This window comes from Roseateles sp. GW821-FHT02E12 (genome assembly GCF_059421665.1).
On sequence record NZ_JBWKVK010000002.1, the window covers coordinates 1,470,195 to 1,524,939 of the forward strand.

A 54,745-nucleotide genomic window follows, 5' to 3' on the forward strand; every position below is an offset into this window, starting at 1 on the left:
CGTCTCGACGGCGCGCGGCTGCGTCGGCCGCTTGCGAGGCCTCAGCCCGCTCATCTCGTCTGCAGCCGCCGTGCTTTCACCGCCTGGCCCAGCTCGACGACGGCCAGCGCGTAATAGGCCGACCAGTTGTAGCGCGTGACGACCCAGAAGTTCTGCGTGCCCAGCAGCACGGTGGTGGGCTTCTTCGGGCCGTTCTGCAGTTCGATGACGGCCATGGGGCCGTCGTGCTCGCGGGCCGCCTCGGAGGCCTGCGCGCCCGCTTCGGCAAGGTCGGCGGCCGTGAAGCTCGGCTTGATGTCGGGCGCCAGCAGCCGTGCGCGCTCGCGCTTGTCGGTGGGCAGCTTCACGCTGTAGTGCGTGGTCTGCCCGGGTTTCCAACCGTACTCGGACAGGTAGTGGGCCACGCTGCCGATGGCGTCCACGGGGCTGGCAACCAGATCGATGTGGCCGTCGCCGTCGAAGTCCACCGCGTGCTTGCGCCAGCTGCCGGGCATGAACTGCGGCCAGCCCAGGGCACCGGCGTAGCTGCCGCGCACGTCGGCGGCGTCCAGGCCGTTCTCGCGGCAGAGCTTCAGGAACTCGGCCAGCTCGTTGCGGAAGAAGGCTTGGCGGTCGGCCGCGCGTGGGTGCTCGGTGGGGAAGTCGAAGGCCAGCGTGGTCAGCGCGTCCAGCACCTTGAAGCCGCCGGTGACACGACCGTAGAAGGTCTCGACGCCGATGATGCCGACGATGACCTCCGCCGGTACGCCGTAGGTGCTCTCCGCACGGGCCAGCGCGGCCTCGTGCTCGGCCCAGAAGGCCAGGCCGGCGTCCAGCCGCTTGGGCTCGATGAAGCGGTCGCGGTAGGCCGTCCAGTTCTTGGCCGTGCCCACCGCCGCGGGCAGGATGAGCTGCTTCACGCGGGGCAGGTCCAGCGCCTGGCCGAGTTGTTCGCGCAGCGCGGCGGCATCCCAGCCCTGGGCGGCGGCGAGTTCGTCGGCAAAGGCGACGAGGGCAGGGCTCTGGCCGAGAGGCTCTGGCGGAGGCGCTGGCTTGGCGTGGCGGGGTTTGGCCTGGGCCGCGGTCACGCAAAGGCACAGGCTCAGCAGGAGGGCGGCGCAGGCGCGCAGTCGGACTGTCATTGAACTTTGAATTGGAACTCTTGCTCGAAGATGTGGTCGCCTGCGCATTCGTAGCTGGCGAGGGTGCGCAGCAGGACGGCCTGGAACATCGCCTCCATGGGCGGCTCCATGCGGCCCGAGACCAGGCGGACGTCGATGACGGCCGGTCTGCCAGCCTGCACCTCGACCACGAGCCTGAAGGTTGCCGCGCCCGTCCAGCGCACGGCCGGCATGTCGGGCTTGTCCATGCGAGTGCACTGCACGGCGGCCGATGGGTCTGCGGGCGCAGGGCGGTCGGCACGGGGCATCCAGGCCTTGGGCCAGCGTTGCTGCCAGCCGCCGGGCGTTTCGGTGCCTGCCAGCACTGGCCCGGGCGGGGGTGTTGGCGACAGGCGGGCCGGGGTGTCGGCCATGTCGCGCTTGAACTGTTCCAGGCGTTCAAACGTGTAGCTCATCAAGGCGCGGGAGAAGTCCTCATCGGCCGCCAGCCGTTCCAGCAGGGCCGCATCGCTGCCGGGGCATTGCGCCTGCCAGGCCGACCTGGCTTCGGCCGCGTCGGCGCGAGCGCCGCTCTGCAGCAGGTTGCGGGCAATGCGTTCGAAGCTGACACCGCCGCCCGCCTCACGGAAATAGCCCGTGCGCCGCAGGTAGGGGCGCAGCAGCGGCAGCCGGTCACGCGTCCACATCTGCGGGTGACAGGCGATCAGCGTGGCCGGGCGGGCGAACTTGCTCAACGCCCAGGCCGTGGCGCCGAACCGGTCCTTGTCGTTGACGTGGGCCCGCACGCCAGGGTCGGTGAGCAGCTTCTCGACGACATCGGCATAGCCGTTGACGGCCGCCTCCATCAGCGGTGTGCGGCCATAGGCGTCGGTCTCCAGCAGGCTTGGATCGCCGGGTCGGGCCAGGATGAGGCGCCACAGCTGCATGGCCACGTCCATTTCGGCCTCGTGCTGCCGTGTCCAGTCGCGGCTGTCGTTGGCGCGGGTGTCCAGGCCGAGTTGGGCAATCAGCTGGCGCGGTGTCGGTTGCGCCAGAGCGGCTCCAGCAGCCAGGCCGAGCGCGAGCAGGGAAAGGAGGAGGCGAATCGGTTTCACGCGCGCAGCATACGGGCGGCGGCGCGGAACTCGCCCCATGCTGGCACCGCTGCGTTAGGGGCGTAGCGCGAGCGCTCCAGCTGCTCCAGCCACTGTGCGGCGGGCTCGGCCTTCTGGCCCAGCTGGCGGCGCAGCGCGCGCGCCCAGGCGGCGGGGCTTTCGTGGGCAGGCAACGAGACACCCGCGCGTTGGAGCTGCGCGGCGATGCGCGCTCGCTGCCGGCTCCAGGCGTCATGCGGCCGGCTGCTCCAGCGTATCCAGCCCGCGCCGGCCAGCGCCAGCGCCAGGATGACGCCGGCCAGGGCCTGGCCCAGCGCCGTCCAGTCGGGCTGGCTGAAGCCCAGGCGCTTGAGCAGGTCGAACTGGTTCTCGCGCGAGTAGTTCAGCACCAGTTGCTGCCAGCGGTTGTTGACGGTCTCCCAGCCGCCGCGCATGGCCCGCCACAGCGTCGGGTTGAACTGGCCGAGCGCGCCCGGCTCGGGCCGCAGCGCCATGCCCTGGATGACGCGGTTGGGTGCGACGGCGGAGGTGGGGTCGCTGCGCATCCAGCCGCGGCCTTCGACCCAGTACTCGGCCCAGGCGTGGGCGTTGGCGTTGCGCACGACGTAGTAGCCGTCCTGGAGGTCTGCATCCCAGCCCTGGAAGCCGGTGACGATGCGCGCGGGCACGCCCATGGCTCGCATCAGCACGACGAAGGCGGAGGCGAAGTGCTCGCAGAAGCCCAGGCGCCGGTCCAGCCAGAACTCGTCGATGACGTGGGGCGAGTCCCGGCCGTAGCGGCCGGGCTCCAGCGTGTAGGTGAAGTCTTGGTCGCGCACATGCGCCAGCAGTGCGGCAGCAAGGCTTTCCGCGCGCGGGCCGGGCTCCAGGGCGGCAAAGCGCGGCTGGGCGGCCAGTTCCGCGGCCCAGGCGCGCGAGCGCGGGTTGCTGCCGGCGGGCAGTTCAAGGTCGGTGGCGAGCTGCAGGCGGTTGCGACGCGCGCCGGCCTGCCAGGCCAGGTGGGCACTGCTGTTGAAGCGCAGCCGCTCGGTGATCGGCCGTGGCGACAGCCATTGCAGCTCAGCGCCGCGCACGAGCACCAGGTCGGTCAGGGGCAGTTCGCTGCCAACGCCTCCCGGGCTCATCTCCAGCAGCGGCAGTACCGGGATGCGCAGCGGCTCCAACGTCATCTCGTAGCGCAGGGCCGGGCCGGTGGCGGCCAGTTCGTCGCGGCCGCGCAGCCAGCTCTGGCTGGCACGAGGGTCGGGCGCGCGCCAGGTCTTGCCGTCGAAGCGTGTCAGCACCGGGCCGCGGAAATAGCGCTGGTCGGGCGGCGGTGGCGGGCCGTCGAACTTGAGCCGCATCGCGATGCTCTCGTCGTTGGCGATCTCGTTCATCGCGCCGAACTCGAGCTGGTTGGACAAGCCTGTCTTGCCGATGGACTCGGTGGGGATGCCCCACAGCGGCGCCACACGCGGGAACAGCACGAAGAGCAACACCATGACCGGCAAACCCAGCGCCGTGGTGCTGGCGGCACGCCGTGCGGCGATGGCGATGCTGGGCACCCCGGTGGGCATCTGGGCCAGCACGACGGCCGCCAGCAGCCCCCACAGCGACACCAGCGACCACACGGCCATCAGCAGCGACTGCGAGTACAGGAACTGCGTCAGCACCAGGAAGAAGCCCAGGAAGAAGACGACGAAGGCATCGCGGCGGGCGCGCAACTCCATGGTCTTCAGCGCCATCAGCATGACGAGCAGCGTGATGCCGGCCTCGCGGCCGATCAGCGTGCGGAAGGTCAGCCAGGTCAGCCCCGTGTAGGCGGCGATGACAGCAGCCAGCCACCAGCGGCCGGGCAGGGGGCGCTGGCGCGCCGCCAGCAGGCCGCGCCAGGTCAGCACCAGGGTGGTCAGCGCGATGCTCCACCAGGGCAGGTGATCGGCATGCGGCGCGATGACGGCGGTGATGACGCCGAGCAGGAAGAAGCTGTCGCGCGTGTCGCGCGGCAGGCGGTTCCACCAACTTCCGAAAGCAGTCATGCGGCGAACCCCGCGAGTGCTTCCAGGCACGCTCGGGCGTGAGCGGCGCCAAGCGACGGCGCGATCTCCGGGCCGGCCAGGCGCAGGCCATAGGGCTGCCCCAGGCGTTCAGCGGCCAGCACCCAGGCGGCCAGGCGGGACAGCCGCGCCTCGGTGTCGCGGCCCTGGGTGTCGCGCCAGTCCAGCCACAGGTCCTGAGCCAGCGGTGCCTCGGTCTCGCGCACCCACAGCGGCAGGCCCTGGTCCAGCGCGAGCGCCGACTTGCGCCACAGGATCTGCTTCATCGAGTCGCCGCGGCGGTAGCTGCGCACGCCGGAGAAATCGGTACCGCTGGAGGACTGGCGGGTTGAAGCCGCTTCGCCGGCGCCGGCCTCCGCCTGGGTGGGGAAGGGCGCCAGCACGTCCTCGGGCCGTGGGTAGACCCAGACCTTGCTGGCCGGCCGCCAGTAGCTCCAGGCGCGGAAGAAGCCGAGCGGGAAGCGCGTGGTGACGACGAGGCGGGGCAGCTCGCGCAGGCCGCGCTTTTCCGCGGGCAGGCGCAGCTCCATCACCGCGTGGCCCAGGGCGGGCACGTCGATCCAGGCCGGCTCGGTGGCGCCGCTGTCGAGCTGGGCGCTGACGGCGATGCCGAAGCGCGCCGTACCGGGGTTGTGCAAGCGCAGCTCCAGCGCGTATTCGTCGCCGGCGTGCACGCCTTCCGGGGCCTTCAGGTCCATCTGCAGGCCGCGCAGGTTGGCGTGCGTGGTGTGCATGGACGCCAGGCCCGCGCCGGTCAGTGCGAACGTGAGCGCATAGCCCAGGCTGAGCTGCTCATTGATGCTGGCCAGCAGCAGCACGCCCAGCGTGCCGCAGAAGGCCACGCCGGCCCAGGTCGGCACGATGTAGACGTTGCGCTGCGTCGTCTGGTGGGTATCGGCGGGCGATTGGCGAGCCTGCCACCAGAGCTGCCAGCGGTGGCGCAGGGCTTGGAGGGGTGCCATGGATCAGAGGATACGTGGGGTTCGCGCGCCTCGCAGTGGCCAGGCTTCCTTCAGAACGGCGCGGGCGTTTCCTCGTCATGGGCCGCGGCCGGGTTCGACGCTGACTGCCCCGAGCGAAGCGCCGCCAGCTCCTGCCGCAACGCCGCGTTCTCGGCCTCGAGCGCCGCGACACGCTGGCGCAGGGACTCCACCGTGTGCTCCGGCGCGGCGGGCTCGGCCGCATCCGCTGCCGAGTCGGCGGCGGGCGGCTTGCGCTTGGTCTCGCGCACGCGCTTGGCCGCCTGCTTGAGCTCTTGCGCACCAGCGGCGGCGGCGGCCGTCTGCTCATCAGCCGGCAAGGTGGCGACGGCCGCGGCCGCGTTGATCGAGATCGTGCCGGCCTTCACCGCCGCCACCACCTCGGGCGCGGCCTGCTTCTGGATCTTCTCGATCATCACCACCTGGTTGCTGCTCAGGCGTGCGGCCTTGGCGATCGCCTCGCGCGTCTGCAGGCCGTCCTGGGCGGGCGCGGGTGCCTGGGCCTCGTGGCTGGTGGCGGGTTCAGGCGTCTCGGCGGCCGAGCTGCGCGCACGCCGCTCGGCCACGATCTCGCGCTTGCGCAGTGCCAGCACACCGCGCTGGAAATCCGAGATGCTGCGCCGGCCCAGGTGCTGGTCGATCATCCACAGGTGCACGTCCTCCATGGACCTGAAGCGCGTGTTCTGCACGGTCTGGAAAGGCAGCCCATGCTTGCTGCAGATGCCGTAGCGGTTGTGCCCGTCCACCAGCACATCGCCCCAAAGCACCAGCGCATCGCGGCAGCCCTCGGCCAGGATGCTGCGTTCCAGGGCCTCGTGCTCCTCCGGCGTCAACGGGTCGATGTAAGCCTTGAGTTCTTCGTTGACGACGATGTCCATGGAGCAGGGGGCAGGGAGAAGGAAAAGGGGGCGAATTCTAGGGAGTGTCGAAACTTGGCTTCGGTCGAGCGGCTTACGGGAGTTGGCGCTGCGCGCGCCAAAGGCCTGAGGGGCCGGTCTGGTGGAGCCCTTCATAATCAAGAAGCCCCGCTTGTTCGAGATGCCTACCTTTTGTCATGGATAAATTCTTGCTGCAACAGCAGGTGCTCGAACGGCTCGCCGAAGACTTGCTACAAGCCGAACAGGCAGCGCGGGTGGCGCATGAAACGGCGACTCACGAAGAAAACATCGCCGAAAACAAATACGACACATTGGGTCTCGAAGCCGCCTACCTGGCCACCGGCCAAGCTCGTCGCGCCGAAGCCATCCGCCAGGCGATCGCCAATTGGCGCCAATTCCGCCCAAGCCCCTACGACGCCAGCAAAGGCATACAGATCGGCGCGCTGGTCTGCCTGGTCGATGCCGACGACAAGCAGCAACAGCTCTTTCTCGGCCCGGATGGGGGCAGCATGAAGTTGGTCAGCGGCGATCAGATCGTTCAGGTCATCAGCGGCGAGGCCCCTTTGGGCAGGGCCATGCTGGGTAAATGCGAGGGCGATGAGGTGTCAATACAGGTCGCTCCAGTCCGACAGCAGTTTGAGGTGCTGCGGGTTCATTGAGCCGCAGCCAAACGCACGCCGAACTGACTTGATCGTGCAGCCGCACAGACCTTGCCCATGCACGCATCGACGCTGACACCGCACGCACCACTCTCCCCGCCAGATCCGCAGTTGCCGCGGCTCTACACCTTTCGCCGCTGCCCCTATGCGATGCGCGCACGGATGGCGCTGCTGCAAGCCGGGCGGGTCTTCGAGGCAGTGGAGGTCAGCTTGCGCGACAAGCCGGCAAGCCTGCTGGCCTTGTCTCCCAAGGCGACGGTACCGGTGCTGCAGTTGCCCGATGGCAGCGTGATTGAGGAGAGCTGGGACATCATGCGATGGGCACTGGCTGCGCCCGATGCGCAGGGCTGGTGGGTGCGGGCGCAGTCGCCTGCAAACCTTGACCTCGTACAGCGAAACGACGGCGACTTCAAGCATCACCTGGACCGCTGGAAGTACCCCCAGCGCTACGCGTGTGAGGCCCTCACGCCAGAAGCACACCGCGACAGGGCGCTGGATGTGCTTCTGCGACCGCTGGAGGCACGGCTGCACAGCGAGCCCTGCCTGGGCGGCGCCACGCCATGCGCCACCGACTTGGCCCTGTTGCCCTTCGTCCGCCAGTTCGCCTCGGTGGACCCGGAATGGTTTGCAACGCTGGACTTGCCGTCGGTACGGTCCTGGCTGAACGGCTGGCTCGTCAACCCGTTATTCGTTGCTTGCATGGTCAAGTTACCCGCGGAAGGGGCGAATCGCTTTCCGCCGCTCTGATGCTTGCTTGGCTGTCGATCAAATCTCGATGCGGGGCCTGCAGCGGGTCACAGCAGCTCCTGCAGCTTCGTCAGAGCCGTGGTTGCCAGCCCGTGCCACACCAGATGCGTGACATTCCTGCGCACCTTCGCTGGCACTTCATGCTGCAGCACCTCTTGTGATGATTTGAGCGTCTCCAGCAGCGACTTCGGCACAAGCGCGAACCCGGTGCCGGCGGCCACGCAGGCCACCATCGCCTGGTATGACGAAAACTCCAGCGTGCGCGCGGGCATCACCGACGACGCACCCAGCCAGTCCTGCATGCGCTTGCGGTACGAGCAACCGTCGGCAAAGGCGATCAGGGTCATGCCTGCGAGATCCGACGCGCGCGTGACCGGCGGAACGCCGCGCGCGGTGATGCACACCAGCTCTTCCTCGAACACCTTCATCGCGTTGAGGTTGGGCGCCGTGAAGGGCTGCGACACGAACGCCGCGTCCAGCTCGAAGTTGGACACGCGATGCACCAGGGCGCCGGTGGTGCCGGTGGCCAGTTCCACCACCACGTCGGGGTACTGCGTGTGGAAGCGCGACAGGATGGGCGCGAGGCGGCTGCCCGCCGTGCTCTCCAGCGAGCCGATGCGCAGCACGCCCATGGGCTTGCCGCTGCGCAACTCGCTTTCGGCCTCATCGGCCAAGCGGAACAGCCGCTGCGCATAGGCCAGCAGCCGCTCGCCCTCGGGCGACAGCACCAGCCCACGGCCCTGCCGGCGGAACAGCGGGCAGCCCAGACGCTGCTCGAGCTGCTTCACGCGCGTGGTCACGTTCGACTGCACGCGGTTGAGCTTCTGCGCGGCGCGGATCACACCGCCTTCCTGGGCAACGGCGCGAAAGATCTCCAGCGAGTCCAGATCGATGCTTCTCATGGAGAGAATGATTTATCAATATTATTCATTTGTGGGCAGCGTCGATTCTCGGTCTACTGCACAGCCATGGCAACCGCAACCCGCCCTCCATCGACCCTCGCGTTGTGCATCGCGGGCGCGCTGTCGCTGGCGGTCGCGATGGGCATTGGCCGCTTTGCCTTCACGCCGGTGCTGCCGCTGATGATTCGCGAGGGCCAGCTCGACGTGGCAGACGGCGGCTGGATCGCGGCCGCCAACTATCTCGGCTACCTCGCGGGCGCGCTGACCGCCCGCAAGCTACCGGGGCGCGCCACCCAGCTCGCGCTGTTGGGCCTGGTGCTGACAGTCGTGCTCACGGCGGCCATGGCGTGGCCGGGCGCGTGGGGGTGGGGAGCATGGCGCTTCCTTGCAGGTGCGGCTTCTGCCTGGGTGTTCGTCGCGACCGCCGTGTGGTGCCTCGGCGCCTTGGGTCAGGCGGGCAAACCGCAAGCGGCCAGCTGGGTCTATGCCGGGGTCGGTTCGGGCATCGCGCTCGCCGGGTTGCACGGGTGGGTGGCCGGCATGGCCAATGTTGCAGCGTCCGCCCTGTGGCTGCAGCTTGCGCTGCTGGCGCTGGTGCTGTCGCTGCCCGTCGTGTTCGTGCTGCGCCGAATCCAGCCGCCGGCGCCTGCACCGGCGGCTCCAGCGGCCCCAGCCGCACCCGGGGCTGCCTCCGGTGTTTCGTGGGGCCTCATGTTCTGCTACGGCGTCATGGGCTTCGGCTACATCCTGCCGGCCACCTTCCTGCCCGTGCTCGCGCGCAATTTGGTGGACGACCCCGCCACGTTCGGCCTGGCGTGGCCGGTGTTTGGTGGCATCGCCGCCGTCTCCACCCTCGTCGCCGGCCGGTGGCTGCAGCGGCGGCCGCACGTCGAAGTGTGGGCGGTCTGCCAGGCGTTGATGGGAGTCGGGACACTGCTGCCCAGCCTGTGGACGAATGGCTTCGTCATCCTGCTGTCGGCGCTGCTGGTGGGTGGCACCTTCATGATCGTCACGCTGGCAGGTGTGCAGGTCGCGCGCGCTCGCACCCAGGGCGACCCGCGCAGCGCGGTCGGCCGCATGACTGCGGCGTTTGCCATCGGGCAGATTGCCGGCCCCGTCGCATCGGCCCTGCTGCTGCACGTCCCATCGCTGCGTGTGAACGGTCTTGACATCGCGTTGCAGGTCGCGGCAGCGTCGCTCTTCGCCACCGCCGTGTGGCTCTTGCGCGAGTCGCGCGCCCCTCGCCCGTCAACGGAGATTGCCCATGCCCACTGAACAAGGTTTCGCCGCGCACGCTCGCGAGCGCCTGCCCATGCCTGCTGCCGACGCGATGAACGATGCGCAGCGCGCGGCGGCACAGGCCCTCATCGACGGCCCGCGCAAAGGCGTCTATGGCCCCTTCCTGCCACTGCTGCGCAGCCCGGACTTGCTGGATCGTGTCGCGAAGGTCGGCGAGTTCCTTCGCTTCGGCAGCGCCATCGATGCGCGCGTGCGCGAGCTCGTCATTTGCGCCACCGCACGCCACGAGGGCAACCAGTTTGAGTGGCTGATGCACGCGCCGCTGGCCGTGCAGGCGGGCGTCAACGCCGATGCAGTGGAGTCCTTGCGGCTGGGGGCTCGCCCCAAGGGCCTGCAAGCCGACGAAGAGCTGGCCCTGGACTTCACCCACGAGCTGCTGCACACGCACGGCGTGAGCGACCCAACCTACGCCGCAGCGCTCGCGACGTTCGGCGAGCAGGTTGTGGTGGAACTCACCACGCTCATCGGCTATTTCACGATGGTCAACTGGGTGATGAACGTTGCGCGCACGCCCGCAATGGCCAGCGCGAAAGGCGAGCCGCTGCAAGCCTTTCCGGCATAGCAAATTGCCCTGCAGAAAAGCGGTCCGCCCGCTCAGGAACCGGTGGCGACGAGGCGCGTGGCCTCGAGCCGCGCGGCAACCTCGGCATGCTCTTCCTGCAGCGCCGCAAGCGCCGCGTCGGGCAGCACGGCGTGCTCGCGCAGGAAGCGGCAGAAGCGGTCCGCCTCGACCAGAAAATGCACGTCGGTGGTCGGCTCGGTGGCCCAGTAGCGCGACAGCAGCTCGGGCAGTTCTTCGCGCACCAGCTCGCAGGTGCGCGGCAGGTTGAGCGCCACCGGCGCGAGCCGGTTGGCGCGGTACAGGATGCAGTTCGCCTCCATGCCTTTGCTCGCGGCGATCGAATCCAGCCGCCGCCACTCGCGCTCGGTGATGTCGTAGCGCTGGCTCAGCACGGCGGGATTTGCCCGCACTTCGCGGCACAGGTCGGGCGACGCCGTCAGGTCCGCGAGCGCGCGCTGGAACTCCGCCAGCATCACGCCACCTCGACGGCCGGCTCTGCGGCAATACGCGCCGACAGCTCGCGCATGCGGTCGATCTCCTGAGCCACCCCGTCGACGCCGAGCCGCTTGTGATAAGACTCGTGGTACTCGTAGGTCAACGCCCGCAGGTTGGGGAATCGCGGGGCCCATTCATCGGCGAGCGTCCATACGTCCGGTGGCGTCGGGCGCGAGTGCGAATCGGTGTAGTGGCCTTTGAGCCAGTCGCCGCCGGCCAGGTGGATCTCGACGACGATCCGCGGATCCAGCCGCGACAGGTAGTCCTCGGCCGAGATGCCGAGGTTCAGCGTGTTGGCGTAGAGGTTGTGCAGGTCCAGCAGCATGCCGCAGCCGTAGTCCGCATGCAGCCGGTTGAAGAAGTCCGGCTCGCTCATCTCCGGATCGGGGACCGCCGAGAAGATCGTGCCGTTCTCCAGCAGGATCTGCCGTCCGAGCGCCTGCTGCAGGATCCTCGCCTTGGCGCCGACGATCTCAAGCACTTCGTGGTCGAACGGTACCGGCAGGCCCATCCCGGCCTGCGCATCGGGCACGCTGCGGCCAGGCACGAGGAACATGCTCATGTGCTCGCTGTACCAGTCGAACTGCAGGTCCTCGTGCATCGCAACGACCCGCTCGAGCAGTGCCTCGTCGAGCGGCATTGCGCTGGGCAGTGACAGGCCGATGCCGTGGCCGATCACGCGCCGGTTGCGCGCGTATCGGCGCAACTCCGCCTCGGCCTCGCGGGCAAGGCAGAACCGGTGATCCGCCTGCTGTCCGAAGTCGTACCAAAACCGGTCCGGGATGACTTCGATGAAGTCGACCCGCGGACCGAGGGCATCCAGGACGATGGGCACTGCCGGGTTGTACAGCAGCCCCACCATTGGAGCGGAACGGACCATGCCGTAGGCCCGCTCAGGTCTGGCCGAGACCGACTTCCAGGACGGAGTCGAAGTTCTTCTCCCAGATCACATCGATCGTGCCGGACAGGCACGCGCAACCGGTCAGTTTCTTGATGACGTCGTTGATCAGCACTTTGTTGATCTCGCCGATCTCCGCTGGCGTGAGCTTGCCTGGATGGGACACCCGAACCGCGCGGGTCGAGCCCTTCTTGTCCAGAAGGATCTGCGCCGTGCGCAGCGCGGCTGCTTTCTTGGTCGCCATAAGACCTCCATTCCACGAAGCCGCGATCCGCGCGGCCCGGCTGGTCTCCTGGGCTCGTCCACAGGTCGCGCCTGGGAGGCCGCGGCCAGCATGCCAGATCGGTTTCGGGCCCGCACCCCCTACAACTGAGACCCGAGGCTGCTGACCAACGGCTGCGGCGCCGCGACACCCCGCCGCGCACCGCCAGCGTGGCGAGCCAGCACGGTGGGAATCTCGCGCATGAAGCCGCGCGAGCTGCCGTGGCCGCTAACGTGCTGGCCGCAGGCCGGCAGCCGCCTTTCCAGCCTGAAACGGCTTTAACCTGATCCTGGCGCAACCACCAACCATTCAACCTGCATGACCCTCAATCGCAGTTCCATCTTGACCATTGCGTTGGCCGCAGCGCTGCCAGGCTGCTCGACCGTTGGCCAGGGCATTTCTGAAAACCTGAAGGTGATTCCTTCGGGCAAGGGCATGGTGCTGTTCTCGACGAGCGCAGACCAGACGAGCGCGTCGTTCAGTACCCACCTCACCTTGGTCGAGGGCAGCACGCTGAAGCGGTACGACAAGGTCGTCGTCCAGATCGACTACCCGTTCAATACCTCGCATTTTGGTGGCGGCCTCCACGGCCATGCACGCACGCTGACCCTGCCGGCCGGCGACTACTACTTCATGCCCACCTCGACCAACCCGTACTTCGGGATGCAGGAGGCCCCCATCTTCAAGTTCAAGGTGGCTTCGGGGCAAGTCTCCTACCTGGGCAACATCCACCTTGCGGGGCGCAGCCTTCAGGCCACCACCAAGTTCTATGAGCGCGACGTGGCCCTGTTTCAGCAGAAGAACCCGGATCTTGCTGCGTTGAGCATCACCCGGTCCGCGTTTGAGAAGGGTCCCAAGCTCTCCGAGTTCCGTATTAACGGTGTGATCTGGGACGCACCTCAGTGATTGGACAACTGTCGCTGGTGGGCCTCCTCGCTACGCGGTGCGCTTCATGCTCGACCGCGAAGACGCCGATGTCCCCAGAACAGAGCCAGTCCGATCGTCATCAATGCCCAGGCCCCCGGCTCGGGCACGGTGCTCAGTACGCCGATCGCGTCGGGATCGGGGGTTCCCTCACCCCAACCAGGTCGGCCGCTGATCGCGGCGAAGTCCACAGCGAAGTTGGCCGCGTGCGCATCGATGCTGGCGGGAGCCTTGATCAGCAGCCAGGACCAGATCTCGGTGGGCGGCGCACTGGTCCCGAACAAGGCGTTGTACTGCGCGCCCTTGATCGAACCGGTAAGGAACGACGTGCCTGGCGCATTGCCGGTGCCCGTCGTCTCGTTGAATTCGGCGGTCACACTGACGCCGTTTGCGCTGAAGACCCAGGCTGCGCTCTCCCACCCGCCACTGGCAGCCGGCGAACCCGCGTTGGCCTCCCAGGCAAGCAGGTCGTAGCTCGCCAATGCTGCCTCACTCAGACCCAAGGCTTGCGCCAGGCTGCTGTAGTGCACCGGAGCGTTGAACTGGGATGCCCGCCAGGCTGAACCGGCCTGTGTCGACGCATCGGGGCTACCGACGATGCCGGCAGCCTCCCCGCCGTCGGTCAGCGTACCCGCGCTGGCCCATTTGACGACGATCGCCGACGCGCCGCCTGGCGCGGCAAGGCAAAGCGCGATCACCATCGGCCAAAGCCGCGCCAGCGCCCGAGGAGGGCTTACGCCGGGCGCATGGAGATCGGGTGTCGTGCGTGTGGCGTGTTGGTTGTCTTCGAGGTTCATCTGAAGCTCCGGTGGGTTGCGTCAAGGAAGGGGCAGCAAGTCGTGCCCTGAACTTCCAGACGGCGCGGCCCCCTCGATCCGGACATTGCCGGCCGGCTTCGCCCTAGACCGGTTGCCGGAAGCGCTGGCCCTTGAAGCGCAGCACCAGTTCACGCGGGCGGATCTGCTCCAGCACCAGGTCGGCGCTGAGCTTGGCTCCCTCGCGCAGCGCCTCGCCATTGACCATCACGAAGCGGCTGGCCGGGTCGTCCGAATAGACCGAGCCGCTGATCACCAGCTTGGGCAATTCGCGGCGCGTGCTCTCGGGCAGCTCGGCCAGCCGGGGGATGGTTGCTTCGACCGCTGGCGCGGGAGCCGGGGCGGGCGCTGTTGCGGGGACCGGTGCCGGCAGGGCGGCGACCACAGGTGCGGGCGGCAGGTAGGGCGAGCCTGACGCTGCAGGCTGCGGCATCGGTACGCTGGCTGCCGTTTGCGTGGCGGGTTGCGTCGCCTGTGATGCGGTGGGCTCTGGCAAGGGCGTTGGCGCTGTGGCGACCGTGGTGGCCAGTGGGGCGGACGCGGGTTGCGGCACCGGCAGTGAAACCGATGAAGGGGCTTCGTGCGGGCCACTCGCCCACCAGCTGCCGGCGCCAATGCCGGCCAACAGCAGCAGGCCGCCGCCGGCCCAGGGCAGCCAGCGGCGCTGGCTCGCGGCCGATGTGCCCTCGCTGCCGGACACGGCTTGGGTGTGCAGGCCCGGCACCTGGCCCCGCTCGCGTTCGCGGTCGGCTTCAGCGCGGCGCAGGGCGTCAAGGATGTAGGACATGGCGGTTCAGTCGGTCGATTCTGGGGTTCAACGCGCCACGTCCAGGCGCGGCTCGGCCACGCCGGAAGCCCGGTTGATCTGCATCAGCGTGATGGGGCCGATGCGGCCATCGGGTTGCAGGCCCTGGCTGGCCTGGAAGGCCTGGAACTGGCGGGTCAGCTCGGGCCAGCCTTGTGGCGCGGAACCGGCCGCGCTGGCGGGAACGGCAATGCCCGGAATGCCGGCCAGTTGCGTCGCCAGCCAGGCGCGCAGCGGAGCGATGTTGTCGGCTCGGTTGAGGTAGCCCGGCGGTACGCGCCAGAAGGTGGTGAACTCGCCGCGCCAGGCGTTGGCCAGTTCGGGCAGCGCGACCCGGCGCGGCGTGCCTTCTACCAGCAGCGTGGCCTGCTGCCCATCCAGCCCCACCAGTGCGGCCAGCGCAGGCGGCTGGCCGGGGCGGCGCAGTGTCAACAGCACCGGCCGGTCGATCAGGCGGATCAGCGACAGGCTGCCACTGGTGCTGCGGTAGCACTGCAGGCCACGCTGAGCGGCCGTGGCGCAGGGGTCGACCTTGGCCGGCAGCGGCAGGCCCCAGCGCTGGGCCAGTGCCGCCCAGGCGTCGTCGTCCTGCGGCGTCCAGTCGGCCAGATGCAGTGGCTCGGGTTCGACGCTGCTGGCGGCCGCGGCTGGCTGCGAAGCGGCACTCGCAGCCAGCGCCGCGGCCGCTGCGCTTGCGGGAGAAGACGCGGCACTTGCTGCCGTGGCCACCGCTGCTGCGCCGGCCTTGTCGCCACGCCCCGCCTGCGACTGCTGCTGCAGCCCCCAGGTCAGCCCCGCGCCGGCCACGGCCGCGGCCAGCACCGCCAGGCCCAGGCCGACCGGGGACGGCATGCGCTTGGACGCCGGCGCGGCGAGCTGCGCGTCGAACACTTCGGCCGCGGCCTTGCGCACGATGGCGGGCGTGACCTGCGCCTGGCCGCTGGCATAGCCGCCCAGCAGCGCGCGGTCGCAGAGCAGGTTGATGCGGCGCGGCACGCCGCGGGTGAGCTGGTGGATCAGGCGAAGCGCCTTGGCGTCGAAGGGCAGGGCGCCGGTGAGGCCGGCCACGTTCAGGCGGTGGCGGATGTACTGCGCCGTCTCAGCCTCGGACAGCGCACCCAGGTGGAAGCGGGCGATCACGCGCTGCGCCAGTTGCTCCAGCTCCGGCCGGGCCAGCATGCCGCGCAGCTCGGGCTGGCCGATCAGCACCACCTGCAGCAGCTTGCGCTCGCTGGTTTCCAGGTTGGTCAGCAGGCGCAGTTGCTCCAGCACGTCGGCCGAGAGGTTCTGCGCCTCGTCGATGATCAGCACGTTGTTGCGGCCTGCCGCGTGCTGCGCCAGCAGAAAGGCGTTCAGCGGGTCGACGTAGTCCTTCACCGTCTGTGCGCCCGGCAGCACCTGGACGTGGAACTCGTCGCAGATCGACTGCAGCAGCTCGGTGACGGTGAGCTTGGGGTTGAAGATGTAGGCGACGTTGCAGTTCGCCGGGATCTGCTCCAGGAAGCAACGGCAGACGGTGGTCTTGCCGGCCCCGATCTCGCCCGTGAGCAGCACGAAGCCGCCACCGCCGTCCAGCCCATACAGCAGGTGAGCCAGCGCCTCGCGGTGTCGCTCGCTCATGAACAGGTAATGCGGATCCGGCGCGATCGAGAACGGCGCTTGTTTCAAGCCGAAGAAGGGCGCGTACATGGGGCGGCAGGATAACCACCCCGCCGGGGCACGGCCTGGCACAAACGACAAGTTCAGAAATGCAGTGAATCTGCGTCGGCACCCATCGCGTCGGCAATCAGCCGCATGTCGTGGTTGCTGATGGCAAACAGCCCGAAGCGGAACGAGTAGCCCCAGCGCGCGCGGTCCTGCACGAACTCAAAACGGTCGAGCAGCGGCGCGATGGGCGCTTCGTTGGCGGGCACGTAGTCCACGTCCTTGCGGAAGGGAACGAAGCCGCCGCCCATGTCGAAGGCATAGGGCTCACCGGGCCTGACCAAGCCGAGCGACACGAAGGCCTGCAGCTTGTCGCTGCCACCCATGGTGATGGTGGGCGCGTAGTACGCCACCCGATCGCCGGGCTTCACGCGCCGCAGCGGCGCAACCTTTCCGTGACACACCTGCATATAGCCAGCGTCGCGTTCGGCGCAACCTCGGCGGGCATGAGTGGCGCAGGCCACGGCAATCCAGTTGCCGCGCGCTGCGGCCGCGGCGGGACGTGCCGGCTCTGCCCACAGGCTGGACTGTGCCAAAGCTGTTGCTGCTGCCATGCCCATGCTCCTCTGTGAACCAAGAGTCGCAATGATGCGAGCCCAGGCGACAACGGTTTGTCAGCAGGATGGCTGCGGCTGGCCTCAGCCCAACGCGCGGTCCAGGTGGGTGTAGCCGCCATCGACAAACACCCATTGCCCCGTCGTGTGGCCGGCGCGCTCGGACAGCAGGAAAGCCACCGTGTCCGCCACCTCCTCAGCCGTCGTCAACCGTTGCCCCAGCGGGATGCGGCGGGCGATGTCGGCGAGTCGGGCCGTGGGGTCGGGGAAGCCGTCCAGCCACTGGCGGTACAGCGGCGTCATGACTTCGGCCGGCACGACGGCGTTGACGCGGATGCCGTCGTTGTGAAGGGCCACCGCCCATTCGCGGGTCAGGGCCAGCAGCGCGCCTTTCGAGGCAGCGTAGCCGCTGGTGGCACCCTGGCCGGTGAGGGCCGTCTTGGACGACAGGTTGACGATGCTGCCGCGCGTGGCGCGCAGGGCCGGCACGCATAGGTGGGCCAGCAGGTAGGCGTGCACGAGGTTGCGCTCCAGCGAGGCGCGAAAGGCTGCAGGGCCGGCGTCCAGGCCGATGCTGTCGTTGACGCCGGCGTTGTTGACCAGGCCGTGCAGCGTGCCGAACTGGGCCAGCGTCGCGTCCACCGCGGCGCGGCAGGCGGTTTCGTCTTCCAGCTCCAGTTCGAAGTGGCGGGCGGCGTGCTCGGCGGTCGCGCCGCGGCCCAGGCTGATGGGCAGGGCGCCTTCACGTGCCAGCGCCGCGCAGATGGCCGCGCCGATGCCGGCACCACCCCCGGTGACGATGACAACCTTGCCTTGCAGCCCGAGATCCATGGCTTCAGCCCCTGAACCGGTACTGCTCCAGCGACGCTGGCTTCATCGTGATCGAGAAACCCGGCGCCGTCGGCGGCAGGTAGGCCGCGCCACGGACGACGCAAGGGTCGACGAAGTGCTCGTGCAGATGGTCCACGTACTCGATGACGCGGCCGTCGCGGGTGCCGGCGATGCAGAGGTAGTCGATCATGGACAGGTGCTGCACATACTCGCACAGGCCCACGCCGCCGGCATGGGGGCACACGGGCAGGCCCAGCTTGGCGGCCATCAGCATGACGGCCAGGATCTCGTTGACGCCGCCCAGCCGGCAGCTGTCGATCTGCACCACGTCGATGGCGCCGCGCATCATGAACTGCTTGAAGAGGATGCGGTTCTGGCACATCTCGCCGGTGGCGACCTGCATGGGCGCGATGGCTTCGCGAATGGCGCGGTGGCCTTCGACATCGTCGGGGCTGGTCGGCTCCTCGATGAACCAGGGCTTGGCGAAGGCCAGGTCCTTCAGCCAGTTGATGGCGATGGGCACGTCCCAGACCTGGTTGGCGTCGATCATCAGCTTGCGGTCTGGCCCCAGCACCTCGCGGGCGATGCGCAGGCGGCGGATGTCGTCCTCGCGGTCGCGGCCCACTTTGAGCTTCACGTGGTTGAAGCCGGCGTCCACAGCCTGCTGGCACAGGCGGCGCAGCTTGTCGTCGGGGTAGCCCAGCCAGCCGGCCGAGGTGGTGTAGCAGGGGTAGCCCTCGCGCTCAAGCGTGGCCAGCCGCTCGGCCTTGCCCTCGGCGGCGCGGGTCAGCAGCGCCAGCGCCTCGTCGGGTGTGATGCAGTCGGTGATGTAGCGGAAGTCGATGCAGCGCACGAGTTCCGCCGGGCTCATGTCGGCCACGAGCTTCCACACCGGCTTGCCCTTGGCCTTGGCCCACAGGTCCCACACGGCATTGACGACGGCGCCGGTGGCGAGGTGGATGGCGCCCTTGTCCGGGCCTATCCAGCGCAGCTGGCTGTCCGACGTGACGTGGCGCCAGAAGCGGCCCATGTCGGCGGCGATCCAGTCCAGCTCCAGGCCGACGACCAGATGGCGCATCGCCTCGATGGCGGCGCAGCAGATGTCGTTGCCGCGGCCGATAGTGAAGGTCAGGCCGTGGCCCTCCAGCCCGGCCTGATCGGTCTCCAGGATGACGTAGGCAGCCGAGTAGTCGGGGTCGGGGTTCATCGCGTCCGAGCCGTCGAGGTGCTGAGACGTGGGGAAGCGCACGTCCACCGTGCGCAGGCTGGTGATGCGGGTCATGGCTTGATCAGGCGGCGACGGTGCGCTGGGTTTGAACGCCGAGCCCCTGGATGCCCAGGCGCATGGTCTGGCCAGCCTTCAGGTACAGCGGCGGCTTCTGGCCCAGGCCCACGCCGGGCGGCGTGCCGGTGGAGATGACGTCGCCGGGCTGCAGGCTCATGAACTTGCTGAGGTAGCTGACGATCTGCGCCACGTTGAACACCATGGTGCGCGTGTTGCCGTTCTGGAAGCGCCGGCCGTCGACCTCCAGCCAGAGGTCGAGCTGCTGCGGGTCGGCCACCTCGTCGGCCGTCACCAACCAGGGGCCGATGGGGCCGAAGGTGTCGCAGCCCTTGCCCTTGTCCCACTGCGTGCCGCGTTCCAGTTGCCACTCGCGCTCGGACACATCGTTGACGACGCAGTAGCCGGCCACGTGCTTCATCGCGTCAGCTTCCTCGATGTAGCGCCCACCCTCGCCGATGACGACGCCCAGCTCCACCTCCCAGTCGGTCTTGACCGAGCCGCGCGGGATCTGCACGTCGTCGTCCGGTCCGGTGATCGCGCTGGTCCATTTGGCAAATACGACCGGCTCGGTCGGCACCGGCAGGCCGGACTCGGCGGCGTGGTCGGCGTAGTTCAGGCCGATGCAGATGAACTTGCCGACGCGGCCGACGCAGGGGCCGACGCGCAAGTCCTGTTGGGGCGTGCCTTCGACGAGGGGCAGCGTGTCGACGTTGATGCTGCGCAGGCGCTCGAGGCCGGCGGGCGTGATCACGTCGCCGGCGATGTCGTCAACGAGGGCGGAGAGGTCGCGCACGCGGCCTTGCGCGTCGAGCAGGCCGGGGCGTTCCTGGCCCGGGGGGCCGTAGCGGAGGAGTTTCATGAGGATGCTTCCTTAGTCGTAGAGGACTGCGGCTATCTTGGGATCGCGCAGGTTGGTCTTGTCGTACCAGTAGTAGCCGGTATCGAGGGTCTTGGGCAGGGTCTCGCCCTTGAGCGCCTTCACGGCGGCCTCGACGGTGCGGTAGCCGATGCCCACGGGGTTCTGCGTGATGGCGCCGGCCATGGCGCCGCTGGCGATGGCGTCCTTCTGCTGCTTGCCGGCGTCGAAGCCGACGACGACAAGCGGGCGCTTCATCTCGCGCACGGCGTTGACGACGCCGATGGCCGAGCCCTCGTTGGTGCCGAACAGCGCCTTCAGCTTGGGGTTGCCTTGCAGGATGGACTTGGCCACTTCGGTGGACTTGAGGTGGTCGCCGCCGCCGTACTGCACGGTCACGACGCGTACCTTGGGATGAGCGGCCTTCAGCCGGTTCACGAAGCCTTCGACGCGCTCGATGCCGGTGCGGCTGGTCTGGTCATGGCCCACGACGGCCACTTCGCCTTCGTCGCCAATCAATGCGGCGAGCTTGTCGGCGGCCAGTGCGGCGGCGGCGCGGTTGTCGGTGCTGGCGGTGGTCAGCGGAATGTCGCTGTCCACGCCGGAGTCGAAGGCGATGACGGGAATCTTGGCGGCCTGGGCTTTGCGCAGCAGCGGGATGGCGGCCTTGCTGTCCAGGGCCGCGATGCCGATGGCCTGCGGCTTCTTGGCGAGCGCGGCAGCGAGCATGTCGATCTGCTTGTCCACCATGGCCTCGCTCTCGGGACCTTCGAACGTGACGCGGACGTTGTAGTCCTTGGCCGCCTGCTCGGCGCCGGCCTTCACGGCCTGCCAGAACTGGTGCTGGAAGCCCTTGGAGATGAGCGGGATGTAGACCGTGGGTTGCTGCGCCTGCGCGGTGGCGGCGGCGAGCAGGGTGGCGGTCAGCAGGAGGCGGCGGCGCATGGGGTTGTCTCTGGTCGGTTTTATTGGGGCGGCTTCACTGGCGGCGAGGCGGTGAAGGACTTCATCAGGTAGACGTAGTCGTGGCCGAACTCGCGGCCGTTGATGAGGTCGCCAACCCGTGCATCACCCCGGGGGAGGGCAGGCTGCGTGTTGGCCTCGCAGGTGGGCGGCGGCGGGGGCGCGTTGCCGGTGGAGCGGCTGGTGCAGTTCCAGGCCGTACCGCCTCCGAGGGCCTGCAGGTCGACGTGAACGGTGCCTTCGCCAACGTAGGTGCCCATGGGCCGCACCTTGGGCATCCATTCGATGGGTTCGCGCCGGCTGTGGAAGTTGCCGCTGAGGACGATGACGCGGGCGTTCTGACGCATCAGCGCATTGAGCGCGAGGCCGGCGGTTTTTTCGTAGTCGGCCTGATCGGGGTAGCTGCCGGTGGGTTGATGGTGGTGCAGCTTCAGCACCCCGGTGGCCTCCAGGGCTTGCAGCCACTGGTGCAGCCGCCACATGGCCTGCGAGGCGCGGCCGTCCTGGCTCTTCCATTGCCAGCTGTCGGGCTGGCGCGCGTCCTCGGGCATCTCCAGCGACACGGCCAGGCTGGCCGGCTTGGCTGCGATAGCGCTCTGCACGAGGCATTGCACGAGCTGCGGTACTTCCTCGGTGCCGTGCGTCTCTCCGAGATAAAGGCGCTCGAATGAAGTCAGTCGCTTGAACCCGACGTCGTCTGGGCAGGCGGCCGCGGCCAGGTTCGGCAGCAGGGCAAGCAGCAGGAGTTTTCTCATCTGCTCAATCCTTCCCTCGACGCAAGATGTCGATATAAACGGCCAGCACGATGATGACGCCGGTCACTGCCGTCTGCCATTCCTGGGGCACGTTGAGGATGCGCAGGCCGTTGGCCAGCACACTCATGATGAAAGCGCCGATCAGCGTGCCGAGCACCGAGCCACGGCCGCCGGCCAGCGACGTGCCGCCGATGACGACGGCGGCGATGGCGTCCAGCTCATAGCCTTGGCCGAGTGCCGGCTGGGCCGAGTTCAGCCGCGAGGCGATCAGCAGGCCGGCGATGCCGCAGATGGCGCCGCCCACCGCGTAGACGGCTACCTTCCAGCGCTTCACCTGCAGGCCCGACAGCCGAGCGGCTTCCTCGTTGCTGCCCAGCGCAAAGGCGTAGCGGCCGAACAGCGTCTGGCTCAGCAGCCAGCTGGCGCCGAGAGCGACGGCGAAGAGGATGAGCACGGAGTTCGGCACGGGCAGTGCGGGCAGCACGTTGCCCAGCCACGAATCCTGCGCGATGGCGTCGAAGCCCGGCGTGTCGAGGAAGTAGATGGGCTTGCTGCCCGAGATGACGAGGGCCAGGCCTTTGAGCAACATCATCATGCCCAGCGTGGCGATGAAGGGCGGCACGCGCAGTTGCGCGACCAGCCAGCCCGACAGCCCGCCGCATGCCGCGCCGCAGGCGATTGCCGCGAGGATGCCCAGCGGCAGCGGCAGGCCCCAGTTCGTCAGCACCACGCCGGTGACGACGGCGCAGAAGGTCATCAGGCAACCCACCGACAGGTCGATGCCGCCGCTGACGATGACCAGCGTGCAGGCGATGGCCAGCACGCCGTTGACGGCCGTGGCCTGCAGGATGCTGATGAGGTTGTCGGTCTGCAGGAAGTTGGGCGAGGTGGCGCTGAACACCCCCATCAGCACGACGAGGCCGGCGAAGGCGAGCAGGCGTTGCAATGCGGCGGGAGAGAAGGGCAGGCGGGTCATGCGGGTTCGGTCTCGCGGCGTGTGGCCAGCGCCATCAGCGTTTCCTGGGTGGCGTTGGCGGCGGGCAGTTCTCCGCTGATGCGGCCTTCGCACATGACGAGGATGTGGTGGGCCAGGCCCAGCAGCTCGGGCAGCTCGGAGGAGATGACGATGAGCGCCTTGCCGGCCGCAGCCAGCTCGCGCAGCAGGCGGTGGATCTCGGCCTTGGCGCCCACGTCGATGCCGCGTGTGGGCTCGTCGACGATGAGGATGTCGCAGTCGCGCAGCAGCCATTTGGCGAGCGCGATCTTCTGCTGGTTGCCGCCGGACAGCCGCGCCACGGTCTGGCCGAGCGACGGTGTCTTGATGCCCAGGCGCTGCACGAAGTCCTGCGCAGCGGCCTGGCCGGCGCGGCGGTCGATCTGGCCCAGCTTCCCCGTGAAGCGGGCCAGGCTGGGCAGCAGCAGGTTGGCTTCCACGTCCAGGCTGGTCGCCAGGCCCAAGCCCTTGCGGTCCTCGGACAGGTAGGCGATGCCGCGTGCCACGGCGTCAGCCGGGCTGCGGATGTCGGCGGGTTTGCCGTGCACGAGCAGCTCGCCGCCATCGCGTCGGTCGGCGCCGAAGACGAGGCGGGCCAGCTCGGTGCGGCCTGCGCCCATCAGGCCGGCCAGGCCCAGGATCTCGCCACGGCGCAGCGCGAAGGAGGCGTCCCGCACGGCGCGGCCACGGCTGAGATGTTTCGCTTCCAGCACGACGGGCGCGGCACTCAGGTCGGGCGCGGCGTGCGCCGTCTGCTGCAGCTCGCGGCCCACCATCAGGTGGATCAGCTCGTCCATGTCCGCGCCTGCCATGGCCAGCGTCGCGATGTGCTGGCCATCCCGCAGCACGGTGACGCGGTCGGCAATGCGCTGCAGCTCGTCCATCTTGTGCGAGATGTAGACGATGCCCACGCCGTCGGCACGAAGCTGGCGCACGACGCGGAACAGCTCTTCCACCTCGGCCGGGTTCAGCGCGGCGGTGGGCTCGTCCATGATGAGGACGCGGGCGTTCAGCGACAGCGCCTTGGCGATCTCGACCATCTGCTGCTGGGCGACGCTCAGGCCGCCCACCGCGCGGCGCGGGTCGAGCTTGAGGCCCAGCCGCTCGAAGAGGCGCTGCGTGTCGGCGAGCTGGCGGCCGTGGTCCAGCAGCCAGCCGGCGCGGCGCGGTTCGCGGCCGATGAAGACGTTGGCCGCCGCGCTGAGGTCGGGCATCAGCTGCAGTTCCTGATGGATGAGCGCGATGCCAAGGTCCTGCGCTTCGCGCGGGCTGTTGGGGCGCACCGACCGGCCATCGAGCAGCACCTCGCCGGCATCGGCGCTGTGCACGCCGGCCAGGATCTTCATCAGCGTGGACTTGCCGGCGCCGTTCTCGCCCATCAGCGCATGCACTTCGCCGGGCTTCACGTCGAAGGAGATGTCCTGCAGCACCGTCACGCCGCCGAAGGCTTTACTCAAGGCCCGGGCTTCAAGCAAGCTCATGCTTGCAGCCCATAGAAGCGCTCCGCCGTGCCGGTCCACACGGCAGTCTGGCCGGCGGCGGGCAGCGCGGCGATGCAGTCGCCGGCCAGCTCCACCCACGTGTCGTAATCCGCCGCGAGGTTGAGCACCGGCCAGTCGCTGCCCCACATCAGGCGGTCGGCGCCGAAGAGGTTCACGAGCGTCTGCCAGACGGGCGCCAGCAGCTCCGCCGGCTCGGCGTGGTCGGTCATCTCGGTCAGCAGGCCGGAGAACTTGCAGCAGACGTTGGGGTGGCGAGCCAGCTCGGCCAGGCCCGTGCGCCAGGCCTTGGCCCAGGGTGCGCGCCAGCCTTGGGCGAGGGCGGGCTTGGCGGCGTGGTCGATGACGATGGGCAGAGCCGGCCAACGCGCGGCAAAGCGGGCGAGGGCGGGCAGGTGCTCGGTCTTGACGAGCGCGTCGAAGCGCAGGCTGAGGTCGATCAGGGCCTCCACCATGTCAAGGTGGGGATCGCTGTCCAGCCAATCCGCGTCGGGCAGGTCTTGCAGCATGGGCCGCACGCCCTTGAACTTCGGGTGCTGGGCCCAGCGCTGCAGCGTGGGCAGGCGGCTGGCGTCGGCGAGGTCAATCCAGCCGACGACGCCGGCGATCTCGTCGTGCTCGCTCGCCAGCGCCAGCAGGTGATCGGTCTCGGCCTCGGTGGCAGCGGCCTGCACGAGGATGGTCTGGGTCACCTCATGTGCTTCACGCAAAGGCGCCACGTCGGCGGGCTCAAAGTCGCGTGCCAGCGGCGCCAGCGCCGGGTCGCTGACGTCCAGCCAGTCGTAGTCGCCTCTGGCCAGGCGCCAGAAGTGTTGATGGGCATCAACTCGCACAGTCAGATGGTGACGCCACCGTCGACGGACACGGCCTGGCCGGTGATGAAGCGCGACGCATCGCTGAGCAGGAAGACGACCAGCGGCGCAATGTCGTCCACCGTCGCGAGGCGCCCCATCGGCTGCCGGGCGATGAAGTCCTTCTCCGCCTGCACCGGGTCGGCCGCCGAAGCAATGCGGCCGCGCAACGAGGGCGTGTCCACCGTGCCGGGGCACAGCGCATTGCAGCGCAGCCCCTGTTTGACGAAATCGGCCGCGACCGACTTGCTCAGGCCGATGACGGCCGCCTTGGTGGTGCAGTAGGCAAAACGGTTTGGGAAGCCTTTGATGGACGACGCCATCGACGCCATGTTCAACACTGAGGCGCCCGCGCCGGTGCGCTGGCTTTCAGCCAGCATGCCGGGCAGGAAGGCGCGCAACGTGCGCAGCATGCTCTTCACGTTGAGGTCCATGCTGAAGTCCCACGCCGCCTCGTCGCACTCCAGCACGCTGCCGTGGTGCACGAAGCCGGCGCAGTTGAAGAGACCGTGCAGCGGCGGCAGCTCGGCAGCCAGCGCGTTGACGGCGGCCGTGTCGCAAACGTCCAGCCGCTCGGTGCGCAGGCGGGCGCCGGAGCCGGCCTCGGCCGCCAGCGTCTCCAGGCCTTCGGTCTGGATGTCGGTGGCGATGACGGCGGCACCCGCTGCCAGGCAGGCCAGGGCACTGGCCCGACCAATACCTTGGGCAGCGGCGGTGATGAGGACGGTCTTGCCAGCGAGGGTGGCGGGCGGGGGTGATGTCAGCGTTGTCACCCAACCAGTCTAGGGTTGGAGTCTGAATTGGCCTTACCGTACTAACCCGATCAGGCTGATTTCTAGGGATTGGTCAGGCCAATTCCGGCAAAATCGCGTCATGCTCGAACAGCTCAAGCCGGCCGACAGCCGCCGTCTGTATCACCAGATCGCCGATCAATTGCGCGAACTGATCCGCCTCGGCCGCTTCGGCATTGGCAGCCGGCTGCCACCGGAGCGGGAGCTGGCCCAGCAGCTCGGCGTGTCGCGGCCATCGGTGCGCGAGGCCTTGATCGCGTTGGAAATCGGCGGCTGCGTGGAGGTGCGCATGGGCGCGGGCGTCTATGTGCGCGGCACTGGTGACGCAGCAGCGACCGCGGGCCTGGGCGAGAGCCCGCTGGAGCTGATGCAGGCTCGCGTGGTGCTGGAAGGCGGGCTGATGCCCCAGGCCTGCGCCCGGGCGACCCCCGAGGGCCTGACCGCGGTGCGCGAGGCGCTGGACGCCATGCGCGAGACCATGGCCGCTGGCCGGCCGGCGCTGGATGCGGACCGGCGCTTTCATCTGGCCGTTGCGGCCTTGGCCGGCAACTCGGTGCTGGAGCGGATGGTCGGCGAGCTCTTCAACGGCCGCTACAGCCCGATGTCACTGCAGCTCAGCGCGCTGGCCGACACCCACCAGAACTGGGAGGACGCGCTGCGTGAGCACGAGCGCATCCTGCACGCGCTGAAAGCCCATGACCCGCTGGCCGCGCAGGCGGCGATGCGGGTGCATTTGTTCAATGCGCAGGAGCGGTGGGCGGGGAATCGGTTGAAGGGGTAGCTAGTCTGCGTCGCCCGATGGCCCGGCGAAAACCGCGAGCAGATGCGCTGAAAGCTCACGAATGTCGGTCGCAGCTTGGTACTCAAGCTCGGGCATAGCCTTGCGAAGGGAAACTGCCGCTCGCCCGACGTTGCCAACATCATTGAACTGTTCCAGTTCCTCTGGAAACAGGACAAAGCGATTCTGTTTGGCACGCAGCACCACCCAGCGTGTTTTGCCGTCGTAGGTTTGAGTCGCATAAGAGAGGCGCTCGAAAACCGAGTCAGCGTCATCAGGATGCACGTGAAAAGCTGCAAAGAGCAGTGACTCGCCATCGGCCTCGGATGGCCAGGAACTGAACCATCCACGCCTTGCGATTTGGTTAAGGGCCTTTGAAATCGTTGTGCTCGCCGAAACGGTCATGCCTGCAGCCTAAATCCTGGATAAGAACTCAAGGCAGCGGAATCGCTTCGATCATCGCCCGCACCTGCTCCCTCGCCCCCCGCCCCGCACCCGCTCGCGGTTGCAGCCGATGCGCAATGGTCTGCGGCAGGATGGCCTGGATGTCGTCCGGCGACACGTAGTCCCGCCCCTGCAGCAGCGCCCGCGCCCGTGAGGCGCGCAGCACGGCCAGGCCGGCGCGCGGCGACAGGCCTTCGACGAACCACTGCCCCGAGCGCGTCGCGGCGATCAAGGCCTGCAGGTAGTCCAGCAGCGGCGGCGCGGCGTGGATCTGGCGCACGGCGGCCTGGGCTTCGATCAACTCAGCCGTCGTCATGACGGCCTTCAGCACGCGCAACTGCTCGCGGCTGTCCTGGCCGGTCAGCAGTTCGCGCTCGGCGGCGGCGTCCGGGTAGCCGAGCGAGATGCACATCAGGAAGCGGTCCAGCTGCGATTCGGGCAGCGGGAAGGTGCCGAGCTGCTCGCTGGGGTTCTGCGTGGCGATGACGAAGAAGGGCTCGGGCAGTGGGTGGCTGATGCCCTCGATGCTGACCTGATGCTCCTCCATCGCCTCCAGCAACGCGCTCTGCGTCTTGGGGCCGGCGCGGTTGATCTCGTCGGCCAGCAGCACCTGGGCGAACACCGGGCCGGGGTGGAAGGCAAAGCCGTTTTTCTCGCGCTCGTAGACGCTGACGCCGAGCAGGTCGCTGGGCAGCAGGTCGGCGGTGAACTGGAGGCGCGAGAACTTCAGGCCCAGGGAGATGGCCAAGGCATGGGCCAGCGTGGTCTTGCCGACGCCGGGCAGGTCCTCGATCAGCAGATGGCCGCCGGCGATCAGGCAGGCCAGGGAATCGGCGATCTGGGCCGGCTTGCCCTTGATGACCGTGCTAATCTGGTTTTGCAGTGCCAGCAGTTGCGCTGCCAGCGTTCGTGATGGAGCTTGCGTCATGAGGCTGGACCATAGCAAGAGACAGCCGTTCGTTCATGCCAACCGCCTATTTCAATCCCCCTGAATGCCGCCGCCACGACATGGGCGAGGGCCACCCTGAATGCCCCGAGCGGCTGGCCGCCATCGACGACTGGCTGATCGGCTCCGGGCTGGACCAGGCTCTGGAGCACTTCGACGCCAAGCCCGTTGACCTGAAGGACGTGGAGCTGGCCCACACGCACGGCTACGTCGCCGAGATCGGGGCGATGCTGCGCGATTGCGCCGAAAAGGGCGAACGCTGCGCCGTCGACCCGGACACCTCGGCCAACGCCCACACCTGGTCTGCCGCACTGCATGCCGCGGGTGCGGCCGTGCAGGCCACCGATGTCGTCATCGACGGCCGTGCCGACAACGCCTTCTGCTCCGTGCGCCCGCCTGGCCACCATGCCACGCGGGACCAGAGCATGGGCTTTTGCTTCTTCAACAACGTGGCCATCGCAGCCCGCCATGCGCTGGATGTGCGGGGGCTGAAGCGCGTGGCCATCGTCGACTTCGACGTGCACCACGGCAACGGCACCGAGGACATCATTGCCGGCGACGACCGCGTGCTGATGGTCAGCCTGTTCCAGCACCCGCTCTACCCGTACAGCGGGGCCGTGCCCAAGGGCACCAACATGGTCAACGTGCCGCTGCCGGCCTACACGCGTGGGCCTGAGGTGCGGGAGATCGTCGAGGCGATGTGGCTGCCGGCGCTGGAGCGCTTCAAGCCACAGATGATCTTCATCTCGGCCGGCTTCGACGCCCACCGCGACGACGAGCTCGGCCAACTCGGCTTGGTCGAGGCCGACTACGAGTGGCTGACACTCAAGATCAAGGCCGTTGCCGACCGCCATGCCCATGGCCGTATCGTGTCGGTGCTGGAGGGCGGCTACGACCTGCGAGCGCTGTCGCGCAGTGTGGGCGTGCACCTGCGGGTGCTGGCCGACTTGTGAACTTTGCGGGACAGACCGCCCGAGCGAATCGAGTAGCTCTGTCCCCAACTAATCTGAGAGTTTTGCGGGGCAGACCGCCCGAGCGTAGCGAGTAGCTCTGCCCCCAACTGACTAGATGAATTCAATGCACCAACCTCTGAGCCTGACCGAACTGCAGGCCCTGCTGGCCCGCGTCTTCAGCGCCGACGCCCTCGCCGAATGGGCGCTGCTGCTGGCCTGCCTGGCGCTCGCCGCCCTGTTGAGCTGGGCGCTGTCGCGCGCCGTGACGCAGCGCGAGAACAGCGTGCTGTTCGGGGACCGCGTCGTCGACGGCGCACTCTTCCCGCTGCTCGCCCTGGCGCTGGCCTTCGGTGCGCGCCGGCTGCTGCCGCTGTGGGGCCTGGCGCCGGCCCTCTTCAAGCTCGCCTTGCCGGTGCTGGTGTCGCTGGCCGTCATCCGCGTCATCGCCCGGGTGCTGGCGGCTGCGTGGCCGAACTCGGCGCCCATCCGCCTCGTCGAGCGCATGGGCTCCTGGCTGGTCTGGATAGGCGCGGTGCTCTGGGTCACCGGGCTGCTGCCCGTCATCCTCGACGAGCTGGACGACATTGGCTGGAAGTTCGGCGCCGTCAAGCTGACGCTGCGCAACCTCATCGAGGGCGGTTTCACGGCGGCGCTGGTGTTGGTGGTGGCGTTGTGGATCTCGGCGGCCATCGAATCCAGGCTGCTGCAGCGCGAGTCCATGGATTTGTCCATGCGCAAGATCGCCGCCAACACGATCCGGGCGCTGCTGCTCTTCATCGGCCTGCTGTTCGCGTTGTCGGCCGCCGGCATCGACCTCACGGCGCTGGGGGTGCTGGGCGGCGCCCTGGGCGTGGGCATCGGCTTTGGCCTGCAGAAGCTGGCGGCCAACTACGTGAGCGGCTTCGTCATCCTCGCGGAGCGATCCTTGCGTATCGGCGACATGGTCAAGGTCGATGGCTTCGAGGGCCGCGTGACGGACATCAAGACGCGCTACACGGTGATCCGGTCGCTGGGCGGCAAGGAAGCCATCGTGCCCAACGAGATCCTCATCACGCAGCGCGTCGAGAACTCCTCGCTGGCCGACCCGCGGGTGCTGTTGTCCACCGTCGTGCAGGTGGACTACGACTGCGATGTCGACAGCGTCATGAAGGCGCTGGTGGCGGCGCTTGCCGAGGTGCCGCGCGTGCTGAGCGACCCGGGCCCCTCCGCGCAGCTGAGCCGTTTTGCCGACAGCGGCCTGGAGCTGACCGTCTACTTCTGGATCGCCGATCCCGAGAACGGCAGTGGCGGCGTGCGCTCGGACGTCAACCTGTCGATCTGGCACACGCTCAAGCGCTTGGGGGTGGACATTCCTTACCCGCAGCAGGTGCAGCGTCAGCCGAAGTCCGTCGCCACCGAGTGACGCCCCGCGGGCCTCAGTGCCGCCAGACCACGGCCTTCCAGTTGTCCAGGCCCTGCTCGAAATGCGGTGAGCTGGCGGCGCTGGCCGCAGGCAGCGGTGAACGCAGTTCCACGTTGTAGGCCAGGCCCAGGCGGATCGGTGCGCCCTGGCTGGAGAAGTCCGGGCAGGTTTCACCGGCGCCACAGGCCGGACCATCGGCCAGCTTGAAGGCTGCGGCGCCAAAGCCCAGCCAGCCACGGGTGTTCCAACCGGGCGAGAAGCAGGTGGCACCGGCATTCCTGTCGGGCAGGAAACGGCGCCCGCCCTGTTCCAGCGTGGGCAGCCAGTAGTTCGAGAAGCTCGGGTCGAGGGTGAGGGCGATGTTGTTGCAGTCCAGGCTGAACTCGATCAGGTAGATGGCGCCCTGGGTTGCGGGCGTGTAGGTGGTGGTGGCCTGGATGCTGAGCAGATGCACGGTGCGCACGTCCAGCGGCAGGTCGACGCTCAGCAGGCGGAAGGCGCCCGGGTTGCCGCTGCTGCTGGCGCGCGAGGCGCTGAACTTGAAGCCGGGCAGCGGCGGGTTGGCCAGTGCGACCAGGCCCCAGTCGCTGTCGAGGAACTCGGTGTCCGTGTACGCCACGGGTGGCATGGAAGACACGGCCATCACGCTGCCCGCGACGGCGTCGCCATTGCTGCCGTGCACGCTGACCTGGAAACTGGCGCCGTCGTCGGCCAGGTTGGCGGCGGCCAGCGTGTAGGTCGCGCCGGTGGCGCCGACGATGTCGGCACAGGTCGTTGCGCCCTTGGGTTGCCGGCACCAGCGATAGGTGGGTGCCCTGGCGTCAGTGCTGACGACGAAGCTCACCGCGGTGCCGACCTGGACGATGGGCCGCTCGGGCGTCACGTTGGCGGTGGGTTGCGGCGCAGGCGCGGGCGTGCCGCCGCAGCCCTGCGGTGTGTTGAGGCAGGATGTGTCCGGGAAGCCGACCGCGCCACCGCCGCCGCTGCCGACGATGGCCGCCAGCCCGAGGGCGATGACGCACGACTGCGCCAGGATTCGCCAGGCCTGGATTTCAGTGTTCATGCCTGCTCTCCCGTCGATGCAGCCAGCTCAGCACGCCGGCCGCAGCCAGGGCGCCGGCGCTCAGGGCCATGACGTCGGCCCCATCGAAGCGACCATTGACGAGGTAGCGCGAGAGGGCTTGCGCCGGCTCGTGCGGCCCGAAGGCGGACTGCAGCGCCCGAGCAAGCGGCGCGCTGAGCTGCGGCAGCTGGCCCAGCTCGAACGCCAGGTCCACCACCCACCAGGCCGCGACGGCCCCGTAAGCCGGGGCGGCCCGTCGCCGCGAGGCAGCGGCACTCAGCAGGCCGAAGGCGAAGGGGTGGATGAAGCTTGGCAGCCATGAGCCGATGGCGCCGAACAGTGGGCCGTGGCCCAGTGCTGCGCCGGGCAGCAACAGCATCGCGCTGCCGGCTGGCCGGTCGGCCAGGTAAACCAGCAAGCCCAGGCCGAGCGCGCCCGCAGCCATCAGAAGCATCAACGGGCGAGCAGACAGTCGCACGGCCTCAAGGCCGCGGGGCCGCATCGTTCGCTCCATAGTGGCCATGCGTCACATTCGCCGAGCGGCTGATGCTCGGGCGAGGGTGATGCTAGTCCTCGGCGCCTCGGCCGGTGGGGCTGTTTGCAGCGGCCGTGAACTAGAAATCAGCGTCCAGCACGACGCGGTAACGGGCTTTGCCCGAGCGCAGATGGTCCAGCGCGTCGTTGACGCGGCTCATCGGGAAGCGCTCCACCTGCGGCAGGATCTGGTGGCGGGCGGAGAACTGCAGCATCGTCGCCAGCACGGAGGGCGGCGGAGTGGGGGAGGCGGACAGGCCCTTCTGCCAGCTCAGCAGGCCGCCGCTCTTCAGCGCCATCGCGTCGGTCACCACGCCCACCAGATGCATGCGGCCTTTGGGGGCCAGCGTGCCCAGCAGTGCATCCCAGTTCAGCGCGGCGCCCACGGTGATGAGCAGGAAGTCCAGGCTGCCCGCCGCAGCCTTCAGCTCGGCCTTGTCGACGCTGGACAGCGTCTTGTGCGCGCCGAGCGCCAGCGCCTCCTCGCGCTTGGACGCCGACGACGTGAAGGCCGTCACCTCGCAGCCCCAGGCGCGCGCGAACTTGACGGCGAGGTGGCCCAGGCCGCCGATGCCGACGACGCCGACGCGGTCCGTCGGCTTGATGGCGTGCAGCACGAAGGGCAGGAAGACCGTGCCGCCCCCGCACATCAGCGGGCCGGCCGCGGCGGGGTCCAGCGCTTCAGGCAGGGGGATGGCCCAGCTCCAGTGCGAGCGCAGCCTGTCAGCAAAGCCGCCGTGGCGGCCGATCAGCGTCGGCTGGCGCTTGCCGCACAGGTGCTGCTCGCCGCCGATGCAGAAGTTGCAATGGCTGCAGCTGCCCGTGTGCCAGCCCACGCCAACACGCTGGCCGATCTGCCGGCCCTTGGCGCGCGGGCCTAGGGCCGTGATGCGGCCGACGACCTCGTGGCCGGGCACGACGGGGTAGCTGGCCGGGAACCATTCGCTGTCGATCATGGCGAGGTCCGAGTGGCAGACGCCGCAGTGCTCGACGGTGATCTCGACGTCCTCCTCGCCCAGCGGGCCGGGGTCGAACTCGAAGGGCTGCAGCGGGCCGGCGGCAGTGTGGGCGGCGTAGGCGCGGATGTTGGGCATCGGGTGTCCTCGTGGGGGCGGTCTACTGTAGCGAGTGGGCCTTGAAGAACTGCCAGATCGACGCGGTTGCATCGATCTCGGTACGGGGCCAGATATGGCCCATGCTGTCGACGCGCAGGAGCCGCACTTCGGCGCCGTTCGAGCAGCCTGCGTAGCGTACGGTGCGGAGCGGTCCGGGCTGCGCGTCCTGCATCAGCTTGGGTTGGCAGCGGTTGTGCGAGGCCCAGCCGGCCAGGGCTTCCGGCACGCTCTCGACCCACTCGCCACCGCGGTCGGCGTGGCCTTCGTAGGGGTTGGTCATGTCGGCCAGACCGTGCACGGTGAGCACCGGCACTGCACGGCCCGGGCAGGGGCCACTCCATCGCAGCCCGCCCACCGGCGCGATGGCCGCCACGCGGTGGTTCAGGCGGCAGCCCAGCAGCGACGACATGCGCCCGCCGCCGGAGAAGCCGGTGGCATAGACGCGCGCTGGGTCGATGCAGGTGCGGGCGGCGATGTTGTCGATGACGTCGGACACGTACTGCACGTCGTCCGCGCGGGTGCTCATGATCGGCACGTTCCAGCGGGAGTCCTCGGCCTGCAGCGTGGCGACCGCAAAACCTTCGCGGGCTGCCAGCGCCTCGAAGCCGCTCTCCTTCGCGTGGCCGGTCGCGTTGCCACCTGTGCCGTGCAGGCTGAAGACCAGCGGCAATTGGCTGCGGCCCGCGATGGCCGGCGGTACGAAGAGTCGGTACGTGCGCGTGCGGCCGCCCGACGTCAGCTCTCGCAGCTCGCCGGCGACCGGCGTCAGCGTGCAGGCGGGCGCCGGCGTCTGCGCCTTAGCGAGCGGCGACAGGGCGCACAGCAGAAGCACAAGGGATGTGAAACGGAACAGGCGCACGTGAAAGTCCTCCGAGAGGAGGCCAGCATAGAGCCGCGGCTTACTGCAGCCAGGCGGCGATGAAGAAGCCCGTCGCGAATTGCGCGATGACTGCGCCCAGCGCCAGCGGCACGAGGCTGCGGCGCGGGTAGGCCGGGCCGTAGCGCTGCAGCACGGCGCGCCCCTGCGGCTGGCCAGCCATGAAGTACCACGCCGCCGTCAGCAGCGACGTGACCACCGCCACCATGGCGGGATTGAGGGACCCATGCGGCCAGCGTGCGACGGCCACCATGGTCGTCAACGTGGCGGCGGCCAGCAGGCTGAACCACGCCCAGGCTCCCGCGCCGGCAGCGCGGCCCTGCAGCGCGCGGGCGTTCAGCAACTGCACGCCGGCTCCGAATGCGGGTGACACGACGAAGAAGCTCAGCAGCGCGGCAATGTCTGGGCTGAAGATGGGCGCGGCCAGCGTTTCCTTGGCGGGGCGCGGTGTCGCGTCCTCATCGGGCAGCTCGTAGTCGCCCGCGCGGTAGGCCGCCAGCGCTTCCCTGGCCGCGTCCACCTGCGCTGCCGGCACGAGCACGCGCACGCCGCCCACTGCGGGCGTCAGCCAGTCGTAGGCTTGCAGCAGATGGCCGTCGGTCGTGACCGGGTCCAGTCCGGCCGACTCCAGCACACCCTTCAGCAGATGGGCCTCGGTCGGTGTCGCGCAGCTCGCGACGGCCTGGAAGTCGCCCTCCGGCGCGGGGACCTCAGGCGACGTCATGGCTGTAGACGATGAAGCCCAGGTGTTGCGCGACCTTGTCGTAGAGCGCGCGGCCGGCAGCGTTGGTGGCGTGGGTCTGCCAGTAGACGCGCTTCACGCCGGCCTCACGGGCGGCCGCGTCGACGGCCTCGATCAGCGCACGGCCGACACCGCGGCCGCGGGCCTCGGGCGTGGTGAAGAGGTCCTGCAGATAGCAGGTCAGCTCGATGCGCGTTGTGCTGCGGTGATAGAGGTAGTGAGTGAGGCCGAGCAAGCGGCCGCTCTCGTCGACGGCCACGAAGGCATGGACCGGTTCGGTGGCGTCGAAGAAGCGGGCCCAGGTCGTATCGGTGATCTCGGCCGGCAGTGCGGTCTCGCCGGCGCGGCCGTAGAAGGCGTTGTAGCCGTCCCAGAGGGGTTGCCAGGCAGCGCGGTCGGTGGGCTGGAGGGGGCGGGTCTTGATCATCGTGAAGGATTGTGGAGGTGATGCATACATTGCATTCACGATCCGCCGGCAAGATGCTGCCCATTCATCCCCATGGAGAAGGACATGAAACCAGCCCTGTTATGCAGCCTGATGCTCGCCGCCGCAAGCGCCATCGCCCAGCCCCAGGGCGGCCCGCCGCCCGGTGGCGAACACCGCGGCCCGCCGCCCGAGGCGCTGGCAGCTTGCAAGACGGCGAAGGCCGGCGCGGACTGCAGCTTCACGCACGAGAGCCGCACGGTGAAGGGCAGCTGCTGGGCACCGGAAGGGCGCCCGCTGGCCTGCCGGCCCAAGGACATGGGTGATCGGCCGCCGCCGCCACCTCCCGGTGGCTCGGCGCCCAAGCGCTAGGACCTCAGGCCGTAGCGACCGGAATGCTGACAGCCTTGCCCGAGGCGATGCGCTGCTTCCACTCGGCAGGGCCGGTGATATGGGCGCTGGTGCCGTTGGCGTCCACCGCCACGGTGACGGGCATGTCCACCACGTCGAACTCGTAGATGGCTTCCATGCCAAGGTCCTCGAAGCCGACGACCTTAGCGCCCTTGATGGCCTTGCTGACGAGGTAGGCCGAGCCGCCGACCGCCATCAGGTAGGCGCTCTTGTGCTGCTTGATGGATTCGATGGCAGCCGGGCCGCGCTCGGCCTTGCCCACCATGGCGATGAGGCCGGTCTTGGCCAGCATCATGTCGGTGAACTTGTCCATGCGCGTGGCGGTGGTGGGGCCGGCCGGGCCGACGACTTCGTCGCGCACCGGGTCTACGGGGCCGACGTAGTAGATGGCGCGGTTGGTGAAGTCCACCGGCAGCGGCTCACCCTTGGCCAGCATGTCCTGGATGCGCTTGTGCGCGGCGTCGCGGCCAGTCAGCATCTTTCCGTTCAGCAGCAGCGTCTCGCCGGCCTTCCAGGTGGCGACTTCGGCCGGCGTCAGCGCGTTCAGGTCCACGCGCTTGCTCTTGTTGTAGTCGGGCGCCCACTTCACGTCGGGCCACAGGTCCAGGCTGGGCGGCTCGAGGTAGCTGGGGCCGCTGCCGTCCAGCACGAAGTGCGCGTGGCGCGTGGCCGCGCAGTTCGGGATCATCGCGATGGGCTTGCTGGCGGCGTGGGTCGGGAAGGTCTTGATCTTCACGTCCAGCACCGTCGTCAGGCCGCCCAGGCCCTGCGCGCCGATGCCCAGTGCGTTGACCTTCTCGTACAGCTCGATGCGCATCTCTTCGAGCTTGTTCTGCGGGCCGCGCCGCAGCAGCTCGTACATGTCGATGTCTTCCATCAGCGCCTGCTTGGCCAGCAGTGCGGCCTTCTCGGCCGTGCCGCCGACGCCGATGCCCAGCATGCCGGGCGGACACCAGCCGGCGCCCATCGTCGGCACGGTTTTGAGCACCCAGTCGACGATGTCGTCACTGGGGTTGAGCATGTAGACCTTACTCTTGTTCTCCGAGCCGCCGCCCTTGGCCGCGACGATGACGTCCACCGTGTTGCCTGGCACCAGCTCCATCTGCACGACGGCGGGCGTGTTGTCCTTGGTGTTCTTGCGCGCAAAGATGGGGTCGTCCAACACACTGGCGCGCAGCTTGTTGTCGGGGTTCAGGTAACCCTGGCGCACGCCCTGGTTGATGGCGTCCTCGATGCTGCCGCTGAAGCCTTCCCAGCGCACGTCCATGCCGATCTTCAGGAAGACGTTGACGATGCCGGTGTCCTGGCAGATCGGGCGGCGCCCTTCAGCGCACATGCGGCTGTTGGTGAGGATCTGCGCGATCGCGTCCTTGGCCGCCGGCGAGGCTTCCGCCTCGTAGGCGCGGGCGAGATGCTGGATGTAGTCGGCCGGGTGGTAGTAGCTGATGTACTGCAGCGCGCTAGCGATGCTGTCGACCAGGTCGGCGTACTTGATCGTGGTGCTCATGGGTCCAGGGGGTCGGTTTGTTGCTGTGCGGATTATCCCGCAGGCTTCCAGCACGCGGCATCGCGCTCGGCGAGGCTCATCGGTCGTTGGGTGTACCGAAGACTCCAGCGCGGGCCGTCCAGGCATGGGAAAGATGTTGGCCCCAAAAAGAACAATCCCCGGCAACTTGCGTTGCCGGGGATTGTTATCAGCTACTCAGCTTTGCGTCAGCGTGTTGACGCCGAACGCAGAAACCGAATTAGGCGCTCTTGCGACGACGGGCGACTGCCAGGCCACCCAGGGCCAGACCGACCAGGGCCAGCGAGGCGGGTTCCGGCAGGTTGCCGACCGAACCGAGGGCCACGGAAGCGAAGCGCAGCGTGCCGCCAGCAACCAGGAATTCACCGAAGCCGTCACCGAAGAAGGTGATCTTGCTGAACGTGCCCGACGAGTCGATGGCACCGATGAAGTTGGTGAAGCTGCCGCCACCGCCAGCAATGCCGGGGTTGTCGTTGGCGCTCAGGGCGTTGGCAGGCAGGGTTGCTGCGCCGCCGTCGAAGGCGATCCACAGGCCGGAACCGGTAGCAGCCACACCGTAGGCAGCTTGCACAGCGGCCGAGCGGGTGTTGGTCGTGCAGCAGGTGCCCCAGTCACCGATCTCAAAGCCGAAGGCGTTAACCGGCGAAGAGAAGGTGAAGGTCAGGCCGCTGGTGAAGCCGTTGATGTCCGGCTTGCCGCCAGCTGCACCGCCCAGGCCTGCGGCCGGGCTGATGTCCCACACGGCGCCGGACAGGGACTGGCCGCCGCTGCTGTAGCCGCCGCTGGGGCTGGCAGCACCGCCACCGTTCGTGCGCGTCACGGTGACCGTGGCGGCATTGTTGTTCAGGTCGGTGTAGCCGTACGTGCTGACGCCCGAGGTGACTTGGGCGGTAGCGACGGTGGCGCCCGTGCCCGTGATCACGTTGTCGAACGTAGAGATGTTCGGCAGCGACACGTTATAGACAACCGGTGCGGCCAGTGCCGAAGTGGCGGTCAGGACCAGCAGCGAGGCGGTCGCGAGAATTTTAGGCATGCGCATTATTTAAATCTCCACAAGTAAGAGTTAAGACCCAAGCTCGTTAAGCAAACGGTGTGCCATGCTTGCTTTTGTAAACAAAATCAAAGGCTTATTGAATATTCCATGACACTCTCTGAGGAAGGTGTAAATCCACCCGACACCAGTAAGCGCGGCGTTTGCGTTTTTACAAGTCCTGTGCCCCCCTACTTTGTTAGTCGTGTGGGCATCAACGTCATGGCAAACCCCGATGCTGGCTATGCTGACTTTGAGTAGTCGACCTGGAAACCTGCCATGAACACCCGCATCGAACGCGACACATTCGGCCCCATCGAGGTCCCGGCCGACAAGCTGTGGGGCGCGCAGACGCAGCGCTCGCTGCAGAACTTCGACATCTCCGGCGAACGCCAAGCGCCCGAGTTGATCCGCGCACTGGCCAGGGTGAAGCGTGCGTCTGCCGTTGTGAACCAGGCTTTGGGTCTGCAGGACGCGAAGAAGACCGAGGCCATCGTGGCCGCGGCCGACGAGGTCATCGGCGGCCTGCACGTGGACGAGTTCCCGCTGGTGGTCTGGCAGACCGGCTCGGGCACGCAGACCAACATGAACGTCAACGAGGTGCTGGCCAACCGCGCGAGCGAGCTGCTGGGCGGCGAGCGTGGCGAGGGCCGCCTGGTGCACCCCAACGACGACGTGAACCGCAGCCAGAGCAGCAACGACGTCTTCCCGACCGCCATGCATGTGGCGGCCGTGCAGGCGCTGCAGGAGCGCCTGCTGCCGCCGCTGCGCGCGTTGCGCACGACGTTGCAGCAGAAGGCCGAGGCATTCGACGACATCGTCAAGATCGGCCGCACCCACCTGCAGGACGCGACACCGCTGACGCTGGGGCAGGAGATCTCCGGCTGGGTTGCGCAACTGGCTCACGGCGAGCGCCATGTGCTGGCCGCGCTGCCACATCTCTACGAGCTGGCGTTGGGCGGTACGGCAGTAGGCACCGGCCTGAACGCGCCCAAGGGCTACGCGGAAGCAGTGGCGGCGGAACTGGCGCGGCTGACCGGCCATCCCTTCGTGACCGCGCCGAACAAGTTCGAAGCCATGGCGTCCTGCGACGCCCTCGTGCACGCCCACGGCGCGCTGAAGACGCTCGCTGCCAGCATGACCAAGATCGCCAACGACGTGCGCTGGCTGGCCAGTGGCCCGCGCAGCGGCATCGGCGAGATCAGCATCCCGGAGAACGAGCCGGGCTCATCCATCATGCCCGGCAAGGTCAATCCGACGCAGAGCGAGGCGGTGACGATGCTGGCGGCTCAGGTCATGGGCAACGACGTCGCCATCAACATCGGCGGCGCGTCGGGCAATTTCGAGCTGAACGTGTTCCGCCCGATGGTCATCCACAACTTCCTGCAGAGCGTGCGCCTGCTGGCTGATGGCATGGCCAGCTTCGACAAGCATTGCGCCGTGGGCATCACGCCCAACGAGGCGCGCATCGGCGAGCTGGTGGCGCGCTCACTGATGCTGGTGACGGCGCTCAACACCCACATCGGCTACGACAAGGCCGCGCAGATCGCCAAGAAGGCGCACAAGGAAGGGACCAGCCTGCGCGAAGCAGCGCTGGCCCTGGGCCATGTGACGGCCGAGCAGTTCGACGCCTGGGTAGTACCGGGCGCGATGGTGGGCCGATAGACGCTCAGTGCTTGTCGGCGTGGGCCGGTGCGAGCAACCGGTCCGTGTAGGCGATGGCGATGGCCGACAGCAGGAAGGCGACGTGGATGATGGTCTGGTACATCAGCACCTTCTCCTCGTAGTTCGCCGCGTTGATGAAGGTCTTCAGCAGGTGGATGGAGCTGATGCCGATGATGGCCGTGCCGAGCTTGACCTTGAGCACCGAGGCGTTGACGTGGCTCAGCCACTCGGGCTGGTCGGGGTGGCCTTCCAGGTCCATGCGCGACACAAAGGTCTCGTAGCCGCCGACGATGACCATGATCAGCAGGTTGGAGATCATGACCACGTCGATCAGGCCGAGCACGACCAGCATCAGCACGGTCTCGTTCAGCGCGGTGGGCACGCCGTCGCCCTTGTAGCCGATGCTCTTGACCAGGATCTCCAGCGCATGCGTGTTGCCGAAGGCCGCCTCGATGAGGTGCACCAACTCGGTCCAGAACTGGTAGACGTAGACGCCCTGGGCCAGGATCAGCCCGAGGTAGAGGGGCAGCTGCAGCCAGCGACTGGCGAAGATGAGGCGGGGCAGGGGGCGCAGCGGCGTGGTCATGGGGTCTTGGGATCATCGAAGAACGCGCGGATTCTAGGGACCCCGGAATGACGGCTTGATGCCGGCCGCGGATCAGGTTGGGTGCGCAAACTGCGGCGATCATGTCCGGGCGGCGCCCCGGATCGCGTCTGATGAAGTGTTCATGCCCGCCGATGCTGAAATGCCCCTCACCGCTGTCGACCTGCCGTTGTTGAGCTCGATGTTCGACGCCGTTGCCGCTCTTGGCACCGGCGGTCGTGAGGCGTGGTTTGCCGCGTTGCCGGACGATCAGCGGCGGCTGGAGCCTGCCCTGCGCCAGATGCTGGAACGACAGGCCGCAGTGGGGCGCGAGACCGACGACCTCGTACTGCCACAGCTCGAGGCTGCGCCCGACGCCGGCTTCGCATACGCAGGCAGCCGCATCGGCCCCTATGTCCTCGACCGTGAGCTGGGCCGCGGTGGCATGGGCACGGTGTGGCTGGCGGAACGCGCCGACGGATCGCTAAAGCGCCAGGTCGCATTGAAGCTGCCGTGCCTGGCCTGGGACCGCCGCCTGGCGGAGCGCATGGCTCGCGAGCGCGATATTGGCGCCATCCTGGCGCATCCCCACATTGCCAGGCTGTACGACGCCGGGGTGGACAGCCTCGGCCGACCCTATCTCGCCTTTGAGTACGTGGACGGGGTGCCCATCGATGCCTACTGCGACGAGCGGCAGCTCGACATTGCGGGCCGCTTGCGTCTTTTCGTCCAGGTAGCGCGCGCTGTGGCCTATGCACATGGCCGCCTTGTCGTGCACCGCGATCTGAAGCCGAGCAATGTGCTGGTGTCCGAGGATGGTGAAGTCCACCTGCTTGACTTCGGCATTGCCAGGCTGGTCGACGATGCGGGGGCTGGCGTCACGGTGACGCTGGCCGGCCGGGCGATGACGCCGCAGTACGCCTCGCCCGAGCAGATGTCGGGCGAAGCCGTGACGGTGCAGTCGGATGTTTACAGCCTCGGCGTGCTGCTTTTCGAGTTGTTGACGGGCCGTTTGCCGGGGGCCCCCGCTGACTCGTCGGGCGACCCTCTGCGCGCCAGCAGCATGGTGGACAACGCGGCACATGCTCGGCGTCTGCGTGGCGAACTTGACGCCATTCTCAGCAAGGCCATGCGGCGTGCACCCGAGGACCGCTATGCCACGGCCGATGCGCTCGCACAGGATGTGGAGAGCCACCTTGCCGGCGAGGCGGTGTCGGCGCGGCCGGACTCACTGGGATACCGGCTGGGCAAGCTGGTGAGGCGGTACTGGCTGCCGCTCGGCGCGGGCTCGGCGGTCGTTGTCGCGGTCCTTGCCGCGGGAAGTGTTGCGGTCCTGGAGAGCCAACGGGCGGCGCGCCAGGCCGAGCGCGTGCAGGCGGTGACGGCCTACGTCTCCGATCTCTTCCAGGCCAGCATCCGGCCGCAGGGCCCCGGCCAGGCGCCTTCGGCACTGGAGAACGGCGCCCACCTCATCGCACAGCGCTTGCAGGACCAACCCGACATCCAGTCGACGCTGTACTCGACCGTGGCCAAGGTCTATGCGGACATCGGCGCCTATGCGCAGGCCGGTGACTTTTCCCAGCGGGCGCTGGCCTTGCTGGAGCAGGGGGGGCGCGCCCCGTCCACGGCCGCAGAGGCGGCAAAGATCAGGTTGCTGATCGCTCATGCCGCCCTGGGGCAGGAAGACTACGGCAAGGCCGAGCAATTGGCCCGGCAAGCAGTGGGCTCGCTCGGGCCCGACGACAAGGCTCGGGTTGACCTGCAGGTTGTCATCGCGCGCGCTGCTTTCAAGGCCGGGCAGCAGGACCGGGCGCGTGAAGCCCTGGACGCGCTGGAGCGCCAGCCGGCGGCGGCGCCAGGCCGGAAGCCGGCGGGCAGCCAGGCCTGGGCGCTGTGGCTCAAGGGCGAGTTCGCGTCTGACATGGGTCAGGCCCTCGAGCTGCTGCGCGCCGGGCTGCGCCAGATGGAGATCGCGGAAGGTCCCGCGGCGCCCTCGGTGATCGAGATGCAGCTCGACCTGGGACGCCGGTTGTTGCAGATCAACCAGCTTGAAGAAGGCAAGGCCGCCTACGAGCATGCCGTGGCGACGCTGCGCTCGCTGGGCGGCCCCAATGCGATCCGTGCCGAACTGGCCCTGGCCAACTTCCACCATGTGCGCTGCTACATGGGCCAGGAGCCGCAGCAGGACAGTGTGGTGGCGCTGGAGCGGGCACGGGCGGCGTTGTCGGTCTTGAGCGCCGTGGTGCCGGCGGGGCTGCGCGCCGATGTCGACCTGAAGCTGGCCAATTGCAGGACGATGGCGGACGAGTTCGACGAGGCGCAGCGTCTGCTGGCGGCGGCGGCGCCGTCCTACCTGGGGGCGCATCCGACGCTGGCGCGGCAGTTCACCGTGGAGTCGCTGCAGTTCGCGATCCACGAAGCCCGGGGCGAGCACGCACAGGCCATCGCGGCGATGCGCCGCGTGACGGAACTGCGGCGGCGCATGGGCAACTACTCGCGCACGTTCGAGCCGGGCGACTGGATCGCCATTGCGCACAACCACCTCATGGCCGGCGAGCTGGCCGAAGCCGAGGCGGTACTGGCCGGAGCGCCGGCCTTCGAAGGACTATGGGCCGACCCGGTGTCCGGCGGGCACTACAGCCGTTGGCTGCCCATCGAGCGGGCATGGCTCCTGCTGGCGCAGGGCAAGCTCGACGCCGCCCTTGCTGCCATGCCTCCGAGCCTGGAGCCGGAACTGCAATACCGCCCGCCCCACAACGAGCCGGCCTTGCGCGGCGAGATCTTCTGCGCCGGCCATCGGAAGGCGGAGGGCCTGGCACTGCTGCAGGAGAGCATCCAGTTCCTGACGCCGTCCCAGGGCAAGGGAGACCTGCCGCTGGCGCGGATGCGCGCGGTCGCCGGCTTGTGCGCGCTGGCCCTGGGCCGTCGCGAGGCGGCCGTCGCGTATGCCGAAGCCGCCCGGCTGGCGTTTGCCCTGCACTCGAAGCGAAGCCCGTGGTTCGAGGCGCCGCAACGGCAGCTGGACATCGCCCTGGGGCGACACTGAGCCGGGGGGGCACCGGTGCTGTCCTCTTTTCGGATGATGGTGTCTGGCCGCCGCGGGTGGCAGCATGCGTGCGTGCCAGAAGATGCCATCCAAACCCTGATCGAACAAGTCAATGCCGGTACCGCCGGCGCCCAGGACCGGCTGTTCGCCGCCGCTTACGACGAACTGCGCAAGCTGGCCCGCTCCCGCTTGCGCGACGGCGGGCGCAACACCGTGCTGGATACGACGGTGCTGGTGCACGAGAGCTATCTGCGCTTCCTGGGCAGCGGCCGGCTGCGGCCGGACAGCCGGCGCGCCTTCTTCGCCTATGCCTCGCAGGTGATGCGCTCCGTCATCATCGACGCGGTGCGCGAGCGACAGGCCCAGCGCCGCGGCGGCGACCTGGCCCGGCTGACGCTGGACACGCACATCTCCGACAGCATCCCTGCCGGCGAGGACGAGGTGCTGAAGGTGCACGAGGCCTTGGAAGCCCTGGCCGCCGCCGAGCCACGCCTGGCCAAGGTGGTGGAGATGCGTTACTTCGGCGGCTACAACGACCTCGAGATCGCCGAGGCCCTGCAACTCACCGACCGCACGGTGCGGCGCGACTGGGACAAGGCGCGGCTGCTGCTGGGGGTACTGCTGGAGCAGTGAGCGCGCCGGGTGCGGGCCAGCGGCCTTGTCCGGATTCGCTGGAGGGCTGCGTCTGACAGCAGGTGAGCAAGCCGCTCACGCTGCCGGAGCGAGCCATGACCCGCCATCACCTTCGAGTCGTTCGAACCCTGCTTGCCGCCCTCGCGCTCCACGGCGCCGCGACGGCTTGCTTGGCCCAGTCCTCAACCTTCGAGGGCACTCGAGTCAGCTTTCATAGCCAGGACCCGGGAGGCCGCTTGAGTGCGGTGGAGGACTCGCCGCCTGTGGCTCATCTTGAGGACGGCCAGTGGGTCTTCGATGGGGGCGGAACGATCTTGCTGGTTTGGGATCCGTCGCGACCCAACGCCGGGCTGGGGACCCTGGATCTCCATTTCGAATTCCAGCCTTGGCATCAGCAACTGGACGACAACTGGGAGCTGGTCGTCACCCCCCATCCCCGCCAGCTCATCGTGCGCAGTCTCAGTCAGTTGACGGCGCCGCCGGGTGCCCAACTGGGCACGGCGCTGGGCCTGAATCGCCTGGACGTGTTGGCTGGGGGGCGTGAGCATGCAGATGCCTCAGCCAGACCTCTTGCAACGACGGCCGGCCTCGACAGTTGGCTGTTCGTCGATTCGCCTGGCAATGAGGGCTGGGCTACAGCCCCGCTGGGCAGCGGAACCTGGGATCTGTCCGTGACGCAGACGCTGATTGGCAGCTATCACCTGCTGCCCTCTGCCGACACCGATTGCCAGAGCACGGCCTGCATGACGGGGCAGCGCGCCGAGGCTTCCCTGCATTCGTTGATCTTCTATTTGCCGCAGACCGTTGAGTTGCGCGCCATCGCGTCGAACGTGCCTGAACCGCAGGTGCCCGCGCTGCTGGCCGCCGGGCTTCTCATGCTCGCGTTGCGCAGCGGCAAGCGTGGGGCGCGGTCATGAGGGCGCCGCGTGTGATCGGGTTGCTGCTGTGGCTGGCCCTGGGCGGCGCGCAGGCTGCCGAGTACACGGTGCTGTCGCAGGCGCATGTGGCAGGCCATCTGCATGTCCAGACGCAGGCCGACGGCCGCATCGAGACCGACTACAGCTACCGCGACAACGGCCGCGGGCCGGACATCAAGGAGAGCTTCCGCCTTGCCGCCAACGGCGCGCCGCGTGACTACCGAGGTCGCGGCCTCAGCACGATGGGTGCGGAGATTGCCGAGGATTTCGATGTCGTCGACGCTCACGCGCGCTGGCGCTCGCGGGCTGACAGCGGCGATGTGCCGGCGGGTGAGGACTTCGTCTTCATCCCGCTGGAGGCCTCTCCGGGCTACTACGGCGCCTTGGTGAGCATGCTGCTGGCCCAGCCCGAAGGCAGCGCCGGCACGCTGGGCGGGCTGAAGATCCGCGCCGAAGTCCTGGCCCGCCTGACGCCCGATGCCGCGACCGGACCGCTGGCCCTGGTGGCTGTCACCGGCGCTGATGCCCAGCCCTGGTACTACTGGGTGCGTGATGAAGCCGGCCACGCGCTGTTCGCCATCACCTGGCCTGGCTTTGCCGTGGCAGAGAAGGGCGCCGAGGCGCTGGTGCCCATCCTGCTGGCACGCCAGCAGCAGGCCGCCGACCAGCGCCTGACCGCCTTGCGCCAGCGTTTGGCCCGGCCGCTGGACGGCGTCACGCTGATCCGCAACGTGCGCTGGTTCGACGCGCCGGCCGCGCGCATGCGGGGCCCAAGCGATGTGTGGATCTCGCATGGCCGCATCGACGCCGTGACCGAACCCGGTGTGCTGCGTGTGCTGCCGGAGCGCGTCATCGACGGGCGCGGCCAGAGCCTGCTGCCGGGCCTTTGGGACATGCATGCCCATCTGTGGAGCGAGGACGGCCTGGCCCATCTGGCTGGCGGCGTGACCAGCATCCGTGACCCCGGCAACGACAACCGGGAGCTGCTGCGCCTGCGCGACCGCATCGAGCGCGGCGAGGTCATCGGGCCGAACGTCTACGCAGCCGGCTTCATCGAGGGCAAGAGCCCCTACTCGGCGCGCAACGGCATCGTCGCCGAGACGCTGGACGACGCGCTGGATGCGGTGAGCTGGTATGCCTGCCATGGCTTTGTCGGCATCAAGCTCTACAACTCCATCAAGCCCGAGTGGGTCAAGCCGTTGACCGCCAAGGCCAGGCGGCTGGGCCTGCACGTGAACGGCCATGTGCCGGCCTTCATGCTTGCCGAGCAGGCAGTGCGTGCCGGCTACGAGGAGCTGACACACATCAATCAGGTGATGCTGAACTTCGTCAGCCGCCCGGGGGACGACAGCCGCACCTTGCTGCGCTTCCAGCGCGTCGGCAGCGATGCCCAGGCCGTCGACCTCGCCAGCCCGCAGGTGCGCCGCTTTATCGGGCTGCTGCGCGACCGCCAGGTCGTCGTCGACCCGACGCTGATGACCTTCGAGGCCATGTTCACCCAGGCCCAGGGCGAGCTGGACCCGGTGCTGGGCGACGTTGCGGAGCATCTGCCGGTGCTGTGGCGGCGCCAGCTGCGCGTGGCGCCGATGGACCTGGCCGGCGACAAGCTCGCGGGCTATCGCCGCTCCTACGCCAAGCTGCTGGCGTTGACACGCGACCTGCACCGCGCCGGCGTGCCGCTGGTGGCCGGCACGGATGGCACGGCCGGCCTGGGCCTGCACCGTGAGCTGGCGCTGTACGTGAAGGCGGGTATCCCGGCGCCCGAGGTGCTGCGCATTGCCACCTGGAACGGCGCGCGCGTGGCGGGGGCCAGCGCCGAGCGTGGCCGCATTGCGCGTGGCTACGTGGCCGACCTGCTGCTTGTGGACGGCGACCCGAGCCAGGACATCGCCGCGCTGCGCCGCGCCAGCCTCGTCATCCAGGGCCGTGTGGCCTACGCGCCGGCCGAGCTTTACGAGGCCATGGGCTTCAAGCCCTTCGTGGCGGCGCCGCGCACGGTGGTGCGACCTCGCCCATGAACGTGGGGGGCTTGTCCGGATCCGGCAGCCCAGCCCGTCCTGAAGAAGGCGGGGCAGATCGTTCCGCCACCTCAACCTGCTGGGAGTTCCTGATGATCCAAATGCAATTGCGCGTTGTGTCGGCCGCTCTGCTCGCCGCGCTAGCGCTGCTGAGCGGCCCCGCCCGGGCCGATTTCTTCAACGCCGACATGGGGCTGAACGCCCCGGACCGGACCGTCGATTTCCAATCCGCTGCGCTGGCGCACAACGAAGGCGTGTCCGACCAGTTCCTGGACATGGGCCTGAAGTTCGAATCCGCCGTTGCCAACGCCGACATGGACCCGACGTTTGCGCACTTCAGCGGCAACCGCGTGGGCAACTTCAGGTCGGGTCAGGCCTTCCTGGCCGACTTCACGATCCATTTCCTCCACCCTGTCTCAGACGCGGCCTTCGCGCTGGTGACGGCCAACGGCGGCGTCTCGGCGTTCGACGCCTACTTCCATGGTGCGCTGATAGAAACCGCCACTGCCGCCACGTCGCTGACGAGCGCGGTCAACATCTACGGCTTCGGCGGCATCGTCTTTGACGAACTGAAGATTCACGTCAACTCGGTTGACCACGCGCTGATCATCGACAACCTGCAATTCATCAACGCCGCGGTACCCGAGCCGGCGAGCGCGGGCCTGCTGTTGGCGGGCCTGGGCCTGCTGATGCGGCTGAAGCGCCGGGGCGGCGCCCAGCCGCGCTAAGCTCACGGCGCGGGGCGGCCGCCGAGAGTAAGGGCTTCGTCAGTGACTCCTCGCACAGTGCGCGCCAAGCAGCCAAAACGAGGAGACACGCCGATGAGTACGCTCAACACCTACGCCCCCAGCCCGGAATGGGTCGCCAATGCTCATGTGAAGGGCGAAGCCGGCTACGCCGCGCTGGTGGCTGAAGCCGAGGCAGATTACGCGGGCTTCTGGGCCCGCCAGGCCCGCGAGCTGCTGAGCTGGCAGACGCCGTTCACCAAGACGCTCAACGACAGCGACGCCCCGTTCTTCAAGTGGTTCGAGGACGGCAAGCTCAACGTCTCCTACAACTGCCTGGACCGGCATGTGGAAGCCGGCAAGGGCGCCAAGACGGCGCTGATCTTCGAGGCCGACGATGGCACCGTCACCCGCGTGACCTATGCCGAGCTGCTGGCCAAGGTCAGCCAGCTCGCCAACGCGCTCAAGGGCCGCGGCATCAAGAAGGGTGACCGCGTCGTCATCTACATGCCGATGTCGGTCGAAGGCGTGGTGGCCATGCAGGCCTGCGCCCGCATCGGCGCGACGCATTCGGTCGTGTTCGGCGGCTTCTCGGCCCAGTCGCTGCGCGACCGCGTGCAGGACGCCGGCGCCGTGGCCATCATCTGCGCCGACGAGCAGGCGCGTGGCGGCAAGGCGTTGCCGCTGAAGGCTATCGTCGACGAGGCCCTGGACGGCGGTTCGTGCCCGTCGCTGAAGGACGTCATCGTCTACAAGCGCACGGGCGGCAAGATCGCCTGGGTCGACGGTCGCGACGTGTGGCTGCACGACCTGATGGCCGCCGAGTCGACGACCTGCGCGCCCGAATGGGTCGAGGCCGAGCACCCGCTGTTCCTGCTTTACACCTCGGGTTCCACCGGCAAGCCCAAGGGCGTGCAGCACAGCACCGGCGGCTATCTGCTGCATGCGGCGCTGACGACGAAGTGGACCTTCGACCTGAAGGACAACGACGTCTTCTGGTGCACGGCCGACATCGGCTGGGTCACCGGCCACACCTACATCACCTATGGCCCGCTGGCCCTGGGCGGCACCGAGATCGTCTTCGAGGGCGTGCCCACCTACCCGGACGCCGGCCGCTTCTGGCAGATGATCGAGAAGCACAAGGTCACGATCTTCTACACGGCGCCCACGGCCATCCGTTCGCTGATCAAGGCGGCAGAGAGCAACCCCGCGGTGCACCCCGCGCGTTCGGACCTGAGCAGCCTGCGCCTGCTGGGCTCGGTGGGCGAGCCCATCAACCCGGCTGCCTGGGAGTGGTATCACCAGCATGTGGGCGGTGGCCGCTGCCCCATCGTCGACACCTTCTGGCAGACCGAGACCGGCGGCCACATGATCACACCGCTGCCTGGCGTGACGACGCTGGTGCCGGGCTCCTGCACGCTGCCCTTCCCGGGCATCACGGCGGCCATCGTCGACGAGACCGGCAACGACGTGCCCAACGGCCAGGGCGGCATCCTGGTTGTGAAGAAGCCTTGGCCTTCGATGATCCGCACGATCTACGGTGACCCGGAGCGCTTCAAGAAGAGCTACTACCCGCCGGAGCTCAAGGGCTACTACCTGGCCGGCGACGGTGCCATCCGCGACGCGGAGACGGGCTACTTCACCATCACGGGCCGCATCGACGACGTGCTGAACGTGTCCGGCCACCGCATGGGCACGATGGAGATCGAGTCGGCGCTGGTGAGCTGCACCGAGCTCGTGGCGGAAGCCGCCGTGGTGGGCCGCCCTGACGACACCACCGGCGAGGCCATCTGCGCCTTCGTCGTGCTGAAGCGCCCGCGCCCGAGCGGCGACGAGGCCAAGGCGATTGCCAAGCAGCTGCGCGACCACGTCGCCAAGGAAATCGGCCCCATCGCCAAGCCCAAGGACATCCGCTTCGGCGACAACCTGCCCAAGACGCGCTCGGGCAAGATCATGCGGCGGTTGCTGCGCTCTGTCGCCAAGGGCGAATCGGTGACGCAGGACACCTCGACCTTGGAGAACCCCGCGATCCTGGAGCAGCTGGGTCAAGCTTACTGATCGCTTCGCGCTCAAGAAAAAGGCCGCCCAAGGGCGGCCTTTTGTTTTGTCGTGAGATTGATCAGGCGCGACGGCGACGGGCGACGAAGCCCACCATGCCCGCACCACCCAGCAGCAGAGCCCATTGGCTGGGCTCCGGCACGGCCGACACATTGAGGGCGGTGTCCAGGTGGATCTTCAGGAACTCGGTGTTGTCCGAGCCCAGGTTGCGGCCGCCGGTACCGGGGTAGTTGTTGTCGTTGGCGACCAGCAGCGTGTGGGCGTCGAGGATGAGCACGCTCTCGATGGTGGTGAACGGGAAGGTGAAGGCGCTGCTGCCGTCGCCGTTGAGGTCGTTCGGGTCGGCGATGTTCATCAGGTTGACCACTTCGGTCTTCACGACGTTGCCGCTGGCATCCACCTGGTCCAGGTCGATCCTGAAGATCTTCTTGAACGGCGTGCCGCTGGTGGCCGTGGCACCGTTGCGCTCGATGATCAGGAACTCGTGATCATTGATGGCCGTCATGTCGCCGATGTTGGTGCCGGCGGCGTCGAGCTTGTACTTCCACTGCTGGCCGGTGTAGCTCTCGGTGTTGATGTCGAAGGCGTTGATGCGCAGCGTGCCGGCGGCGTCGCCCGTGACGGTGCCTTCCAGGAGCGTGAACAGGCGGTCACCAGCGGGGTTGGAGGCCATGCCCTCGAAGCCGTTGGAGCGGCCCAGCGTGGCGCCGATGGTGCCGTTCTGGACGGCCTCGTTCTGCGGCGAAGCCACACCCAGCATGCCGATCTCGCGGCGCAGCACTTCGCCCTTGGCGTTGGTCTTGATCAGGTAGGGGCCGAACTCGTCGCCGAACCAGAAGTTGCCGTTCTTGTCCTTGCGCACGGACTCGATGTCGAGGTCCGCGCCGGTCAGCAGGCGGTTGGTGCGGATGCTCGAATCGACGAGGGGGTTGGCGGCGCTGTTGTAGTAGCGGCTGTAGTCGGCCTGCACCTTGATCGACAGCAGGTTGTTCGGGTCCGACAGGCCGACGTAGCTGCCGGCCGTGAAGCCGGCCATGGCCGCGCCGGTGTTGTAGTTGGCGGCCGAGACGGTGCCTGTGCCGCCCGTGGCGGTCTTGAAGTCCGGCGTGACGGCGTACAGGCGCAGCAGCGCATCGCCCGAGTTTTCCTTGGTGCCGAAACCGTTGTCGGGCATGAAGAGGTAGCTGCCCGCCGTGGGGCCAGCCAGCACGGCGGAGAAACCCTGCACCGGCTGCTTGTTCAACAGCGGCAGCGGGTTGCCACCGGCGCCAGCGGCGAACTGGCCGGAGGTCGGGCCGTCGGCAAAGGTGTTGGCCGGCATCAGCGCCCAACCTTCCAGTGAGGCCGCCTGGGCGAGTGGCACAGCGCACAAGGCAACAACGGCTGCCGCGACTGCGACGCGCTTCGGGTAGTGGAGGTTGGTCATGAGCGATGCCGGTGGACGCGCAGGACGGTCTGCGCGTCGCGATTCTTGGCAGCGCTTGTGAAACGCTCGTGAATTCCGATCGGGCTAACTCAACCGTTCGGCTCACACGGTTCAGGCCGGATCAGAAGCTCGGCGCGCAAATGAAAACGGGCCCCGCAGGGCCCGTTTCGGTAAAACAGGCCCTGCGGGACCCGTTTCAGCAAAAAACAGGCCCGCAGGGCCTGTTCGGAGGGGGTGGAACGGCTTACTTGACCGTCAGCACCCACTTGGCCAGCGTCTCGGCCTCAGCGGGAGTGACTTGCGGATTGGCCGGCATTGGCACGGGGCCCCAGGCGCCGGAGCCGCCCTTCTGGATTTTCTCGGCCAGCTTCTTGTAGGCGTCCTTGTCCTTCGCGTACTTGGCGGCTACATCCTTGTAGGCCGGGCCGACGAGCTTCTTGTCCAGCGCATGGCAGGCCATGCAGTTCTTCTTCTGGGCCAATTCCTGATTGGCGAAGGCGGCGGGAGCGATGAGGGCGAGGCTGAGGATCAAGACATTCTTCATGCGTACCTTTCAGGGCGTTGGACTACAGTGGTTGCAAAGATACCTGAAGGAGAACCCGCATGGGTTTCGTATTGATCGGCGTGGTCATGCTCGTGTTGCGCTTGGGCGGCTGGGTGCAGTTCCACAAGGACGACTTCTGGGCCTGGGTCATCGTGCTGGCGCCCTTTGCGCTGGCCGCGGCCTGGTGGTCCTGGGCGGACTCCTCGGGCCGGACCCAACGCAAGGCCATGGACTCGATGGACGCGCGCAAGGCTGCCCGCCGCGAGCAGCAGATGGAGGCACTGGGCCAGTACAAGCCCGGGTCTAAGAAGAAGCGCTGAACGCTCAAATTTGTGACGCCTGCTCTGTGAGCCCGCGTCCAAGTTTGATCTGAAGCCGCCGCGCGGCTTCAGGCCGCCTTCGAAGTCGAAGCCGGCTGTGAGCTCACAAGGAGCTCACTCAAACTTGTCCAGCACCGCGCCGCTGCTTGCGCTCGATGCGTTCTTCGCAAACTTGGCCAACACACCCCGCGTGTAGCGCGGCGCCGGCTGCACCCAGGCCGCGCGGCGCTTGGCCAACTCGGCGTCGCCGACGTTGAGGTTCAGCACCAGCTGATGGGCGTCGATGGTGATCGAATCACCCTCCTGCACCAGCGCGATGACACCGCCCTCGTAGGCTTCAGGCGCCACGTGGCCCACCACCATGCCCCAGGTACCGCCCGAGAAGCGGCCGTCGGTGATGAGGCCGACGCTCTCGCCCAGGCCCTGGCCGATCAGCGCGCCGGTGGGCGCCAGCATCTCGGGCATGCCGGGGCCGCCCTTGGGGCCCAGGTAGCGCAGCACCATGACGTCGCCGGCGACGATCTTGTTGGCCATGATGGCGGCCAGCGCGCTCTGTTCGTCGTCGAAGACGCGCGCCGGGCCGGTCATCACCGGCGTCTTGAGGCCGGTGATCTTGGCCACGCAGCCTTCCGGGCTCAGATTGCCCCGCAGGATGGCCAGGTGGCCTTCGGCGTAGATGGGCTTGGCGACGGGCTGGATGACGTCCTGCTCGGCGTTCAGCGCCGGCACGTCGGCCAGGTTCTCGGCCACCGTCTTGCCGGTGATGGTGATGCAGTCGCCGTGCAGCAGGCCGGCGGTCAGCAGCTCCTTCATGACGGCGGGCACGCCGCCAGCCTTGTGCAGGTCCACGGCCAGGTACTTGCCGCTGGGCTTGAGGTTGCACAGCACCGGGATCTTCTTGCGCATGCGCTCGAAGTCGTCGATGGTCCAGTCCACCTCCGCCGCGTGCGCGATGGCCAGGAAGTGCAGCACCGCGTTCGTGGAGCCGCCCGTGGCCATGATGACGGCCACGGCGTTCTCGATGGCCTTCTTGGTGACGATGTCGCGCGGCTTCAGGTCGGCCTTGACGGCCTCGACCAGGTAGTCGGCCGCCAGCTTGACGTTGTCGACGACCTCATCCTCGACGTTGGACATGCTCGACGAGTAGGGCAGGCTCATGCCCAGCGCCTCGAAGGCCGAGCTCATGGTGTTGGCCGTGTACATGCCGCCGCAGGAGCCGCTGCCGGGGATGGCGCGCTTCTCGATCTGGCAGAAGTCTTCCTCGCTCATCTTGCCGGCGCTGAACTGGCCCACGGCTTCGAAGACGCTGACGATGTTCAGGTCCTGGCCCTTGTAGTGGCCCGGCTTGATGGTGCCGCCGTAGATGTAGATGGCCGGCACATTGGCGCGCAGCATGCCCATCATGCCGCCGGGCATGTTCTTGTCGCAGCCGCCGATGACCATGACGCCGTCCAGCCACTGGCCGCCCACGCAGGTCTCCACACAGTCGGAGATCACCTCGCGCGACACCAGGCTGTACTTCATGCCCTCGGTGCCCATGGCCATGCCGTCGGAGATCGTCGGCGTGCCGAACAGCTGGGCGTTGGCGCCGGCGGCCTTCAGGCCGATGACGGCGGCGTCCGCCAGCTTCTGCAGGCCCGAATTGCAGGGCGTGATCGTGGAGTGGCCGTTGGCGATGCCGATCATCGGCTTGCCGAAGTCGGTCTCCTGATAGCCCATGCCGTAGTACATGGAACGGTTGGGCGCACGGGCCACGCCCTCGGTGATGTTCTTGCTGCGGCGGTTGAAGCTCATGGCGGTCTCCTGAAGAAGCCGGCAGTTTGGCGCGCCTCAGTCTGTCGATCAAATATATTGTTCTCTTCTGATCAATACGTTCGGTGAATCAATGATCGAGCTGCGCCCCCTTCAGCAATTTCTCGCCGTGGCCGAGCTGCTGCATTTCGGCCGCGCCGCGGAGCGCCTGCACATGAGCCAGCCACCGCTGACGCAGGCGGTGCGCAAGCTGGAATCTCAACTGGGCGTCCAGCTCTTCGAGCGCAGCAGCCGCAGCGTGCGCCTGACGGCGGCCGGCGCGGCCCTGCAGCTCTCGGCTGGCAAGCTGCTGGCTGAAGCCGCCGCGTTGCCGGCCGAGGTGAGGGCGGTGGCCGATGGCCTGGCCGGCCGGCTGCGGCTGGCCTTCGTGTCCACCGTGGGCTTTGGCGGCCTGCCGCAGTGGCTGCGGTCGTTCCGTGAAGCCTGTCCGCAGGTGGCGCTGGCGCTGCGCGAGGCGACGCTGGACGTGCAGCTGCAGGAGTTCGCCGCGGGCAGCATCGATGCCGGCTTCGTCATCCACACGCCCGGCAATGCGCCGGCGGGCTTTCAGCGGCTGTCCATCGGCGTGGAGCCACTGGTGCTTGCCCTGCCCGGCAGCGAGCAGGTGCCCAGCGACGCGCAATGCCTGGCAGCGCCGCTGGTGATCTTCCCGCGCGAGGTGGCGCCTTCGCTCTTCGACGCCATCCTGGCCCACCATGGTGGTGCCGGTGTGGCGCAGGAAGCCATCCAGATGCAGACCATCATCAACCTCGTGTCAGCCGCCATCGGCGTGGCCTGGGTGCCGGCCAGCCTGCAGGGCCTGCAGCGGGCCGGCGTGGCCTATCGCGCCATGGCCGGTGCGCCCGAGGTGGAGACCAGCCTCATCTGGCGCAGCGACGCGCCGCCCGTCGTGGCGCGCTTCGTCGAGCATGTGCGCAGCCACCATGCCTGAAGTCACATCGGGCAAACCCGGGCATCGGCGGGTCGGGCCGGCGCGTTCAATGCGCACCCGTTTTGGAGATCCTTGCATGACGTTTCGCCTTCTTCCCCTCGCCCTGGCCCTGCTGGCTGGTGCCGCGCAGGCCGACCTGCTCAAGGACCCGCAATGGCAGGCTTGGCTGGACGCCGGCAAGTCCGCCGACCTGGCCCGCGCCGCGCAGGCCCGCGCCAAGGCCCAGCCCGATGACGACCAGGCCGCCGTGGCGCTGGCCCTTGCGGCCGTGGACGAGAACGACG

General features: G+C 68.2%; 55 protein-coding genes and 2 pseudogenes (2 of these 57 only partly in view). 19 read left to right on the forward strand and 38 right to left on the reverse strand.

Annotated features, from left to right (window positions below; all coding sequences use genetic code 11):
* The 6 genes in view from AC07V5_RS17490 to AC07V5_RS17515 are tightly spaced (at most 50 nt apart) and all read right to left on the reverse strand, a layout consistent with a single transcriptional unit that may run on beyond the window.
* On the reverse strand, positions 1-54 hold the 5' portion of the coding sequence (locus AC07V5_RS17490) for a TetR/AcrR family transcriptional regulator (RefSeq protein WP_495116948.1). It extends 543 nt beyond the left edge of the window; the window shows 54 of its 597 coding nt (coding positions 1-54); the start codon lies at positions 52-54; the stop codon falls past the left edge of the window.
* Entirely contained in the window at positions 51-1,121 is a 1,071-nt protein-coding gene (gene mltB / locus AC07V5_RS17495) for a lytic murein transglycosylase B (RefSeq protein ID WP_495116949.1), read from the reverse strand. The genes AC07V5_RS17490 and mltB overlap by 4 nt, the downstream gene beginning before the upstream one ends.
* Positions 1,118-2,194, reverse strand: a complete 1,077-nt coding sequence (locus AC07V5_RS17500) for a hypothetical protein (protein ID WP_495116950.1) — start codon at positions 2,192-2,194, stop codon at positions 1,118-1,120. The genes mltB and AC07V5_RS17500 overlap by 4 nt, the downstream gene beginning before the upstream one ends.
* Entirely contained in the window at positions 2,191-4,212 is a 2,022-nt protein-coding gene (locus AC07V5_RS17505; protein ID WP_495116951.1) for a transglutaminase TgpA family protein, read from the reverse strand. Before AC07V5_RS17505 ends, AC07V5_RS17500 begins: the two co-directional genes overlap by 4 nt.
* Entirely contained in the window at positions 4,209-5,192 is a 984-nt protein-coding gene (locus AC07V5_RS17510; RefSeq protein ID WP_495116952.1) for a DUF58 domain-containing protein, read from the reverse strand. Before AC07V5_RS17510 ends, AC07V5_RS17505 begins: the two co-directional genes overlap by 4 nt.
* Positions 5,193-5,242: 50 nt before the next feature.
* Positions 5,243-6,088 carry a ParB N-terminal domain-containing protein gene (locus AC07V5_RS17515; RefSeq protein WP_495116953.1) on the reverse strand — a complete coding sequence of 282 codons (846 nt, stop codon included), beginning with the start codon at positions 6,086-6,088 and terminating at the stop codon, positions 5,243-5,245.
* Positions 6,089-6,264: 176 nt separating this feature from the next.
* On the opposite strand from AC07V5_RS17515, the gene AC07V5_RS17520 reads away from it, so the two are divergent.
* Together AC07V5_RS17520 and AC07V5_RS17525 are read left to right on the forward strand one after the other, a co-directional pair.
* Positions 6,265-6,747 (forward strand): GreA/GreB family elongation factor, encoded by a 483-nt coding sequence (locus AC07V5_RS17520; protein ID WP_495116954.1) that lies wholly within the window; start codon positions 6,265-6,267, stop codon positions 6,745-6,747.
* Between the two features lie 57 nt (positions 6,748-6,804).
* Entirely contained in the window at positions 6,805-7,494 is a 690-nt protein-coding gene (locus AC07V5_RS17525; RefSeq protein WP_495116955.1) for a glutathione S-transferase, read from the forward strand.
* A 47-nt stretch (positions 7,495-7,541) separates the two neighbouring features.
* Here AC07V5_RS17525 and AC07V5_RS17530 read toward each other — a convergent pair whose 3' ends face one another.
* Entirely contained in the window at positions 7,542-8,396 is an 855-nt protein-coding gene (locus AC07V5_RS17530) for a LysR family transcriptional regulator (protein WP_495116956.1), read from the reverse strand.
* 66 nt (positions 8,397-8,462) lie between these two features.
* Here AC07V5_RS17530 and AC07V5_RS17535 point away from each other — a divergent pair, with 66 nt between their 5' ends.
* Both AC07V5_RS17535 and AC07V5_RS17540 read left to right on the forward strand, forming a co-directional pair.
* Positions 8,463-9,671 (forward strand): YbfB/YjiJ family MFS transporter, encoded by a 1,209-nt coding sequence (locus AC07V5_RS17535; RefSeq protein WP_495116957.1) that lies wholly within the window; start codon positions 8,463-8,465, stop codon positions 9,669-9,671.
* Positions 9,661-10,257, forward strand: a complete 597-nt coding sequence (locus AC07V5_RS17540) for a carboxymuconolactone decarboxylase family protein (protein WP_495116958.1) — start codon at positions 9,661-9,663, stop codon at positions 10,255-10,257. The genes AC07V5_RS17535 and AC07V5_RS17540 overlap by 11 nt, the downstream gene beginning before the upstream one ends.
* A gap of 32 nt (positions 10,258-10,289) precedes the next feature.
* Here the strand turns inward: AC07V5_RS17540 and AC07V5_RS17545 are convergent, their stop codons facing one another.
* From AC07V5_RS17545 to AC07V5_RS17555, 3 genes are read right to left on the reverse strand one after another with little or no spacing between them, the layout of a single operon-like run.
* The gene (locus AC07V5_RS17545) at positions 10,290-10,730 is read right to left on the reverse strand and encodes a hypothetical protein (RefSeq protein ID WP_495116959.1); all 441 of its coding nucleotides are present in this window, start codon (positions 10,728-10,730) and stop codon (positions 10,290-10,292) included.
* Entirely contained in the window at positions 10,730-11,587 is an 858-nt protein-coding gene (locus tag AC07V5_RS17550; RefSeq protein ID WP_495116960.1) for an MbnB/TglH/ChrH family RiPP precursor modification enzyme, read from the reverse strand. Before AC07V5_RS17550 ends, AC07V5_RS17545 begins: the two co-directional genes overlap by 1 nt.
* 58 nt (positions 11,588-11,645) lie before the next feature.
* Complete coding sequence (locus AC07V5_RS17555; RefSeq protein WP_495116961.1) at positions 11,646-11,894, reverse strand: hypothetical protein; 249 nt, start codon at positions 11,892-11,894, stop codon at positions 11,646-11,648.
* A gap of 336 nt (positions 11,895-12,230) precedes the next feature.
* Between AC07V5_RS17555 and AC07V5_RS17560 the strand changes: the two genes are divergently transcribed.
* Positions 12,231-12,818 carry a hypothetical protein gene (locus AC07V5_RS17560; RefSeq protein ID WP_495116962.1) on the forward strand — a complete coding sequence of 196 codons (588 nt, stop codon included), beginning with the start codon at positions 12,231-12,233 and terminating at the stop codon, positions 12,816-12,818.
* A gap of 44 nt (positions 12,819-12,862) precedes the next feature.
* Here AC07V5_RS17560 and AC07V5_RS17565 read toward each other — a convergent pair whose 3' ends face one another.
* The 13 genes from AC07V5_RS17565 to AC07V5_RS17625 form a co-directional block, all read right to left on the reverse strand.
* Positions 12,863-13,633, reverse strand: a complete 771-nt coding sequence (locus tag AC07V5_RS17565) for a PEP-CTERM sorting domain-containing protein (protein WP_495116963.1) — start codon at positions 13,631-13,633, stop codon at positions 12,863-12,865.
* Positions 13,634-13,736: 103 nt separating this feature from the next.
* Positions 13,737-14,438, reverse strand: a complete 702-nt coding sequence (locus AC07V5_RS17570) for a general secretion pathway protein GspB (protein ID WP_495116964.1) — start codon at positions 14,436-14,438, stop codon at positions 13,737-13,739.
* A gap of 27 nt (positions 14,439-14,465) precedes the next feature.
* On the reverse strand, positions 14,466-16,145 hold the full coding sequence (locus AC07V5_RS17575) for an ExeA family protein (protein WP_495116965.1): 1,680 nt from the start codon (positions 16,143-16,145) through the stop codon (positions 14,466-14,468).
* A gap of 53 nt (positions 16,146-16,198) precedes the next feature.
* The gene (locus AC07V5_RS17580) at positions 16,199-16,720 is read right to left on the reverse strand and encodes an EVE domain-containing protein (protein ID WP_495116966.1); all 522 of its coding nucleotides are present in this window, start codon (positions 16,718-16,720) and stop codon (positions 16,199-16,201) included.
* 78 nt (positions 16,721-16,798) lie between these two features.
* Positions 16,799-17,545, reverse strand: coding sequence for an L-fucose dehydrogenase (locus tag AC07V5_RS17585; protein ID WP_495116967.1), 747 nt, complete (start codon positions 17,543-17,545; stop codon positions 16,799-16,801).
* A 4-nt stretch (positions 17,546-17,549) separates the two neighbouring features.
* The gene (locus AC07V5_RS17590) at positions 17,550-18,827 is read right to left on the reverse strand and encodes an L-fuconate dehydratase (protein ID WP_495116968.1); all 1,278 of its coding nucleotides are present in this window, start codon (positions 18,825-18,827) and stop codon (positions 17,550-17,552) included.
* A 7-nt stretch (positions 18,828-18,834) separates the two neighbouring features.
* A complete protein-coding gene (locus AC07V5_RS17595; RefSeq protein ID WP_495116969.1) occupies positions 18,835-19,689 on the reverse strand; it encodes an ureidoglycolate lyase in 855 nt (284 codons plus the stop codon).
* Positions 19,690-19,701: 12 nt separating this feature from the next.
* Positions 19,702-20,631 (reverse strand): ABC transporter substrate-binding protein, encoded by a 930-nt coding sequence (locus tag AC07V5_RS17600; protein WP_495116970.1) that lies wholly within the window; start codon positions 20,629-20,631, stop codon positions 19,702-19,704.
* A 20-nt stretch (positions 20,632-20,651) separates the two neighbouring features.
* Complete coding sequence (locus AC07V5_RS17605; RefSeq protein WP_495116971.1) at positions 20,652-21,404, reverse strand: hypothetical protein; 753 nt, start codon at positions 21,402-21,404, stop codon at positions 20,652-20,654.
* 4 nt (positions 21,405-21,408) lie between these two features.
* On the reverse strand, positions 21,409-22,380 hold the full coding sequence (locus AC07V5_RS17610) for an ABC transporter permease (protein WP_495116972.1): 972 nt from the start codon (positions 22,378-22,380) through the stop codon (positions 21,409-21,411).
* Positions 22,377-23,879: a sugar ABC transporter ATP-binding protein gene (locus AC07V5_RS17615; protein ID WP_495116973.1), complete on the reverse strand. Its 1,503-nt coding sequence runs from the start codon at positions 23,877-23,879 to the stop codon at positions 22,377-22,379. The genes AC07V5_RS17610 and AC07V5_RS17615 overlap by 4 nt, the downstream gene beginning before the upstream one ends.
* Positions 23,876-24,730 (reverse strand): amidohydrolase family protein, encoded by an 855-nt coding sequence (locus AC07V5_RS17620; RefSeq protein ID WP_495116974.1) that lies wholly within the window; start codon positions 24,728-24,730, stop codon positions 23,876-23,878. The genes AC07V5_RS17615 and AC07V5_RS17620 overlap by 4 nt, the downstream gene beginning before the upstream one ends.
* Before the next feature lie 2 nt (positions 24,731-24,732).
* Positions 24,733-25,521, reverse strand: coding sequence for an SDR family oxidoreductase (locus AC07V5_RS17625; protein WP_495116975.1), 789 nt, complete (start codon positions 25,519-25,521; stop codon positions 24,733-24,735).
* A 100-nt stretch (positions 25,522-25,621) separates the two neighbouring features.
* Here AC07V5_RS17625 and AC07V5_RS17630 point away from each other — a divergent pair, with 100 nt between their 5' ends.
* Complete coding sequence (locus tag AC07V5_RS17630) at positions 25,622-26,320, forward strand: FadR/GntR family transcriptional regulator (RefSeq protein WP_495116976.1); 699 nt, start codon at positions 25,622-25,624, stop codon at positions 26,318-26,320.
* Here the strand turns inward: AC07V5_RS17630 and AC07V5_RS17635 are convergent, their stop codons facing one another.
* Positions 26,321-26,722 carry a hypothetical protein gene (locus AC07V5_RS17635; RefSeq protein ID WP_495116977.1) on the reverse strand — a complete coding sequence of 134 codons (402 nt, stop codon included), beginning with the start codon at positions 26,720-26,722 and terminating at the stop codon, positions 26,321-26,323.
* Between the two features lie 28 nt (positions 26,723-26,750).
* Positions 26,751-27,689: an AAA family ATPase gene (locus tag AC07V5_RS17640; protein WP_495116978.1), complete on the reverse strand. Its 939-nt coding sequence runs from the start codon at positions 27,687-27,689 to the stop codon at positions 26,751-26,753.
* A gap of 35 nt (positions 27,690-27,724) precedes the next feature.
* Between AC07V5_RS17640 and AC07V5_RS17645 the strand changes: the two genes are divergently transcribed.
* Together AC07V5_RS17645 and AC07V5_RS17650 are read left to right on the forward strand one after the other, a co-directional pair.
* Positions 27,725-28,660 (forward strand): histone deacetylase family protein, encoded by a 936-nt coding sequence (locus tag AC07V5_RS17645; RefSeq protein WP_495116979.1) that lies wholly within the window; start codon positions 27,725-27,727, stop codon positions 28,658-28,660.
* A gap of 124 nt (positions 28,661-28,784) precedes the next feature.
* On the forward strand, positions 28,785-30,062 hold the full coding sequence (locus AC07V5_RS17650; RefSeq protein ID WP_495116980.1) for a mechanosensitive ion channel family protein: 1,278 nt from the start codon (positions 28,785-28,787) through the stop codon (positions 30,060-30,062).
* A 13-nt stretch (positions 30,063-30,075) separates the two neighbouring features.
* Here AC07V5_RS17650 and AC07V5_RS17655 read toward each other — a convergent pair whose 3' ends face one another.
* The 6 genes from AC07V5_RS17655 to AC07V5_RS17680 all read right to left on the reverse strand — a co-directional run bounded on the left by AC07V5_RS17655 (position 30,076) and on the right by AC07V5_RS17680 (position 34,820).
* Complete coding sequence (locus AC07V5_RS17655; RefSeq protein ID WP_495116981.1) at positions 30,076-31,125, reverse strand: hypothetical protein; 1,050 nt, start codon at positions 31,123-31,125, stop codon at positions 30,076-30,078.
* The gene (locus AC07V5_RS17660; protein ID WP_495116982.1) at positions 31,115-31,579 is read right to left on the reverse strand and encodes a hypothetical protein; all 465 of its coding nucleotides are present in this window, start codon (positions 31,577-31,579) and stop codon (positions 31,115-31,117) included. Before AC07V5_RS17660 ends, AC07V5_RS17655 begins: the two co-directional genes overlap by 11 nt.
* Positions 31,580-31,739: 160 nt before the next feature.
* Positions 31,740-32,753, reverse strand: coding sequence for an NADPH-dependent aldehyde reductase Ahr (gene ahr / locus AC07V5_RS17665; protein ID WP_495116983.1), 1,014 nt, complete (start codon positions 32,751-32,753; stop codon positions 31,740-31,742).
* A gap of 22 nt (positions 32,754-32,775) precedes the next feature.
* Positions 32,776-33,633: a CE1 family esterase gene (locus AC07V5_RS17670; RefSeq protein WP_495116984.1), complete on the reverse strand. Its 858-nt coding sequence runs from the start codon at positions 33,631-33,633 to the stop codon at positions 32,776-32,778.
* A 40-nt stretch (positions 33,634-33,673) separates the two neighbouring features.
* A complete protein-coding gene (locus tag AC07V5_RS17675; RefSeq protein ID WP_495116985.1) occupies positions 33,674-34,375 on the reverse strand; it encodes a putative signal transducing protein in 702 nt (233 codons plus the stop codon).
* Positions 34,362-34,820: a GNAT family N-acetyltransferase gene (locus tag AC07V5_RS17680; RefSeq protein WP_495116986.1), complete on the reverse strand. Its 459-nt coding sequence runs from the start codon at positions 34,818-34,820 to the stop codon at positions 34,362-34,364. The genes AC07V5_RS17675 and AC07V5_RS17680 overlap by 14 nt, the downstream gene beginning before the upstream one ends.
* A gap of 84 nt (positions 34,821-34,904) precedes the next feature.
* On the opposite strand from AC07V5_RS17680, the gene AC07V5_RS17685 reads away from it, so the two are divergent.
* Entirely contained in the window at positions 34,905-35,189 is a 285-nt protein-coding gene (locus AC07V5_RS17685; RefSeq protein WP_495116987.1) for a hypothetical protein, read from the forward strand.
* Between the two features lie 4 nt (positions 35,190-35,193).
* Here the strand turns inward: AC07V5_RS17685 and AC07V5_RS17690 are convergent, their stop codons facing one another.
* Complete coding sequence (locus AC07V5_RS17690) at positions 35,194-36,735, reverse strand: fumarate hydratase (protein WP_495116988.1); 1,542 nt, start codon at positions 36,733-36,735, stop codon at positions 35,194-35,196.
* A gap of 238 nt (positions 36,736-36,973) precedes the next feature.
* Positions 36,974-37,786, reverse strand: coding sequence for a PEP-CTERM sorting domain-containing protein (locus tag AC07V5_RS17695; protein ID WP_495116989.1), 813 nt, complete (start codon positions 37,784-37,786; stop codon positions 36,974-36,976).
* A gap of 276 nt (positions 37,787-38,062) precedes the next feature.
* On the opposite strand from AC07V5_RS17695, the gene fumC reads away from it, so the two are divergent.
* Complete coding sequence (gene fumC / locus AC07V5_RS17700) at positions 38,063-39,448, forward strand: class II fumarate hydratase (protein ID WP_495116990.1); 1,386 nt, start codon at positions 38,063-38,065, stop codon at positions 39,446-39,448.
* Positions 39,449-39,452: 4 nt separating this feature from the next.
* On the opposite strand, the gene AC07V5_RS17705 is transcribed toward fumC, so the two are convergent.
* Positions 39,453-40,034 (reverse strand): TIGR00645 family protein, encoded by a 582-nt coding sequence (locus AC07V5_RS17705; protein ID WP_495116991.1) that lies wholly within the window; start codon positions 40,032-40,034, stop codon positions 39,453-39,455.
* 142 nt (positions 40,035-40,176) lie between these two features.
* On the opposite strand from AC07V5_RS17705, the gene AC07V5_RS17710 reads away from it, so the two are divergent.
* From AC07V5_RS17710 to acs, 6 genes are all read left to right on the forward strand, one after another.
* Complete coding sequence (locus AC07V5_RS17710) at positions 40,177-43,077, forward strand: protein kinase domain-containing protein (RefSeq protein WP_495116992.1); 2,901 nt, start codon at positions 40,177-40,179, stop codon at positions 43,075-43,077.
* A 72-nt stretch (positions 43,078-43,149) separates the two neighbouring features.
* Positions 43,150-43,710: an ECF-type sigma factor gene (locus tag AC07V5_RS17715; protein WP_495116993.1), complete on the forward strand. Its 561-nt coding sequence runs from the start codon at positions 43,150-43,152 to the stop codon at positions 43,708-43,710.
* 95 nt (positions 43,711-43,805) lie between these two features.
* Positions 43,806-44,627 (forward strand): hypothetical protein, encoded by an 822-nt coding sequence (locus AC07V5_RS17720; RefSeq protein WP_495116994.1) that lies wholly within the window; start codon positions 43,806-43,808, stop codon positions 44,625-44,627.
* Positions 44,624-46,645, forward strand: coding sequence for an amidohydrolase family protein (locus AC07V5_RS17725; RefSeq protein ID WP_495116995.1), 2,022 nt, complete (start codon positions 44,624-44,626; stop codon positions 46,643-46,645). Before AC07V5_RS17720 ends, AC07V5_RS17725 begins: the two co-directional genes overlap by 4 nt.
* A 92-nt stretch (positions 46,646-46,737) precedes the next feature.
* Entirely contained in the window at positions 46,738-47,373 is a 636-nt protein-coding gene (locus AC07V5_RS17730) for a PEP-CTERM sorting domain-containing protein (protein WP_495116996.1), read from the forward strand.
* A gap of 93 nt (positions 47,374-47,466) precedes the next feature.
* A complete protein-coding gene (acs, locus tag AC07V5_RS17735; protein WP_495116997.1) occupies positions 47,467-49,428 on the forward strand; it encodes an acetate--CoA ligase in 1,962 nt (653 codons plus the stop codon).
* Between the two features lie 61 nt (positions 49,429-49,489).
* Here the strand turns inward: acs and AC07V5_RS17740 are convergent.
* From AC07V5_RS17740 to AC07V5_RS17750, 3 genes and pseudogenes are all read right to left on the reverse strand, one after another.
* Positions 49,490-49,585, reverse strand: a pseudogene (locus tag AC07V5_RS17740) (PEPxxWA-CTERM sorting domain-containing protein); the annotation flags it as partial.
* An 81-nt stretch (positions 49,586-49,666) separates the two neighbouring features.
* A pseudogene (locus AC07V5_RS17745) lies at positions 49,667-50,854 on the reverse strand (esterase-like activity of phytase family protein); the annotation flags it as partial.
* A gap of 244 nt (positions 50,855-51,098) precedes the next feature.
* Positions 51,099-51,398 carry a c-type cytochrome gene (locus AC07V5_RS17750; protein WP_495116998.1) on the reverse strand — a complete coding sequence of 100 codons (300 nt, stop codon included), beginning with the start codon at positions 51,396-51,398 and terminating at the stop codon, positions 51,099-51,101.
* A 59-nt stretch (positions 51,399-51,457) separates the two neighbouring features.
* On the opposite strand from AC07V5_RS17750, the gene AC07V5_RS17755 reads away from it, so the two are divergent.
* Positions 51,458-51,718 carry a TIGR04438 family Trp-rich protein gene (locus tag AC07V5_RS17755; protein WP_495116999.1) on the forward strand — a complete coding sequence of 87 codons (261 nt, stop codon included), beginning with the start codon at positions 51,458-51,460 and terminating at the stop codon, positions 51,716-51,718.
* Between the two features lie 114 nt (positions 51,719-51,832).
* On the opposite strand, the gene ilvD is transcribed toward AC07V5_RS17755, so the two are convergent.
* A complete protein-coding gene (ilvD, locus tag AC07V5_RS17760) occupies positions 51,833-53,512 on the reverse strand; it encodes a dihydroxy-acid dehydratase (RefSeq protein ID WP_495117000.1) in 1,680 nt (559 codons plus the stop codon).
* Positions 53,513-53,603: 91 nt separating this feature from the next.
* On the opposite strand from ilvD, the gene AC07V5_RS17765 reads away from it, so the two are divergent.
* Both AC07V5_RS17765 and AC07V5_RS17770 read left to right on the forward strand, forming a co-directional pair.
* Complete coding sequence (locus tag AC07V5_RS17765; RefSeq protein WP_495117001.1) at positions 53,604-54,461, forward strand: LysR family transcriptional regulator; 858 nt, start codon at positions 53,604-53,606, stop codon at positions 54,459-54,461.
* Between the two features lie 76 nt (positions 54,462-54,537).
* On the forward strand, positions 54,538-54,745 hold the start of the coding sequence (locus AC07V5_RS17770) for a tetratricopeptide repeat protein (protein ID WP_495117002.1). It continues 776 nt past the right edge of the window; 208 of the gene's 984 nt are visible here — the first part of the coding sequence; it begins with the start codon at positions 54,538-54,540; the stop codon falls past the right edge of the window.

Bases quoted from the DNA above. Each gene is read 5' to 3' on its own strand.
- AC07V5_RS17765 (WP_495117001.1), top strand. From the start codon at position 53,604: ATGATCGAGCTGCGCCCCCTTCAGCAATTTCTCGCCGTGGCCGAGCTG.
- AC07V5_RS17535 (WP_495116957.1), top strand. From the start codon at position 8,463: ATGGCAACCGCAACCCGCCCTCCATCGACCCTCGCGTTGTGCATCGCG.
- AC07V5_RS17730 (WP_495116996.1), top strand. From the start codon at position 46,738: ATGATCCAAATGCAATTGCGCGTTGTGTCGGCCGCTCTGCTCGCCGCG.
- AC07V5_RS17750 (WP_495116998.1), bottom strand. From the start codon at position 51,398: ATGAAGAATGTCTTGATCCTCAGCCTCGCCCTCATCGCTCCCGCCGCC.
- AC07V5_RS17640 (WP_495116978.1), bottom strand. From the start codon at position 27,689: ATGACGCAAGCTCCATCACGAACGCTGGCAGCGCAACTGCTGGCACTG.
- AC07V5_RS17720 (WP_495116994.1), top strand. From the start codon at position 43,806: ATGACCCGCCATCACCTTCGAGTCGTTCGAACCCTGCTTGCCGCCCTC.
- ilvD (WP_495117000.1), bottom strand. From the start codon at position 53,512: ATGAGCTTCAACCGCCGCAGCAAGAACATCACCGAGGGCGTGGCCCGT.
- AC07V5_RS17710 (WP_495116992.1), top strand. From the start codon at position 40,177: ATGCCCGCCGATGCTGAAATGCCCCTCACCGCTGTCGACCTGCCGTTG.
- AC07V5_RS17505 (WP_495116951.1), bottom strand. From the start codon at position 4,212: ATGACTGCTTTCGGAAGTTGGTGGAACCGCCTGCCGCGCGACACGCGC.
- AC07V5_RS17755 (WP_495116999.1), top strand. From the start codon at position 51,458: ATGGGTTTCGTATTGATCGGCGTGGTCATGCTCGTGTTGCGCTTGGGC.
- AC07V5_RS17590 (WP_495116968.1), bottom strand. From the start codon at position 18,827: ATGACCCGCATCACCAGCCTGCGCACGGTGGACGTGCGCTTCCCCACG.
- AC07V5_RS17685 (WP_495116987.1), top strand. From the start codon at position 34,905: ATGAAACCAGCCCTGTTATGCAGCCTGATGCTCGCCGCCGCAAGCGCC.
- AC07V5_RS17525 (WP_495116955.1), top strand. From the start codon at position 6,805: ATGCACGCATCGACGCTGACACCGCACGCACCACTCTCCCCGCCAGAT.
- AC07V5_RS17580 (WP_495116966.1), bottom strand. From the start codon at position 16,720: ATGGGCATGGCAGCAGCAACAGCTTTGGCACAGTCCAGCCTGTGGGCA.
- AC07V5_RS17660 (WP_495116982.1), bottom strand. From the start codon at position 31,579: ATGCTTCTGATGGCTGCGGGCGCGCTCGGCCTGGGCTTGCTGGTTTAC.
- AC07V5_RS17565 (WP_495116963.1), bottom strand. From the start codon at position 13,633: ATGAACCTCGAAGACAACCAACACGCCACACGCACGACACCCGATCTC.
- AC07V5_RS17560 (WP_495116962.1), top strand. From the start codon at position 12,231: ATGACCCTCAATCGCAGTTCCATCTTGACCATTGCGTTGGCCGCAGCG.
- AC07V5_RS17605 (WP_495116971.1), bottom strand. From the start codon at position 21,404: ATGAGAAAACTCCTGCTGCTTGCCCTGCTGCCGAACCTGGCCGCGGCC.
- AC07V5_RS17515 (WP_495116953.1), bottom strand. From the start codon at position 6,088: ATGGACATCGTCGTCAACGAAGAACTCAAGGCTTACATCGACCCGTTG.
- AC07V5_RS17540 (WP_495116958.1), top strand. From the start codon at position 9,661: ATGCCCACTGAACAAGGTTTCGCCGCGCACGCTCGCGAGCGCCTGCCC.
- AC07V5_RS17595 (WP_495116969.1), bottom strand. From the start codon at position 19,689: ATGAAACTCCTCCGCTACGGCCCCCCGGGCCAGGAACGCCCCGGCCTG.
- AC07V5_RS17575 (WP_495116965.1), bottom strand. From the start codon at position 16,145: ATGTACGCGCCCTTCTTCGGCTTGAAACAAGCGCCGTTCTCGATCGCG.
- AC07V5_RS17610 (WP_495116972.1), bottom strand. From the start codon at position 22,380: ATGACCCGCCTGCCCTTCTCTCCCGCCGCATTGCAACGCCTGCTCGCC.
- fumC (WP_495116990.1), top strand. From the start codon at position 38,063: ATGAACACCCGCATCGAACGCGACACATTCGGCCCCATCGAGGTCCCG.
- AC07V5_RS17655 (WP_495116981.1), bottom strand. From the start codon at position 31,125: ATGAACACTGAAATCCAGGCCTGGCGAATCCTGGCGCAGTCGTGCGTC.
- AC07V5_RS17690 (WP_495116988.1), bottom strand. From the start codon at position 36,735: ATGAGCACCACGATCAAGTACGCCGACCTGGTCGACAGCATCGCTAGC.
- AC07V5_RS17585 (WP_495116967.1), bottom strand. From the start codon at position 17,545: ATGGATCTCGGGCTGCAAGGCAAGGTTGTCATCGTCACCGGGGGTGGT.
- acs (WP_495116997.1), top strand. From the start codon at position 47,467: ATGAGTACGCTCAACACCTACGCCCCCAGCCCGGAATGGGTCGCCAAT.
- AC07V5_RS17520 (WP_495116954.1), top strand. From the start codon at position 6,265: ATGGATAAATTCTTGCTGCAACAGCAGGTGCTCGAACGGCTCGCCGAA.
- AC07V5_RS17510 (WP_495116952.1), bottom strand. From the start codon at position 5,192: ATGGCACCCCTCCAAGCCCTGCGCCACCGCTGGCAGCTCTGGTGGCAG.
- AC07V5_RS17570 (WP_495116964.1), bottom strand. From the start codon at position 14,438: ATGTCCTACATCCTTGACGCCCTGCGCCGCGCTGAAGCCGACCGCGAA.
- AC07V5_RS17545 (WP_495116959.1), bottom strand. From the start codon at position 10,730: ATGCTGGCGGAGTTCCAGCGCGCGCTCGCGGACCTGACGGCGTCGCCC.
- AC07V5_RS17675 (WP_495116985.1), bottom strand. From the start codon at position 34,375: ATGACGTCGCCTGAGGTCCCCGCGCCGGAGGGCGACTTCCAGGCCGTC.
- AC07V5_RS17555 (WP_495116961.1), bottom strand. From the start codon at position 11,894: ATGGCGACCAAGAAAGCAGCCGCGCTGCGCACGGCGCAGATCCTTCTG.
- AC07V5_RS17695 (WP_495116989.1), bottom strand. From the start codon at position 37,786: ATGCCTAAAATTCTCGCGACCGCCTCGCTGCTGGTCCTGACCGCCACT.
- AC07V5_RS17645 (WP_495116979.1), top strand. From the start codon at position 27,725: ATGCCAACCGCCTATTTCAATCCCCCTGAATGCCGCCGCCACGACATG.
- AC07V5_RS17705 (WP_495116991.1), bottom strand. From the start codon at position 40,034: ATGACCACGCCGCTGCGCCCCCTGCCCCGCCTCATCTTCGCCAGTCGC.
- AC07V5_RS17635 (WP_495116977.1), bottom strand. From the start codon at position 26,722: ATGACCGTTTCGGCGAGCACAACGATTTCAAAGGCCCTTAACCAAATC.
- AC07V5_RS17615 (WP_495116973.1), bottom strand. From the start codon at position 23,879: ATGAGCTTGCTTGAAGCCCGGGCCTTGAGTAAAGCCTTCGGCGGCGTG.
- AC07V5_RS17530 (WP_495116956.1), bottom strand. From the start codon at position 8,396: ATGAGAAGCATCGATCTGGACTCGCTGGAGATCTTTCGCGCCGTTGCC.
- AC07V5_RS17600 (WP_495116970.1), bottom strand. From the start codon at position 20,631: ATGCGCCGCCGCCTCCTGCTGACCGCCACCCTGCTCGCCGCCGCCACC.
- AC07V5_RS17725 (WP_495116995.1), top strand. From the start codon at position 44,624: ATGAGGGCGCCGCGTGTGATCGGGTTGCTGCTGTGGCTGGCCCTGGGC.
- mltB (WP_495116949.1), bottom strand. From the start codon at position 1,121: ATGACAGTCCGACTGCGCGCCTGCGCCGCCCTCCTGCTGAGCCTGTGC.
- ahr (WP_495116983.1), bottom strand. From the start codon at position 32,753: ATGCCCAACATCCGCGCCTACGCCGCCCACACTGCCGCCGGCCCGCTG.
- AC07V5_RS17650 (WP_495116980.1), top strand. From the start codon at position 28,785: ATGCACCAACCTCTGAGCCTGACCGAACTGCAGGCCCTGCTGGCCCGC.
- AC07V5_RS17630 (WP_495116976.1), top strand. From the start codon at position 25,622: ATGCTCGAACAGCTCAAGCCGGCCGACAGCCGCCGTCTGTATCACCAG.
- AC07V5_RS17680 (WP_495116986.1), bottom strand. From the start codon at position 34,820: ATGATCAAGACCCGCCCCCTCCAGCCCACCGACCGCGCTGCCTGGCAA.